Annotated in this window: 55 protein-coding genes and 1 other annotated feature (2 of these 56 only partly in view); of the genes, 7 read left to right on the top strand and 48 right to left on the bottom strand. The window is 34.7% G+C overall.

Annotated features, from left to right (window positions below; all coding sequences use genetic code 11):
- The 7 genes from infB to A9CBEGH2_RS02880 all read right to left on the bottom strand — a co-directional run.
- Positions 1-1,669 carry the 5' portion of a translation initiation factor IF-2 gene (infB, locus tag A9CBEGH2_RS02910; protein WP_118277846.1) on the bottom strand. 176 nt of this gene lie to the left of the window's left edge, so 1,669 of the gene's 1,845 nt are visible here — the first part of the coding sequence; it begins with the start codon at positions 1,667-1,669; its stop codon lies beyond the left edge, outside the window.
- Positions 1,670-1,677: 8 nt separating this feature from the next.
- Positions 1,678-1,971 carry a L7Ae/L30e/S12e/Gadd45 family ribosomal protein gene (locus A9CBEGH2_RS02905; RefSeq protein ID WP_118277847.1) on the bottom strand — a complete coding sequence of 98 codons (294 nt, stop codon included), beginning with the start codon at positions 1,969-1,971 and terminating at the stop codon, positions 1,678-1,680.
- Entirely contained in the window at positions 1,964-2,224 is a 261-nt protein-coding gene (rnpM, locus tag A9CBEGH2_RS02900; RefSeq protein ID WP_118277848.1) for an RNase P modulator RnpM, read from the bottom strand. Before rnpM ends, A9CBEGH2_RS02905 begins: the two co-directional genes overlap by 8 nt.
- 18 nt (positions 2,225-2,242) lie before the next feature.
- The gene (nusA, locus tag A9CBEGH2_RS02895) at positions 2,243-3,874 is read right to left on the bottom strand and encodes a transcription termination factor NusA (protein ID WP_163104238.1); all 1,632 of its coding nucleotides are present in this window, start codon (positions 3,872-3,874) and stop codon (positions 2,243-2,245) included.
- Between the two features lie 17 nt (positions 3,875-3,891).
- Entirely contained in the window at positions 3,892-4,359 is a 468-nt protein-coding gene (locus tag A9CBEGH2_RS02890; RefSeq protein ID WP_118277850.1) for a ribosome maturation factor RimP, read from the bottom strand.
- Positions 4,360-4,500: 141 nt separating this feature from the next.
- Positions 4,501-4,671, bottom strand: coding sequence for a 50S ribosomal protein L32 (rpmF, locus tag A9CBEGH2_RS02885; RefSeq protein WP_115714721.1), 171 nt, complete (start codon positions 4,669-4,671; stop codon positions 4,501-4,503).
- A 15-nt stretch (positions 4,672-4,686) separates the two neighbouring features.
- The gene (locus A9CBEGH2_RS02880; RefSeq protein WP_434780970.1) at positions 4,687-5,205 is read right to left on the bottom strand and encodes a YceD family protein; all 519 of its coding nucleotides are present in this window, start codon (positions 5,203-5,205) and stop codon (positions 4,687-4,689) included.
- A gap of 229 nt (positions 5,206-5,434) precedes the next feature.
- Between A9CBEGH2_RS02880 and A9CBEGH2_RS02875 the strand changes: the two genes are divergently transcribed.
- Together A9CBEGH2_RS02875 and A9CBEGH2_RS02870 are read left to right on the top strand one after the other, a co-directional pair.
- Positions 5,435-6,526, top strand: coding sequence for a tRNA(Met) cytidine acetate ligase (locus A9CBEGH2_RS02875; protein ID WP_118360911.1), 1,092 nt, complete (start codon positions 5,435-5,437; stop codon positions 6,524-6,526).
- Positions 6,523-7,095 carry a YdcF family protein gene (locus tag A9CBEGH2_RS02870; protein WP_118360909.1) on the top strand — a complete coding sequence of 191 codons (573 nt, stop codon included), beginning with the start codon at positions 6,523-6,525 and terminating at the stop codon, positions 7,093-7,095. The genes A9CBEGH2_RS02875 and A9CBEGH2_RS02870 overlap by 4 nt, the downstream gene beginning before the upstream one ends.
- 33 nt (positions 7,096-7,128) lie before the next feature.
- On the opposite strand, the gene A9CBEGH2_RS02865 is transcribed toward A9CBEGH2_RS02870, so the two are convergent.
- The 5 genes from A9CBEGH2_RS02865 to A9CBEGH2_RS02845 all read right to left on the bottom strand — a co-directional run bounded on the left by A9CBEGH2_RS02865 (position 7,129) and on the right by A9CBEGH2_RS02845 (position 14,278).
- Positions 7,129-9,330 (bottom strand): RelA/SpoT family protein, encoded by a 2,202-nt coding sequence (locus A9CBEGH2_RS02865; protein ID WP_115714716.1) that lies wholly within the window; start codon positions 9,328-9,330, stop codon positions 7,129-7,131.
- A gap of 47 nt (positions 9,331-9,377) precedes the next feature.
- The gene (locus A9CBEGH2_RS02860; RefSeq protein ID WP_115714715.1) at positions 9,378-9,893 is read right to left on the bottom strand and encodes an adenine phosphoribosyltransferase; all 516 of its coding nucleotides are present in this window, start codon (positions 9,891-9,893) and stop codon (positions 9,378-9,380) included.
- A 58-nt stretch (positions 9,894-9,951) separates the two neighbouring features.
- A complete protein-coding gene (locus tag A9CBEGH2_RS02855; protein ID WP_163104236.1) occupies positions 9,952-11,559 on the bottom strand; it encodes a single-stranded-DNA-specific exonuclease RecJ in 1,608 nt (535 codons plus the stop codon).
- Positions 11,560-11,702: 143 nt separating this feature from the next.
- On the bottom strand, positions 11,703-13,991 hold the full coding sequence (gene secD, locus A9CBEGH2_RS02850; protein WP_163104235.1) for a protein translocase subunit SecD: 2,289 nt from the start codon (positions 13,989-13,991) through the stop codon (positions 11,703-11,705).
- Complete coding sequence (locus tag A9CBEGH2_RS02845) at positions 13,988-14,278, bottom strand: post-transcriptional regulator (protein ID WP_115714712.1); 291 nt, start codon at positions 14,276-14,278, stop codon at positions 13,988-13,990. The genes secD and A9CBEGH2_RS02845 overlap by 4 nt, the downstream gene beginning before the upstream one ends.
- A gap of 120 nt (positions 14,279-14,398) precedes the next feature.
- Here A9CBEGH2_RS02845 and A9CBEGH2_RS02840 point away from each other — a divergent pair, with 120 nt between their 5' ends.
- Positions 14,399-15,700, top strand: a complete 1,302-nt coding sequence (locus tag A9CBEGH2_RS02840; RefSeq protein WP_118277255.1) for an oligosaccharide flippase family protein — start codon at positions 14,399-14,401, stop codon at positions 15,698-15,700.
- Here the strand turns inward: A9CBEGH2_RS02840 and A9CBEGH2_RS02835 are convergent.
- Positions 15,681-16,337, bottom strand: a complete 657-nt coding sequence (locus tag A9CBEGH2_RS02835; protein ID WP_118277254.1) for a DUF421 domain-containing protein — start codon at positions 16,335-16,337, stop codon at positions 15,681-15,683. The two genes, A9CBEGH2_RS02840 and A9CBEGH2_RS02835, sit on opposite strands and share 20 nt — an antisense overlap.
- Before the next feature lie 60 nt (positions 16,338-16,397).
- On the opposite strand from A9CBEGH2_RS02835, the gene A9CBEGH2_RS02830 reads away from it, so the two are divergent.
- Positions 16,398-16,748, top strand: a complete 351-nt coding sequence (locus A9CBEGH2_RS02830) for a DUF3792 domain-containing protein (RefSeq protein WP_118277253.1) — start codon at positions 16,398-16,400, stop codon at positions 16,746-16,748.
- Here the strand turns inward: A9CBEGH2_RS02830 and ruvB are convergent.
- From ruvB to A9CBEGH2_RS02760, 14 genes are all read right to left on the bottom strand, one after another.
- The gene (ruvB, locus tag A9CBEGH2_RS02825; protein WP_118277252.1) at positions 16,745-17,758 is read right to left on the bottom strand and encodes a Holliday junction branch migration DNA helicase RuvB; all 1,014 of its coding nucleotides are present in this window, start codon (positions 17,756-17,758) and stop codon (positions 16,745-16,747) included. The two genes, A9CBEGH2_RS02830 and ruvB, sit on opposite strands and share 4 nt — an antisense overlap.
- 3 nt (positions 17,759-17,761) lie before the next feature.
- A complete protein-coding gene (ruvA, locus tag A9CBEGH2_RS02820) occupies positions 17,762-18,343 on the bottom strand; it encodes a Holliday junction branch migration protein RuvA (protein WP_115714707.1) in 582 nt (193 codons plus the stop codon).
- Between the two features lie 96 nt (positions 18,344-18,439).
- A complete protein-coding gene (locus A9CBEGH2_RS02815; protein WP_118277251.1) occupies positions 18,440-19,270 on the bottom strand; it encodes a Cof-type HAD-IIB family hydrolase in 831 nt (276 codons plus the stop codon).
- Between the two features lie 64 nt (positions 19,271-19,334).
- Positions 19,335-20,087 carry an exodeoxyribonuclease III gene (locus A9CBEGH2_RS02810; RefSeq protein WP_118277250.1) on the bottom strand — a complete coding sequence of 251 codons (753 nt, stop codon included), beginning with the start codon at positions 20,085-20,087 and terminating at the stop codon, positions 19,335-19,337.
- A 97-nt stretch (positions 20,088-20,184) separates the two neighbouring features.
- Positions 20,185-21,474 (bottom strand): GTPase ObgE, encoded by a 1,290-nt coding sequence (gene obgE, locus A9CBEGH2_RS02805; protein ID WP_118277249.1) that lies wholly within the window; start codon positions 21,472-21,474, stop codon positions 20,185-20,187.
- Between the two features lie 58 nt (positions 21,475-21,532).
- Positions 21,533-21,817: a 50S ribosomal protein L27 gene (gene rpmA / locus A9CBEGH2_RS02800; protein WP_115714703.1), complete on the bottom strand. Its 285-nt coding sequence runs from the start codon at positions 21,815-21,817 to the stop codon at positions 21,533-21,535.
- A 2-nt stretch (positions 21,818-21,819) separates the two neighbouring features.
- Positions 21,820-22,134, bottom strand: a complete 315-nt coding sequence (locus tag A9CBEGH2_RS02795) for a ribosomal-processing cysteine protease Prp (protein ID WP_115714702.1) — start codon at positions 22,132-22,134, stop codon at positions 21,820-21,822.
- Between the two features lie 5 nt (positions 22,135-22,139).
- Positions 22,140-22,451, bottom strand: coding sequence for a 50S ribosomal protein L21 (gene rplU, locus A9CBEGH2_RS02790; protein WP_115714701.1), 312 nt, complete (start codon positions 22,449-22,451; stop codon positions 22,140-22,142).
- A gap of 13 nt (positions 22,452-22,464) precedes the next feature.
- Positions 22,465-22,538, bottom strand: a sequence feature (ribosomal protein L21 leader region).
- A 54-nt stretch (positions 22,539-22,592) separates the two neighbouring features.
- Positions 22,593-25,679: a DNA polymerase III subunit alpha gene (gene dnaE, locus A9CBEGH2_RS02785; RefSeq protein ID WP_118277248.1), complete on the bottom strand. Its 3,087-nt coding sequence runs from the start codon at positions 25,677-25,679 to the stop codon at positions 22,593-22,595.
- Positions 25,680-25,754: 75 nt separating this feature from the next.
- Positions 25,755-26,720 carry a DHH family phosphoesterase gene (locus A9CBEGH2_RS02780; protein WP_118277247.1) on the bottom strand — a complete coding sequence of 322 codons (966 nt, stop codon included), beginning with the start codon at positions 26,718-26,720 and terminating at the stop codon, positions 25,755-25,757.
- The gene (locus A9CBEGH2_RS02775) at positions 26,720-27,916 is read right to left on the bottom strand and encodes an acetate/propionate family kinase (RefSeq protein WP_163104234.1); all 1,197 of its coding nucleotides are present in this window, start codon (positions 27,914-27,916) and stop codon (positions 26,720-26,722) included. Before A9CBEGH2_RS02775 ends, A9CBEGH2_RS02780 begins: the two co-directional genes overlap by 1 nt.
- Positions 27,917-27,925: 9 nt before the next feature.
- Positions 27,926-28,243 (bottom strand): YlxM family DNA-binding protein, encoded by a 318-nt coding sequence (ylxM, locus tag A9CBEGH2_RS02770; RefSeq protein ID WP_115714698.1) that lies wholly within the window; start codon positions 28,241-28,243, stop codon positions 27,926-27,928.
- The gene (gene ftsY, locus A9CBEGH2_RS02765; protein WP_118277246.1) at positions 28,236-29,207 is read right to left on the bottom strand and encodes a signal recognition particle-docking protein FtsY; all 972 of its coding nucleotides are present in this window, start codon (positions 29,205-29,207) and stop codon (positions 28,236-28,238) included. Before ftsY ends, ylxM begins: the two co-directional genes overlap by 8 nt.
- A complete protein-coding gene (locus A9CBEGH2_RS02760) occupies positions 29,207-32,137 on the bottom strand; it encodes a chromosome segregation protein SMC (protein WP_115714696.1) in 2,931 nt (976 codons plus the stop codon). The genes ftsY and A9CBEGH2_RS02760 overlap by 1 nt, the downstream gene beginning before the upstream one ends.
- Before the next feature lie 202 nt (positions 32,138-32,339).
- Between A9CBEGH2_RS02760 and trhA the strand changes: the two genes are divergently transcribed.
- A complete protein-coding gene (trhA, locus tag A9CBEGH2_RS02755) occupies positions 32,340-32,993 on the top strand; it encodes a PAQR family membrane homeostasis protein TrhA (RefSeq protein WP_115714695.1) in 654 nt (217 codons plus the stop codon).
- 84 nt (positions 32,994-33,077) lie between these two features.
- Here trhA and A9CBEGH2_RS02750 read toward each other — a convergent pair whose 3' ends face one another.
- The 6 genes from A9CBEGH2_RS02750 to A9CBEGH2_RS02725 form a co-directional block, all read right to left on the bottom strand.
- Positions 33,078-34,283, bottom strand: coding sequence for an L-serine ammonia-lyase, iron-sulfur-dependent, subunit alpha (locus A9CBEGH2_RS02750; protein WP_118277245.1), 1,206 nt, complete (start codon positions 34,281-34,283; stop codon positions 33,078-33,080).
- A gap of 12 nt (positions 34,284-34,295) precedes the next feature.
- A complete protein-coding gene (holA, locus tag A9CBEGH2_RS02745) occupies positions 34,296-35,240 on the bottom strand; it encodes a DNA polymerase III subunit delta (protein ID WP_118277244.1) in 945 nt (314 codons plus the stop codon).
- 432 nt (positions 35,241-35,672) lie between these two features.
- On the bottom strand, positions 35,673-37,595 hold the full coding sequence (tet(44), locus tag A9CBEGH2_RS02740) for a tetracycline resistance ribosomal protection protein Tet(44) (RefSeq protein WP_009300547.1): 1,923 nt from the start codon (positions 37,593-37,595) through the stop codon (positions 35,673-35,675).
- Positions 37,596-37,644: 49 nt separating this feature from the next.
- Positions 37,645-38,172, bottom strand: coding sequence for a PadR family transcriptional regulator (locus A9CBEGH2_RS02735; RefSeq protein WP_009300546.1), 528 nt, complete (start codon positions 38,170-38,172; stop codon positions 37,645-37,647).
- Between the two features lie 12 nt (positions 38,173-38,184).
- Positions 38,185-38,535: a VOC family protein gene (locus A9CBEGH2_RS02730; protein ID WP_009300545.1), complete on the bottom strand. Its 351-nt coding sequence runs from the start codon at positions 38,533-38,535 to the stop codon at positions 38,185-38,187.
- 241 nt (positions 38,536-38,776) lie between these two features.
- Positions 38,777-39,202, bottom strand: coding sequence for a hypothetical protein (locus A9CBEGH2_RS02725; RefSeq protein WP_009300542.1), 426 nt, complete (start codon positions 39,200-39,202; stop codon positions 38,777-38,779).
- Between the two features lie 240 nt (positions 39,203-39,442).
- On the opposite strand from A9CBEGH2_RS02725, the gene A9CBEGH2_RS02720 reads away from it, so the two are divergent.
- Positions 39,443-40,765, top strand: coding sequence for an ISL3 family transposase (locus tag A9CBEGH2_RS02720; RefSeq protein ID WP_163051423.1), 1,323 nt, complete (start codon positions 39,443-39,445; stop codon positions 40,763-40,765).
- A gap of 128 nt (positions 40,766-40,893) precedes the next feature.
- Here the strand turns inward: A9CBEGH2_RS02720 and A9CBEGH2_RS02715 are convergent, their stop codons facing one another.
- Positions 40,894-41,235 carry an ATP-binding cassette domain-containing protein gene (locus A9CBEGH2_RS02715; protein WP_163104233.1) on the bottom strand — a complete coding sequence of 114 codons (342 nt, stop codon included), beginning with the start codon at positions 41,233-41,235 and terminating at the stop codon, positions 40,894-40,896.
- Positions 41,228-42,346, bottom strand: a complete 1,119-nt coding sequence (locus A9CBEGH2_RS02710) for a 23S rRNA (adenine(2503)-C(2))-methyltransferase RlmN (protein ID WP_163104232.1) — start codon at positions 42,344-42,346, stop codon at positions 41,228-41,230. The genes A9CBEGH2_RS02715 and A9CBEGH2_RS02710 overlap by 8 nt, the downstream gene beginning before the upstream one ends.
- Before the next feature lie 234 nt (positions 42,347-42,580).
- Between A9CBEGH2_RS02710 and A9CBEGH2_RS02705 the strand changes: the two genes are divergently transcribed.
- A complete protein-coding gene (locus tag A9CBEGH2_RS02705; RefSeq protein WP_163104231.1) occupies positions 42,581-43,666 on the top strand; it encodes a tyrosine-type recombinase/integrase in 1,086 nt (361 codons plus the stop codon).
- Between the two features lie 401 nt (positions 43,667-44,067).
- Here A9CBEGH2_RS02705 and A9CBEGH2_RS02700 read toward each other — a convergent pair whose 3' ends face one another.
- The 13 genes from A9CBEGH2_RS02700 to A9CBEGH2_RS02640 form a co-directional block, all read right to left on the bottom strand.
- Positions 44,068-44,532 (bottom strand): GyrI-like domain-containing protein, encoded by a 465-nt coding sequence (locus A9CBEGH2_RS02700; protein WP_021974313.1) that lies wholly within the window; start codon positions 44,530-44,532, stop codon positions 44,068-44,070.
- A gap of 5 nt (positions 44,533-44,537) precedes the next feature.
- Positions 44,538-44,789, bottom strand: a complete 252-nt coding sequence (locus tag A9CBEGH2_RS02695) for a DUF3781 domain-containing protein (protein ID WP_021974314.1) — start codon at positions 44,787-44,789, stop codon at positions 44,538-44,540.
- A gap of 85 nt (positions 44,790-44,874) precedes the next feature.
- A complete protein-coding gene (locus A9CBEGH2_RS02690; protein WP_163104230.1) occupies positions 44,875-46,461 on the bottom strand; it encodes a recombinase family protein in 1,587 nt (528 codons plus the stop codon).
- Entirely contained in the window at positions 46,443-47,642 is a 1,200-nt protein-coding gene (locus tag A9CBEGH2_RS02685; RefSeq protein ID WP_163104229.1) for a recombinase family protein, read from the bottom strand. The genes A9CBEGH2_RS02690 and A9CBEGH2_RS02685 overlap by 19 nt, the downstream gene beginning before the upstream one ends.
- A 34-nt stretch (positions 47,643-47,676) precedes the next feature.
- Entirely contained in the window at positions 47,677-47,847 is a 171-nt protein-coding gene (locus tag A9CBEGH2_RS02680; protein WP_163104228.1) for an SHOCT domain-containing protein, read from the bottom strand.
- Positions 47,848-47,950: 103 nt separating this feature from the next.
- A complete protein-coding gene (locus A9CBEGH2_RS02675; protein ID WP_163104227.1) occupies positions 47,951-48,949 on the bottom strand; it encodes an N-acetylmuramoyl-L-alanine amidase in 999 nt (332 codons plus the stop codon).
- 3 nt (positions 48,950-48,952) lie between these two features.
- Positions 48,953-49,363 (bottom strand): phage holin family protein, encoded by a 411-nt coding sequence (locus tag A9CBEGH2_RS02670; protein ID WP_163104226.1) that lies wholly within the window; start codon positions 49,361-49,363, stop codon positions 48,953-48,955.
- Positions 49,364-49,442: 79 nt separating this feature from the next.
- Positions 49,443-51,305: a DUF859 family phage minor structural protein gene (locus A9CBEGH2_RS02665; protein WP_163104225.1), complete on the bottom strand. Its 1,863-nt coding sequence runs from the start codon at positions 51,303-51,305 to the stop codon at positions 49,443-49,445.
- Positions 51,306-51,319: 14 nt separating this feature from the next.
- Positions 51,320-53,011, bottom strand: coding sequence for a phage tail protein (locus A9CBEGH2_RS02660; protein WP_163104224.1), 1,692 nt, complete (start codon positions 53,009-53,011; stop codon positions 51,320-51,322).
- Positions 53,008-53,658, bottom strand: a complete 651-nt coding sequence (locus A9CBEGH2_RS02655; protein ID WP_163104223.1) for a hypothetical protein — start codon at positions 53,656-53,658, stop codon at positions 53,008-53,010. The genes A9CBEGH2_RS02660 and A9CBEGH2_RS02655 overlap by 4 nt, the downstream gene beginning before the upstream one ends.
- A complete protein-coding gene (locus A9CBEGH2_RS02650) occupies positions 53,655-56,840 on the bottom strand; it encodes a phage tail tape measure protein (protein WP_163104222.1) in 3,186 nt (1,061 codons plus the stop codon). Before A9CBEGH2_RS02650 ends, A9CBEGH2_RS02655 begins: the two co-directional genes overlap by 4 nt.
- A gap of 104 nt (positions 56,841-56,944) precedes the next feature.
- Entirely contained in the window at positions 56,945-57,259 is a 315-nt protein-coding gene (locus A9CBEGH2_RS02645; RefSeq protein WP_163104221.1) for a hypothetical protein, read from the bottom strand.
- A gap of 269 nt (positions 57,260-57,528) precedes the next feature.
- Positions 57,529-57,671: the end of a hypothetical protein gene (locus A9CBEGH2_RS02640; RefSeq protein ID WP_163104220.1), read on the bottom strand. 232 nt of this gene lie beyond the right edge of the window; the window shows 143 of its 375 coding nt (coding positions 233-375); the start codon falls outside the window, past its right edge; its stop codon occupies positions 57,529-57,531.

Here is a 57,671-nt window from a genome sequence, read left to right as displayed (position 1 = left end):
TCAAACGAACTCCACAGTCCTTACGAATACATCCATCTGTAACCATACAACCAGCAATCGTACCAACTTTGCTTACTTTATATGTCTGACGAACTTCAGCCTGTCCAATAACTACTTCTTCAAAGACTGGAGCCAGCATACCCTTCATTGCACTTTCCATTTCTTCAAGAGCTTTATAGATAATGTTGTGCAAACGAATATCGATTCCTTCTTCTTCTGCTTTCTTACGAACCATAGCACTTGGTCTTACATTAAATCCATAGATAACTGCATTTGAAGCACTTGCAAGCATGATATCAGATTCTGTAATTGCCCCTGCTGTAGAACGAATTACATTAACACGAACACCATCAACTTCGATTTTTTCCATACTTGCTTTAACTGCTTCTGCAGAACCTTGTACATCGGCTTTAATGATCACATTAACATCCTGTACTTCCCCTTCTTCAATCTGGCGAGCCAAATCGTCCAAAGACATAGCACTAGATGAACTGCGTTCCTGTGCAATTTTCTTATTTAAACGCTCTTCTGCAATATTACGAGCTTTCTTTTCAGAATCAAATGCTTTAAAGATATCTCCAGCAACTGGAACATCATTTAACCCAATGATTTCTACTGGCATAGAAGGTAAAGCTTCTTTTAGTTCACGTCCACGATCATCTGTCATTTTACGAACACGTCCAAATACAGTTCCAACTACTAAAGCATCACCAGTATGCAAAGTACCATTTTGTACAAGCAATGTAGTAACTGGTCCCCGACCTTTATCTAATTTTGCTTCAATTACAGTACCAGTAGCCATTTTATTAGGGTTCGCTCTGAAATTTTCAACTTCTGCAACAATTAGAATCGTTTCTAATAAATCTGGAACGCCATCTCCAAATTTAGCAGATACATCTACATAAATCGTATCTCCGCCCCACTCTTCAGGCATAAGACCTAATTCGCTCATTTCCGATACGACACGATCTCTATTAGCACCTGGTTTATCAATTTTGTTTACCGCAACAATAACTGGCACACCAGCAGCCTTCGCATGATCAACTGCTTCTTTTGTCTGTGGCATAACACCATCATCAGCAGCAACCACAATAATTACAATATCTGTTACCTGAGCTCCACGTGCACGCATTGCTGTAAAAGCTTCATGCCCTGGTGTATCAAGGAATGTTACTTTCTTTCCATTAACGCCGACCTGATAAGCCCCAATATGCTGCGTGATGCCCCCAAACTCACCTTCTGTAACATGTGTTTTACGAATCGTATCTAACAACGTTGTTTTTCCATGGTCAACATGCCCCATGATTGTCACAACTGGAGGACGTTCAACAAGATTTGCTTCATCCTCTTCTTCGTTATTGATTTGTTCCTCAAAATCACTTTCATCAATAATGATTTCTTTATGGCATTCTACATTCCATTCCATACAAATCAATTCAACTGTTTCATCGTCTAAAACTGAGTTAATGGTAACCATAGTTCCCATCATAAATAACAATTTAATAATTTCACTGGCATTACGATTTAACTTTTCAGCCAATTCACCAACAGTAATTGGAGCGCTATATGTTATTTCAGTTACTTCTACACGTTCCTTTTTAGATGAAAAATCTCTTTTTTTACCATTGTTTCCTTTTTTGTTGTTACCCTTTTTCTGTTGTCTTGCCATATAATCACCTAGCCTTTCAAGCAAGTCTGAAGTTTTTGCGCAAAACCTTCATCTAATATAGCTACGGATTTCCTATTACGATCTCCGATGGCTTGATTTATTTCGTCACATTCCATAAATACATATGGAACATGGTAGAAACTGCATTTATCCAGCAGTTTCTTTTTCCCATTATCCCCCATATCTTTTGAAAGAATTACAAGTTTTACCTTTCCACTGCGAAGTTGTTTCATTACTGTCTCACCAGTGGCTATTTTTCTAGCTCTAGCTGCCAGTCCTAAAATTCCCATCGCATTATTCATGGTCAAAACGCTTTCTTAATTCTTCAAAGATTTCATCTGGAATAGGACATTCTAACGAACGAGATAATGCTTTACGTTTTTTCGCAATTTCTACTGCCTCAACACTTCTTTTTAAATAGGCGCCTCGTCCATTGCGTTTTCCTGTTTCATCTATCTCTATCGTTCCCTCTGGAGTACGAACGATACGAATCAATTCTTTCTTTGGAAGACTTTCATTTGTTGCCACACACTTACGCATTGGTATTTTTTTCATAAAATCTTCCCTCCTTACTTAGTTATCATAATACTCGTCATATTCATCAAAATCAATATCATCATGAATCCAATCATTTTCTTCTTCTTCCTGCTGTGCTCTTTCGATTTCTTCTAATTCTTCTTCGGAATAGATTGGTTTCATTTCATATTCTTTTTTACTTAAGTCAAACGTTGCCTTATGTGGTATTTCTTCTTCATGTTTCTTATATTTTGGTTTTGAAGGAGCTGCTTCTGTTTTTGTACTAGCATCCGCTAAAGACTCAAATTTTGATGTATATTCCTGTTTTTCTTTTACATTTAAACCTTGCTGACGCTGTTTCTCTTTCGCAATACGAGCCGCTTCTTCCAAATCATTTTCTACAGAAGTTTTTTCGTCTTCAACAGCAGTTTCTTCAACCACTTGTGTTTCAATTTCAACTGCTTCTTCCTCTTCTTCAGGAATATAGCTTTCCTCAAATACAACACCTGCATCATCAAGAGTTAGCGCTTCTTCTTCCTGCGCATTTTCAAAGATTTCCTGCTGTGCAAGAGCTTTTGCTTCTGCCTGTGCAGCTAGATATTCTTCACGCTGTTTAACCGCAATAGCTTTCCAGTCAATACCAGAAGCTTCCATATCACTTTCTGATTTGATATCTATTTTATTTCCAGTCAGCTTAACAGCCAAACGCGCATTTTTACCACGCTTTCCAATTGCTAAAGACAATTGGTTGTCTGGTACAACAACAAGCAATGCCCCTTTTCTTTCTTCACTAGGAATAACCGCTAATACTTCTGCAGGAGACAAGGAATTTTTAATCAATTCACTAACATCTTCACTCCATTCAAAGATATCAATTTTTTCACCATTTAATTCATCGATGATTGCCTGCACGCGACTACCTCTAGGTCCAATACAAGCACCAATAGGATCAATGTTTTCATTATGAGAATACACTGCCATTTTTGTACGTTCTCCAGCTTCACGTGCAATTGCCTTGATTTCAATGACTCCCTGATAAATTTCAGGAACCTCTTTTTCAAACAAACGTTTTACTAAAGTTGCATCTCCGCGAGAAACTAATACCTGCGCACCTTTTGTTTCTTTATTAACTTCAGTAATAACAACACGAATTCTTTCTCCCTCATGATAATGTTCATTTGGAATCTGCTGATTTTTCGGCATCAACGCCAATGTTTTTCCAATATTTACGATACAGAATTTTTCTTCAACAGATTCAATTGTACCAATTACCATTTCTTCTACTTTATCACAGTATTCTTCATATACAACCAGTTTTTCTGCTTCACGAATTTTCTGTTTCATAACATTCTTTGCCAAAATAACTGCTGCACGTCCAAGCTGTGTAATATCTACTTCTTCTTCAACAACACCATCAAGTTCTAAATCCTGGTTCACTTTCTTGGCATCTTCCAAAGAAATTTCAAGCTCGTCATCTTCCACTTTTTCAACGATACGACGCTGCTGATATACTTTAATATCTCCGTTTGCATCATTTACATCTACACGTACCAATGCATCTGGAATTTCAATATGTTTACGAAAAGCTTTTGCCAACGCTTCCTGCAACGCTTCCACAACAACATCTTTTGATAATTTACGATCACTTTCGATTGCCTGCATAGCGGCCATAAAATCTTTTAACTTCATGTTTCTAATCCTTTCTTCTATATTCTTACTGATAAGCGGATCAAAGAAATATTTTCTTTTTCAATCTCTGCTTTTTTCTTCACAGCTTTTGCCATATAGTTTATATAGACAATACCATTTTCATACGCTGTCAAATCCCCTTTAACCTCATCTAATCCATTTTTGGGATTTTTTAATTTTACATATACATATTCTCCAACAGCATGCTGAATTTCTTCATCACTGCGCAATTCTCTTTCTGCACCTGGAGAACACACTTCCAGGAAATACTCGCTTGCAATCAAATCTTCTTCATCTAGCTTTACGCTGATTTTTTCAGACATTTCTGCACATGTATCAATATCCATGCTGCCATCTTTTCTCATAATGGAAATCTGCAGAATACGATTTTTACCTTCTGTATGCCATTTGACATCATAAAGAAGAATATCTTCTTCTTGCAGAATAGGTGTAACAAGTTCTTTGATTTTTGTTAACTGATCCATAATCTTCTCCTTTTACATAAATGAAGGAGTGGGCATAACCCACTCCGATTGAAGTATCTGTAGATAATATAACATGTAACAAAAGAAAATTCAATGCTTTTCAAAAAAAACAGTGATGAAATATCACTGTTTTGAAAAAATCTATTTTTCTACGATTGTTCTACCGTTGTACTCACCACATTCACACATTTTGTGTGGAACCTTGTATTCACCGCAAGCTGGACATTTTACCAATGTTGGCGCAGCTAATTTATAGTGAGTTCTACGTTTTGCTTTTCTAGTTTTTGAATTACGTCTCTGCTGAACAGCCATGTTAGCACCTCCTACTTAATCTTCTACTTTGAATTCTTTCAACTTTGCTAAACGAGGATCTATATCTTTCTTTTCAGACTTCTTATAGTCTTCCTCTTTGACAACTTCCCAACCGTCACCTTTAGGATACTGTTTCAAGCCCTTTTTGACAACCTTCAAAGGGACTTCCATCAGTATCAATTGAAAGACTACCGGTAATAGTTCTACGACATCACCTTTTACTTCGTGTACATCTTCATCATCCACTTTATCAAAAGAGAACACTTCTAAAGATTTCGTGTGGAAATCATATTCTACATCCTCTAAGGTTATAGAACACGGCACTATCATCACGCCTTCAATATCCAGATCTGCAAATACGCGTTCACTGGCTGTATCGTAATGAACATTTCCTGATACCGTAACATCCTGCAATCCTCTGATTTGATTCATCTTCGCAAATATTTCAGGACCAAAATCAATTGTTTCATCAAAATAGATCGTACAGTTTTCAGCCTGTAATAATTGTGCTCTTGACCATTTCAAAAGAATCACCTCGTTGTCTGACCTATCTTATTATAAGGAAATCAGATGAGAAAGTCAATCTTTTTCTGTTTCCCATAACTAGGCTATATTATTAAAACATAAAATCCATAGGAAAGAAAGTTTTTTTTTACTTTTTTATTTCTTTTTTGTTTCTTTTGCCATTAACCTTTCCATTCCTTAGTATTCATATCCTTTTTTTGATAAAAACATGGTATACTGTTCAAAAAGGAGGTCAACTATGAAAATATGCGGTATTGTTACTGAATACAATCCATTTCATAACGGGCACTTATATCATATAAAAAAAGCAAAGGAAATCAGCAAATGCGATATCCTTATTGCCGTTATGTCCGGAAATTTTGTTCAAAGAGGAGAACCTGCTATTGCTGACAAATGGCTGCGTACAAAATACGCTTTAGAAAATGGCGTTGATATCGTAATAGAACTTCCCTATCCTTTTGCTCTTCAAAGTGCAGATGGCTTTGCTAAAGGCGCTATTCGTTCTTTACAGTTAGCAGGGGTAAATTGTATTGTGTTTGGAAGTGAAACAAACGACATCATAAAACTGCAAACAATCGCAAAAGAAGCTTTCCAGCCTAAAACAAAGGATTTTTCTATGGCGAAAAATTTCTCGATGACTTTCGACACTTTATCAAGCAATGATATTTTAGGCATCAGTTATCTAAAGGCATTGCAGAATACAAATATCATCCCCTATACTATAAAACGTACAAATCAATACCATGATACTGACTTAGCTCAAAGTATCGCAAGTGCTACTGCCATACGAAAAGGGGTATTTAACAATAAAGATATATCGCATGCCACTGTTATGGCTAATGAACTTAATAAGCAGCATGCTTTTTCTCTTTATTACCCTTTGATTCAAACACTGTTAACTACACTTTCACCATCCTATTTATCTACGATATTTTTAATGGATGAAGGTATTGAAAATTTATTTATAAAGAAAGCTGTACAATATGATACTTTAGATGATTTTATAGATAGCTGTACTTCTAAAAAATATACAAAAAGCAGAATCCAGCGTACCTTAATTCATTTAATGACGCAAACAACGAAAATGGAAATTGACAACCTTTCTAACTTAAACCATATACGTGTCCTTGGCTTTAATGAAAAAGGAAAGAAACACTTATCTTCTTTAAGAAAAAAAGATGTGCAAATTGCTTCCTGTTTTAAACAGGTTCCACAAGCTTTTAGACAGATAGAATTGCGTGCATGTCATGCATACGCTTATCCCTTAAATGGCTTAAACAGAAAAAAAGAGCTGTCTAAAGAAATGCAGCCCCCTATCTATATCCCATGATATTGGTTTTACTTTTACTTTTGATTTTGCTAAATATCTATCTGTTCCAGCAATTCCCTGCTCCCTCAAAACCCAAAGACACAAGCTTCTATGATGTTATTATTGTATTAGGCTGTCCCTGTAAGGCAGATGGTTCAATTTCTGTAATGCAAAGAGAAAGAATGGATAAGGCCATTTCACTTTATACCCAAAAGAAAGCACTTTATCTTATTGTAAGTGGAGGAAGTATACATAACAATCACAACGAAGCTTTATGCATGAAAAAATATGCACTTTCTAAAAACATAGAAGAACAGGTTATTATTACTGAAAACAAAGCCGCTAATACTTTTGAAAATTTAAAATTATGCAAGCAAATATGCATACAGCAGAATTTTCATAAAGTCTTGGTTATAACAAGTGATTTTCACATAAGAAGAAGTGCTTTTTTTGTAAGAAAATTTTTTAATGACTTTGATATGGATGCAGCAGACCATAAAAGTCCTTTTTCCTTGTATATGCAAGAATATTTTCGTCTATGGAATACATTGTATTATGAACAAAAATTAAAGAAGAAAAAACAGAGTTAACACTAACACTAAACTCTGTTTTTTTTATATTATTTATTGGATGATACGTTCAACAGTTCTAACGCTATTTATTTTCCTTAAATTCGCCATCAGTGATTGTAAATGTTCTGCATCCTGTACAATTACTGTTAATTTTGTAGTAGCTGATATTTTATCTTCCTCAACACCAGAATCAACATGCTGCAATCCCGCCTTGCATTGAGAAACAACTGTCACAATATCACTTAACAAGAAGTTTCGATCGGTTGACCTAACAACAAGTTTTACTTCATATGTTTTCTGCTCAATGTTTTCATCCCACTCTACATCAATTAAACGCTGTTTTTCATTCGCAATGTTCGGACAATCTTTACGATGCACTTTTACTCCCTGTCCTTGAGAAATATAGCCAACAACTTCATCACCAGGAACAGGAGAACAGCAGGCAGCCAAAGATATTTTCATAGAGTCAATACCAGCAACCTTAATACCACTGGAAGACACTTTCTTCTTACGATCCTGACGATTAAACATTTTTGCGAGTTCCTCATTATCTAGCGGAACCGCCGTCTTATGCTTAGCCAAACGATCAATTACAGCCGGCAGTGAAATTTGTTTAACACCAATCGCATACATTAAATCATCTACATTACTAAAACTTAATGTTTTCGCAATACTTTCTAATTTTTTCGTATCTGTGTAAGAAACAACGTCTAAATTCCTGCGTTTTAATTCTTCTGCTAAGATTTCTTCTCCTTTTTTTATATCCAAAGAGCGTCGCTCACTTTCCTGTTTCTGGAAAAAAGAGCGAATTTTATTTCTGGCATGCGCACTTTTTACAATTTTTATCCAGTCCTCACTTGGACCTGGAGATTGTTTGTTTGTACGAATACTAACAACATCACCCGTTTTTAAGATGGTATTTAAAGGAACTAATACTCCATTGATTGTAGCACCAACTGTGTGATGTCCTACTTCTGTATGTATTCGATAAGCAAAATCAATCGGTGTAGATCCATTTGGAAGAGCAATGACTTTTCCTTTCGGCGTCATAACATAAACATTCGCTTCAAAAATATCTTTTTGTAGAAGATTCATATATTCCATTGCATCATCATTGACTTCATCACTCATCACACTGAAATCTTTAAACCAATGCAGCTGTTCTTCTATTTCTTTTTGATGAACCTCTTTTCCACCATTGCTATTTTCTTTATAACGCCAATGAGCAGCAATCCCCTGCTCTGCAATTTCATCCATTGCCTCCGTTCGAATCTGCACTTCAAATATATTTCCATTATCTGCCACAATTGTCGTATGCAAAGATTGGTACATGTTCACTTTCGGCATTGCGATATAATCTTTAAAACGGCCTGGTATTGGACGATATTTAGCATGGATATATCCTAAAATCTCATAACAGGCAGTATCTGTATCCGTAACAATACGAATTGCAAGCAAGTCCAAGATTTCTTCAAATCTCTTGTTTTTTGTTTTCATTTTTTTATAGATGCTATACAAGTGCTTGCTTCTTCCAAAAATACGATACTTCATATGCTGTTCATCAAGAAGTTCACTAATTTCCTTGATCATATGCTGTACCTGTTCATCTCTTTCTGTTTTTCTTACCTCAACAAGACGAGCAATTTCATAGTATTTTTCCTTGTTTAGATATTGAAAACATAAATCTTCCAATTCATTTTTAATATCACTAATACCTAAGCGATGCGCAATAGGCGCATATACTTCTAATGTCTCATTTGCTATTTTCTTTTGCTTTTCCGGCCTCATATACTGCAATGTTCGCATATTATGCAGACGATCAGATAATTTAATCAAAATGACACGAACATCCTTTGCCATAGCTATGAATATTTTTCTATGGTTACTAGCGAGATATTCCTTCTCATCTTTGAATTTTAGAGCTCCGATTTTTGTCACAGACTCTACAAGCGAAGCTACTTCATCGCCAAATTTTTCTTTTACATCCTCTAAACAGACATCACAGTCTTCTACTACATCATGTAAAAGACCTGCCGCTATAGTTTTAGGTCCTGTACGAAGTGAAGACAGGATATAACCAACTTGAATTGCGTGAATAATATATGGTTCTCCACTTTTACGGTATTGTCCATCATGATTTTTTTCCGCAAAAAGATATGCACGAGTAATCAAGTCTATATTTTCATCTTTTTTAATATATTTTTTTACTTCCTGCATCATTTCATCAAATGTAACAACTTTTTTACTTACCATACTATCACCTACATTCAAGAAAAAGGGGAAATTCCCCCTTTTTTTTATTACTTATAAGACATGAGGGAAAAAACTTCATAATTTTTAAGAAGCTCTCTGCCTTTTAAATCTTCTAGTTCAATCAAAAAAGCACACCCAACTACTTCAGCCCCCATAGATTCAACGATCTGGATAGTGGCATTCACAGTTCCTCCAGTAGCCAGCAAGTCATCAATGATCAAAACTTTCTGCCCTTTTTTAATATCTCCTTTATGAATATGAAGCTCGTTGCTTCCATATTCCAAATCATAGCTCATACTAACCGTTTCTCTAGGAAGCTTTCCGGGTTTTCTTACTGGAATAAAACCAATTCCCATGCTGTAGGCAACCGGACATCCAAAAATAAAACCTCTAGACTCTGGTCCAACAATTACGTTAGCACCTACTTTTTTCGCAAAAGCAAGTATTTCATCGCAGGCAGACTTAAATACTTCTCCTTCTGCCATTAACGGTGTGATATCACGAAACAAAATTCCTTCTTTAGGAAAATCTACGACATCAGCAATATATTTTTTATAATCCATAAATTAGCCTCCTGTAAATATGTATCTATTATATCAAAAAAAACACAAAATTGCACTGTTAAAAAGCCTCCGCAACAAAAATATTAATTTTTTTTCTTCCCATAAAAGAATTTATGCGTAAATTTGCAATAAAAGAAAGAGAAGATGCTGATGAAAGATATTGAGCTTCTTTCTCACAGTTAAAATAGACGATATCTATCGCATCATTCAATACCCATTTTAAATGTTTGCCATTTCCCATTCTTTTAGGAGAAGTTACTTTTAAATTTTCAAGCAAAAATAAAGGCTCTTCAAATCCATTTCCAAAAGGAGCAAGCATAGATAAACTTTCCACTTCTTTTTGCGTTATTTCATTTTCCAATATAGGAATAACTTTGTAACATAGCTCATTTTCAAATGTGATACCTTCCATTTTTTTGTTCACATAATCTTGTACTTCTTGTTTTTTGTCAAAAGAAAAACCAATTCCTGCTGCAGATTTATGGCCTCCATAACTGCTCAATTCTTCTTTGCATCCATCAAAGAATGTTGTTAAATCGAGCAACCCCATACTTCGAATACTGCCTTTAAATCCATTCTCCGATTTTGCCGCAATCATGACAGGCTGATTTCTTTCCTGTGCAAGTTTGCCTGCTACCAAACCAACGATTCCTTCATGAAAAGAATCATGAAACAGCAATTGGAATGGATACTCATCATGAATAAGAGATTTCGCTGTTTCTACCATAGCATCGCTCATTTTTTTACGCTTTTCATTCAAATCCGTAATCTGATGGGATACTTTTTGTATTTCTTCATAATCCGTTAACAAAAGGTAACGCACCGCATTATTGGCATTTGCCATATCTGCTAAACGACCTATCACATTAAGTTTAGGTACGATCTGGTAGGCAATCAACACTTCATCCCATTGAGGATATCGATTTTTTGCCAGCATTTGTATTGGTTTACATACTCCTTGTTTTAAGTACTGTATTCCAAGTTTTACAATAGCACGCGTTTCTTTTCTAAGCTCCATAACATCCGCAATAGCTGCAACACACGCTAAAACTACATGTTCCTTTATTTCTGGAAGCAAAGCTCTTGAAATTTCTAACGCTACACCTGCTCCGCTTAAAGTGGAAAATGCATCTCCCATGTGAAAAGGATGAAGCAAATACAAACAATCTAGCTCCTCTTCCATCGCGTGATGATCAGTTATAATTACCTCAATTCCAAGTCTTTTAGCTTCTTTCAAAGCATCAAAAGCCTTCACTCCATTATCAACAGTAATCAATAGACGATATCCTTTTTCATAAGCCATATGTACAGTGTCCACATGAAGACCATACCCTTCCTTAAAACGATTTGGAATATAGAAGCCACATGTAACACCATACTTACGCAAAGCATCTACCAAAATAGCCGTAGAACAAATACCATCAGCGTCATAATCACCACAAACCAAAACTTTCTCTTTTTGTATTTTTGCCTGATATATTCTATCTGCCACTTCTTTCATGCCTTTCGCAGAAAATGGATCAGATAATTTGGGAATGCTTAAAAGCTCTTGAATCTCCTTATCTTCCATATCAGCTGCACTAAGCACCTTTGCGCAAAGATGACTAATTGGATAATGTTCCTTTATATAATTAGAATGTTCAGCATTCAACTTTTCAATCTTCATACTACCACCTTTACATATCTTATCATACTTTTTATTGAAAAAGTGATTTTATGCTCATATTAAAAGCACAAAAAAAGACCGAGTGACAAAGCATGCTTAAGCAACTTTGTCAACGGCCTAAAGTGAATTAAAGACACTCTTTCTTAAAAATCATTTAAACCAGGAACAATCATTTCCTCTTTTTCTTCTTTTTTGCGAGGTTTATGCTTCTTAGCTTTTTTAGGTTTTTCATGAACTCGAATCTGATACCATAACTGGGCAGCTATAAATAAAGATGATCCAGCACCTGCAAGCAATCCAATACATAGCGCAAGACAGAATGTAAAGATGGCGTTGCTTCCAAATCCTAACAAGCAAATAACTGGAAGAACTGTTGTAAAAGTTGAAAGAATGGAACGTGTTGCTGTATTTTGCAAAGCAACATTCACAATTTCACGATAAGTGACTGCATTTAGTGTTTCATGACGTCTTTCTTTTACCTGATCACGAATTCTATCAAATACAACAATGGAGTTATTAATAGAATAACCAATAATAGCAAGCATTACTGCAATTATTTCTGTATTAACTTCCAGACGGAAAATCGCACAGAATGCTAAAATGATAAATACATCATGCACCAATGCAACGATACCGCTAAGTGCATAATCCCATTTAAATCGAACAGAGATATAAATCATGACCCCGATCCACGCAAGAATAGAGATCAACACTGCATTTTGAACAAGCTCTTTCCCAATTACTGGCGTTACCGTATTTTCATTCACATCATGCTTATATGTCTTCTTCAATTCTGCTTTCACTGTATCCATTTTCTCAGTTTTAATAGCATCTTTTACAAACACTGTTGCATTTTGATTGTTTTCACCATTAATTTTAATACTGTTTGCCTGAATACCTAAGTCCTTTAACTGATTATTTAATGTGCTCTTATCAATTGGCGTATCACTTTGTACTGTTATTTTTGTACCACTGGTAAAATCAATACCAAAGTTGAAGATACCATTTCCTTTTACACCATTAAACGTCATGCAGCCAGCACCAATAACCAAAACAGCTAAAGAAGTAAAGATAAAGTATTTCGCTTTTCCTACAAAATCAAAACCTTTAAATCTTCCAAAATAGAAACGTTCCTGCCCCTTGGAAACATCTGGAATATTGCTCTCTTTTACACCAAACCAGCTGCGTTTATCGTCTAGCCATCCACTTTCTACCAGCTGTTTTAAAAGGAATTTTGCAATAAATACAATTAGCAATAAAGTTGTAATCGTAGAAACCATCAACATTGTCGCAAATCCTTTTACGGAACCTTTACCAAACTCAAACAAGATTAATGCAGAAATAAAGGTTGTAACTTGTGCATCAAAAATCGTAATAAATGATTTAGAACTTCCTTCATAAAAAGCCGTACGAACACTTCTTCCACTGTATAAAGCATCACGAATTCGCTCAAATGTAAGAATATTGGAGTCAACAGCCATACCAACCCCAAGAACTAAAGCTGCAATTCCTGAAAGTGTAAAGACTGCTCCCATAAGATTATATAAAACAAATACAACAAATACATATGCCGCAATCGTAACCGCACTGATCACACCTGGTAAACGATAATATAAAATCATAAACAGCATGATAAGTCCAATACCAACAGCACCCGCAAACATTGTCACAGAAAATGCATCTGTTCCATAATCAGCAGTTACACTGTCGCTGTATATTTCTGTCATTTTTACTGGAAGTGATCCAGAATTAATTAAATCACTTAACTCTTTTGCTTCTTCCTTTGTGAAATTCCCACTAATTTGTGCACTCGTACTATTAATTCCTTCCTGCACTCTTGCAGCAGAAATAAATTTTGGATTCTCTGCATTTGCTTCTTTTGCATAAGAATCTGTTTTTTCATCAAAATCCAGCCATGCGACCATTAAATTTTCACCTTCTGATTTTGACGCCACTTCTTTTGTTACTTCATAAAATTTCTTTTGATCAGCTAATTTCAAATTCACTAACGGATTTCCATATTCATCATAACCGACACTTGCGGAACCTTCTTTTAAAACACTGGCATCCATTAGCAGATTATCATTTACATCTCGAAATGTTAAATTTGCAGTAGATGAGATTACTCTTCTTGCCTGATCTGCATTCTTAACTCCTGCAAGCTGAACACGAATACGATTATTCCCCTCAACTGTTATTTCAGGTTCATTAACTCCTAAAACATCGACACGTTTATTTACTGATTCTGCTACAGCACTCATATCCGGCATATCTTTTCCTTCAAGAGGGCTTACTTCATAGAGGATTTCAAACCCTCCCTGTAAATCAAGACCCAGTTTCATACCATCTTTTACACTGCCGAAAGAAGCTGCAATAATCGCAAAAATAGTAACCACGGTAATTCCAAAAACGATAAAACGTGATTTTTTCATTGCTTGTCTCCTCCAAATAAATCATCAAAGTCATTGAGTTTCATTCTGGAACCCATAATAATTGCCTGGCTAGATAAAAAAGCAACTACTTCTCCAGCTGTTAAATGCATTATATCGTTTACAGCATCCTGCAAACTATCTGGTTTTCTAAGTTTCCATCGATCCATCAATGTACTTTCTACATGCTGATATGTCAAGGAAGATAACTGTGTACGTTGTAACTCATGTACTTTTAATGCTATCGCAAGTTTGATGTTTTTATCTTTTATTTCACTTTGCTGATACATAATTTCCTCCTCAATACCATGCTCATAATTTTACTACAATCATAAAGATTAGGCAACACGAAAAAAGTTACATAAACCTTTAAATATCATCATATCGTAGTAAAGATAGGAGGAAATTCTTTGAAACAATCACTTCTGCAATCTGCCTTTTTACTTATCATTTTCTCTGCAGCAGGAAAATTTTTATCTTTTTTTGTTAGAATTTTACTTGCCAGACAATTAAGCAGTGATGCCATGAACGCTTATACCTTAGCCACACCTACAATGTCTATATTAATAACGATGGCACAGCTGGGAATACCTGCCGCTTTATCAAAACTTACTGCACAAAGCAAAAATACTTATCCGCCTTTGCTTGCCAGTTTAATGATTATATGTATCAACACCCTTTTTCTAAGCATTTCCTTTTCTATTTTAGCTCCTTTTCTTGCAGACCATGTCATACAGCAACAAAACATTCTTTTAGTATTTCAATCCATTCTCCCCTTGCTTCCTTTAGTAAGCTTATCCGGAGCATTAAAAGGATATTTATATGGTATACAAAAACCTATACAGGCAGGGGCAACACAAATATGGGAAGAAACTGCCAGACTGTTATTCTTATATATTGCTTTTGCTTTATGTCCCCATCTCAACGCAATACACATGGCAAGCATTGCCATGCTGTCTATCAGCGTTGGAGAAGCTGCCAGCTGCTTCTACATGATTCTATCTCTGCATATATCTTTTAAAAAAATCACAAAAGCTTCACACCTGATAAAACAATTAAAAAAAAGCGAATTCACTTCTGTTTTAGCAATTTCACTACCTATGACATGCAGTCGCCTGATAGGTTCTTTATGCAGTTTTTTAGAGCCCATGGTTATGTTATTTAATAAAAACAAAGCACAAATTCAGCAGATGATTCAAACCTATGGTCAAATAAATGGATACTTGCTTCCAATTTTAACCATGCCTGCTTTCCTTACGATTACTTTAAGCAATCTTTTACTTCCTTCCTTTACGTATCACTATTCACGTCATAACTATAAACGCGCCAAAACACTTTTTCTAACCATTTCCTTGTGCTGCTTTTTTGTTGGAATTTTATGCAGCAGCATTTGCTTTTTTTATCCAGAGCAGCTTTTACGATTATTTTATCATAACGAGACTGGTGCAGACGCGTTAAAACTCTTATCAATTCCTTTTGCTTTTTATTCTCTTCAACCCTGCTTAAGCAGCCTGCTGCACGCTTTATCCTTAAGTAAAAAAAGCGTATTTGATACCTTTGCAGGATGTCTAATACGTCTTTTCATCATTGGCTTTTGTTCCTGTATATTTCAAGAAAACGCATTATATTTAGGTTTGTGTGCAGGCATGCTTGTCACTACGTGCATGCATGCAATTCGTGTATGTATTGCCTTTAAGAGGATGAATTCTTAAATTCTCTTTTAATCACATACATGCCACTTTTCTGCCAAAGACACAAAAACACCTCTTCTATACCATTTACCCCCTCTTTTTGAAGTTCTTTTTTTAACCATTCTTCATCTTTTTCAATCTCTATTAAAGCTTCTTTATTTATTTTTCCATCACTGATTAGTGGATCAGGATGTCTTACCTTGCATGTTTTTTTAGGAAGAACGCTCAAATTTCCATTATTCTCTAAAATAGCAAATGCCACTTCTTCCGGACTGCACAAATCTTTATCTCGTATCTGCGACATTAAATCATCAATGCTGTATCTTTCTTTTTTCATGGTTTTTTGATTAATTTGTCCATCATGAATGATAATAACTGCTTTCCCATCAAAAATATCACGCAGTTTTTTGCTTTTCAGTAAAATCACAGAAATAATAATTTGCAGAAAAGCAAGCGTAAAAATCGGTACTAATGATTTAAATACGCTTTCCTTAGGATTGCTTATTGACAAAGCCAATAGTTCACTCATAACTAGATAAATAACGATATCAAATACAGACAGTTCACCCACTTCCCTTTTTCCCATGATACGCAAAGCAATTATAATAACCATATAAAATAGAAAACATTTAAAAATTAGTGTAATATATGCAGCCATTTTCATTTCCTCCTTGCATACCCATACAACTATCGTCATAAACTACAACGAGGTGAATGTATGAATATAAAATTACAAACTTATGTAGAAAGCTTTGCCATGCTTGTTGTTTTAACACTCTTATTTTCTCTTATATTTTCTGCTTTATACTATTTTCAATGGATTTCTTATTCAACTTTTCACTTATTGAATATCACTTCTGCTTATCTTATTTATGGATGCTGTGGTTTATGGCTTGGAAAACATATAAAAAAGAAAGTACTCCTTCACATCTTTGGAATACTTCTTCCTATAGGAATATTATCTTTCTTATTATGGGATAAACAAATCACATCTATGTTGCTCATAACAGGTAAATTAATTGTATTTCTTTTATGTGCATGTGCTATTTTCTTAAGAAAAAAGGACTAATCCATTTTGAATAGTCCTTCATTTACATCATAGCCTAAATGACGATATGCTTTTTCTGTAACAATTCTTCCTCTAGGTGTGCGATTGATAAAACCAATTTGAAGAAGATATGGTTCATACACATCTTCTAATGTCATCGCTTCTTCTCCTATACTGCTAGCTAATGCTTCTAAACCAACAGGTCCACCTTTAAAGCGCTCAATAATACCTTTTAGATATTTATGATCAACATTATCTAGACCCAAATGATCTACTTTAAGCTTATCTAGTGCCATAGAGGCAATCTCTTTGGATATAAATCCATCGTTCATAACCTGCGCAAAATCACGTACACGACGAAACAAACGATTTGCTATACGCGGAGTTCCTCTAGAGCGCAAAGCAATTTCAAGTACTGCTTCATCATCAATTCCAGTATCCATGACACGTGCGGTACGTGTGATAATTTGCTGAAGTTCCTGCATAGAATAAAACTCAAGCTGAGAAACGATTCCAAAACGATCGCGTAAAGGTGCCGTTAAATCCCCTGCACGTGTTGTTGCCCCTACAAGTGTAAAAGGAGGAAGATCTAGACGAATGGAACGTGTTGTTCCTGCATCTTTTCCTACCACGATATCAATGCAGTAATCTTCCATTGCCGGATATAAAATCTCCTCCACCTGTTTTGGAAGACGATGAATTTCATCAATAAACAAAACATCTCCTGCTTCCAAAGTAGACAAAATCGCCGCAAGATCTCCGCTTTTTTCAATACTTGGGCCACTAGTAGTACGAATTTTTCCACCCATTTCATTCGCAAGAATATACGAAAGTGTTGTCTTTCCAAGTCCTGGAGGACCATATAAAAGCACATGATCAAGTGCTTCATTACGCTGCTTGGCAGCTTCAATAAAAACTGATAAGTTTTCTTTTAACTGGGATTGTCCAATATATTCTTTTAATGACTGCGGACGAAGAGTATCTTCTTCATCCTGAATTTGAGAAGTATTTGCTAGTAAACGTTCCTCCACACCTTATACCCCCTTTCTTTTTGCCAGTGAAGTTAATGCCAAACGAATATACTGATCACATGTTTTTCCTTCTTCCAGCGCAAGTTCTTTACGAATATCATTGATTTCCGCATTGCGATAACCAAGTGCTTTTAAAGCTTCCATCGCTTCCATCAGTTCTTTATTTTCATGACTTTCGATTTCAACACTTTCCTCTACCAGTTTGCCTTTTAAATCCAATACGATTTGACTTGCTGTTTTAGCCCCTATACCAGGCAAAGCTTTCAATGTTTTCACATCGTTATTTTCAATAGCAGAAATCATATCCTTTGCAGGACATACAGCAAGCATACCTAACGCTGTTTTAGGGCCTACACCTTTTACACTGATAAGCTGTAAAAAAAGGTCATGTTCTTCTACCGTAGGAAAACCAAATAAAGTTATCGCGTCTTCTCGAACATGCTGATATGTATAAAGCGTTACTTCTTTATTTAAAGAAACAGTTTGTGGATTGGATATATAAATACGATATCCAATACCGTTATTTTCAATAATAAGAGAATCTTTATTATAACTATGAATAATTCCTTTAATAAATGCTATCATCAATAATCACCTGCTCTATTTTATCATGCCTCATAAAGAAAAACCACCTCTATACATGTTTCAAGAAAATTCTTATTAAAACTCTTCATAATATTTCTAATACCATCCATATGGTTTTAAGTAATGTTCTTCTATAAAATAAGCCAAACCATCTTCATCATTACTTTTTTCTGTAATAAAATCTGCAATTGCTTTTGTATCATCACTTCCATTGCACATACATACACCAGTTCCACTAATTGCAATCATATCATTATCATTGGTAGTATCTCCAAAAGCAGCAACATCCTCCAAAGCAATATTATTCATTTCACAAAGTTTTTGCAATGCAAAACCTTTGGAGACTCTTCGATCTGCGAATTCCATTAATGTGGTCTGCGTTTTAAATCCTTTATAGTAAGGAGAAGGATGTTTTTCAATGTACTTTTCGATTTCAGGCATAATTTCTTCTTTTACACGAAACATGATCTTGGCATTTTCTTCTGCATACATTTCTTCAACATCTTTCATTACAACAATTTCTTTATCACTGGATGTTGCTGAATGATGCATCATTTCATCGTCTTTACGACACAGCAGATACCCATGATGATAAATAAAATAATTTGATTCAAAAGAAGACATTAAGTCAATGATTTCCTTGATCCACTCTTTTTTCAATTTAAAATAGCTATATTCTTTTTGATGAAGATTATCCCAAACTTCAGAACCATTCATACCAATCAAAAAGTCAAAATCATATTGTAATCCCCATTTTTTTGCGTTTTTAGACAGCTCATCCAACGGTCTTCCTGAAGCAATCCCCAAATACACACCATGTGCATGCAAACAGTCTAAAATTTCTTTGGTTTTCTTTGTAAGATTTCTTTTAGAATCAACTAATGTACTGTCAATATCCGCAATTACAAGACGAATTTTATTATGCATACCCTTTCCTCCTGTTTTCTTTATTAAAAGCATTATATCATGAAAAAAGCTGTCCGAAAACAGCTTATAATTCAATATCCAGCACAACAGGACAATGATCACTTCCAAAAACATCATTTAAGATTTGTGCATCTTTAACTTTCTCTTTCAAACAATCTGATACCAGCCAGTAATCAATACGCCACCCTGCGTTTCGTTCTCTGGCCTTAAAGCGATAACTCCACCAGGAATATTTTACTTCTTCTGGATATAGATAACGAAATGTATCTACAAATCCTTCTTTTAAGGTTTCTTTAAAGCTATTACGTTCTTCATCTGTAAAACCAGCATTTTTACGATTTGCTTTTGGATTTTTAATATCAATTTCTTCATTGGCAACATTCAAATCTCCGCAAATTAAGACTGGTTTTGCTTTTTCTAAACCTTTAACAAATGCACGAAACACTTTATCCCATTCCATACGATAATCCAATCGTTTTAACCCATCACCAGAGTTTGGCGTATATACTGTTACCATATAAAAATGATCAAACTCTAGTGTAATGACACGTCCTTCCTGATCGTGTTCTTCAATCCCAATACCATAAGAAACAGATATGGGTTCTTTTTTTGTAAACACCATCGTTCCGCTATAACCTTTTTTTACAGCACTATTCATGTACTGATAATATCCTTCAGAAATGATTTCTGCCTGTCCCGGCTGCATTTTTGTTTCCTGTAAACAAAAAATATCCGCATCTATTTCTTTAAAAGAATCATAAAATCCTTTTGTAATACAAGCACGAAGTCCATTGACATTCCATGATACAAGTTTCATAAATATCCAACCTTTCTTAGATTTCTTATGCTTATCATAACGGATTTTATTGAAAAAAGAAAGATAAATGCCTAAAAGAAAAGAACTCAAAAGAGTCCTATTCCATAAATTCAAATTCTATGTTGCAGATAACAACGGTATCTCCATCTTGACAACCTGCATCACGAAGTGCCTGATCAATTCCCATTTTACGCATTTTTCTTGCGAAACGCATGAAATCTTCTTCATTATCTAATTTACTCATTTTGAAAGAACGTTCTAATTCTTCACCAACTAAATGCCATTCGCCATTGCCCATATTCTGAATTTCGAAAGCAGGTTTTTCTGGTTCAAATTTATATAGAACACCTTCCGCATTTGCATCAACTTCCTCATCGTTAAACAATGGGAACTGTGGTGTTGTTTCCAATAAATCTGCTGCACGATATAATACAGGATCCAACCCTTCCGCAATAATCGTTGTAGTTTCAAAGACTTCTACATCCGGATAAGCTTCCTTAAAGCGTTTTAAGTTTTCCTGTGCCGGTTCTAAATCCATTTTATTTGCTAAAACGATTTGTGGTCGTTCCATCAAACGATATTCATAGCTGGAAAGTTCCTCGTTGATAATACGATAATCTTCAACAGGATCTCTTCCATCATTACTTCCCATATCTACCACATGAATGATAACACGACAACGTTCAATATGACGAAGGAATTGATGTCCTAAGCCCTTCCCCTCACTTGCTCCTTCAATAAGTCCTGGAAGATCTGCCATAACAAAACTTCTTCCATCTGGTACCTGAACCATACCTAAATTAGGTGCAATCGTCGTAAAGTGATATTCTGCAATCTCTGGTTTTGCTTTTGATACAACGGATAATAATGTTGACTTACCAACAGATGGAAAACCTACAAGACCTACATCTGCTAAAACCTTTAATTCTACTTGAATATCAAATTCTTCACCAGGAGCACCTAATTCACTATATTGCGGTGCTGTATTTTTACTAGAACGGAAATGAAAATTTCCTCTACCCTTTTTACCTCCACGCGCAATGATTTCTTTTTGCCCTTTTCGAGTTAAATCGGCAATAATTCTACCTGTTTTTAAATCTTTCACAAGAGTACCAAGCGGTACTTTTACAACACAGTCAGCACCTCTTGCCCCATGCATTTTCTTTGGCTTTCCTTTTCCCCCTGCTTCTGCACAAATTTTTTGATTATAACGAAGATCAAGCAATGTTGTTTTTCCTTCATCTACCATAAAGACAACATTACCGCCATCTCCACCATCGCCTCCGCTGGGACCACCAAAAGCAACATATTTCTCACGACGAAACGCTACGATACCATCTCCGCCTTTACCAGCTTTAACATGAACTTTAACACGATCTACAAACATCTTGACACCTCCTATCTTTTATAAAACAAAAGAAAATCCCCTATCCGGGGATTTTTTACTAAGCCTGTGGGTAAACAGATACTTTTTTCTTATCTTTACCTAAACGCTCGAATTTAACGATTCCATTTACTTTTGCAAACAATGTATCGTCTCCACCTTTACCTACATTTGTTCCCGGGTGAATTTTAGTTCCGCGCTGACGGTAAATGATAGAACCTGCGTGGCAGTACTGTCCATCAGCTAGTTTTGCACCAAGACGTTTTGATTCGGAGTCACGACCGTTCTTAGTAGAACCTACCCCTTTCTTAGATGCAAACAACTGAATATCTAATACGAATTTCATACTCACACCTCCTGATCATTTATTGTAATATATGAGCTGTAACTTTCCTGCAGAGTCTTTAACTGAACTAACATTCCTTCCAAAAGAAGTAAAGTCTTTTCATTACTCTGCTTTGTTTTAATTTCTACATATGCTTCTTTCAATTGAAAGATACATGTTTCAGGAACTAGCAGATCCAACGCGTTCATCATACCAACAGAAATAGAACTCACTCCTGCACAAACAAGATCTTGTCCTGCATCCGCATATCCAGCATGATCGAATATCTTAATAGTAACGATTTCTTTATGACTGCGTTCAACCTTTACCTTTACCATAAAAATTAAGCCTCGATAGATTCGATAGTTAATTTAGTGTATGGCTGACGGTGTCCCTGTTTACGGTGAGAGCTACCTTTTTTCGCTTTGTATTTGTAAACGATGATTTTTTTAGCTTTCCCCTGTTTTTCAACTTTAGCGTTTACTTTAACACCTTTTACATATGGAGTACCTACGCGAAGTGAACGGTTGCAGTAAGCTACTACTTTATCAAATACTACTGTTTCTCCTTCAGCTACATCCAATTTTTCTACGAAGATTGTAGAACCTTCTTCAACACGGATCTGTTTTCCTCCAGTTTCAATAATTGCGTACATGAATCGCACCTCCTTCATTTTTAAGACTCGCCAAGCAAGGTGATGTTTCCATACTTTAAACCTTTGTTTGTGCGGTTGTAAATCCAAAAGAGGACATACAACACCATTATGTTAACATAAAGATTTTTTTAATGCAACATTTTATGGATTAATATTTTCTTCTTTTTCTATTTTGGTAATTTTTTTAACTAAACAAGAACCTTCCTTTTCAATTTTTCCTTCTACATATAAATAATTCCCTTTCATTAAATCTTTTTGATGAACTGCGTAAATATCAGGCATGCATACCAGATCAAACTTCATTGTTTCATCTGCTGCTACCACAAACAACATTAAATCTCCTCGTTTTGTGCGATGCTGACGTGTTCGTTCAATAACACATATAAATGCTGCATATCCACGATATGTTTGTAAAGATGCAAATGTTCTTAAATTAGGGTTTATGCGCTCACGCAGCATAGAAATCGGGTGTGCAGACAGATAAAAACCTAATACTTCCTTTTCTTTCTCCAGCTTCCATGCATTATTTTCTTTCAAAGAAGTTGTTGCCGGCTTACTTACAATTGTAAAATCAAACAACATTTGATCTTCATCTTCTATTTTTACCAAATCACCATAACGTATAGCATCGTCTAAAGAAGCAGACAAAGATGTACGATTCATATGAAATTCATCAAGAGCACCCGCCCATATCAAAAGTTCTATCGTTTTCTTTCCAATTTTATTACCGCACATTCGAGCTGTAAAATCAAAGAAATCTTTAAATTCTCCTCTTTTTTCTCTTTCTTTTAAAATTTGTGTACTAACAGCGCTGCCTATTCCTTTGATTCCCTGTAATGGAAAACGCAAGCAATTTTGTTCTATTTCATATAAAGAACTACTTTTATTTACAGAAGGAGGCAATACAGTTAGTTTTCTTTTCTTTGCTTCAAAAATATATTCACTTGTTTTTATTTCTGAACCAATCACACTATTTAATAAAGAACGAAAGAAATACTGTGGTGCATTTGCTTTTAAATATGCCATTTGATATGCAATCATACCATAAGCAACAGAGTGAGAACGATTAAATCCATAATTAGCAAATTTCATGATCAATTCGTATACGTGCTCCGCAAGTGTTTTTTCATACCCTTTTTTAATAGATCCTTCCACAAACTCTTTTCGAAAACTCTGCAGCTGATCTCCTTTTTTCTTGCTAATGGCTTTTCTAAGATTATCCGCTTTTCCTAAAGAAAAACCTGCCATGCGTTGTGCAATCTGCATGATTTGTTCCTGATAAATCATGATTCCATATGTATTTTCAAGAATATCTTTAAAATCAGGATGTATATAGTCAATCGTGTCCGGATGTTCTCTTCTTTTTAAGTATTCTGGTATATTTTCCATAGGTCCTGGCCTGAACAAGGCAATCGTTGTAACAATATCCTCAAAGTTTCTAGGCTTTATTTTACGTATAAGACTTTTCATTCCTTCACTTTCTAACTGAAACACCCCCATTGTATCTACCGATTGAATAAGATCAAATGTTTTCTTATCATTTAGAGGTATTTTCATAATATCAATTGCATGTCCATTTTTATGCAGCTGAGAAACTATTTCATCAATAATCGTTAAATTTCTAAGTCCTAAAAAATCCATTTTAATAAGACCTAATTCTTCCATATATTCCATGGTAAACTGTGTAGCACAAATCCCTTCATCCACATCAATCAAAGGACATACTTCTTCTATTTGTTCACGACTTAAAATAATACCTGCAGCATGTAAGGAAGAGTGTCTTGGAAGTCCCTCTAAACGCTGGCTTATAGCAAATAGTTTCTTTAAGGTTTCAGAGGAGTTTATCATTTGTTTAAAGCGAGGCTCATCATCATATGCATCCTGTAAAGTAACTTTTAATTTGTTTGGCACCAAACGACACAAAGAATCAATTTGCCTTATCGGTACCATCATTGCTTTCCCTACATCTCTTAACACCTGCTTTGCCCCTAACGTATTAAAGGTAATGATATGTGCTACATGATGTTTTCCATAAAGTTCATATACATATTGAATGACCTCTTCTCTTCGATCATCTGGAAAATCGGTATCAATATCCGGCATAGATACACGTTCCGGATTCAAAAAGCGTTCAAAAAGCAAGTGATATCGAATAGGATCTGCATGTGTAATTCCCAAACAATAAGATACTAGAGATCCTGCTGCACTTCCTCGTCCAGGTCCAATATAAATGTTTTTTGTTTTCGCAAAGCGTATAAAATCCCACACGATTAAAAAGTAATCCGCAAATCCCATACGTATAATAATATCCAACTCATAAGAAAGTCGCTTTTGATAAACTTGCGGGATTTGTTTAAATCCCATACGCTTTTCTAACCCCTTGTGACAAAGATTTTTCAAAAATTCATCACTGCTCACACCATAGCGGTTTTTAAATTTAGGGAGCTGTGCTTTTGGAAAGGACATTGTAACATTGCACATATTTGAAATCATATTGCTCATCATAAGATCATCAGAATCATACAATTGTTCCATTTCTTCCTGAGATCGAAAATAACGTCTTGGACTATAGTTTAACATTTTATCTTCTAAAGATACCCCTTGTTTAATTGCACATAATGTTTTAAAAATAAGATCATCCTGTGCATCCGCAGTATAAATCCGAGACAATGCTACTGTCTTTATTTCCATACTTTTACAAAGGCGTTTTAATTGTACATTTTTTTGTTTTAAAAGTGGGCTGTCATTTCTAGCTATAGAAACATAAAAATCTGAAAAATAAGAGTTACATTGAGCTAAAAATAATTTCATTTCCTCCCAGTCTTCTTTCAACAGCATGGTTTCCATTTTATTTTGATCACCATTTGTTATAACAACACAATGTTTTGTATATAACATTAATTCTTCCAAAGACAAAGAAACATGCTGTTCTGTATTTAGAAGCGTTGATAATTTCATTAAACTCTTGTAACCATCATCATTTTTTGCCAGCAATACAAAGCCAAAAAGATTTTCTCCTTCTACAACATCTACTTCCATACCCAAAATAGGTTTTATTGCTGCTTCTTTACAGGCATGATAAAACTGCATGGCACCGTGCAGAACTTGCTTATCCGTTAAAGCAACTGCTTTATATCCATGTTTTTTTGCACATTCTACAATTTGAGGAATCGTTAATGTGCTTTGTAATAGTGTATAAGAACTTCGAACATGCAAGGCCACACTCATAAAGCCACCTCCACCTTTTTTTATATTTTACCATATGTTGCTTTATTTTAATCAAAATATGCAAAGAAACAGAAATCATTTGACTTCTGTTTCTTCTTTCACTCTATTTAATAAGGATGTTACCAAAGAATCTATATCCTCTAATGTTAAATCCTTAACTCCACATGCATAGCGATGTCCTCCACCATGATATTTCATAGCGATATCTGTAATTTGCGTATGCTGTGAGCGAAGGCTTCCATTAAAACGAGGTTGTCCAAATTCATCTTTTTCTTTTTCAGTAAATAATGCCCAAGCTAAAAATTCATGAACTCCACCCATAACAAATACTTTTTCTTTAGCCTCTTCAAAAGTTAAGCCAAAGCGCTCATAATCTTCTCTGCGTACAATCATATAAGCAAAAGTATCCTCTATTACCGTACAGTTGGAACGAATAAAGTTTTCAAAGCGATATTGTTTTAAAGATGTCGAAAAATTATCTGCATTTGCTTTTGCAACATCAACTCCGCATCCTACAAGATAAGAGGCAATTGTTAATGTGTGCGGCTTAATTGTAGGAATAGAGAAACGTAAAGTGTCCGCAATCAATCCTCCATATAAATACTGTGCACATGCTGCGGAAAGTTTATATCCGTTTTCCATAAACATTCCACTTAGAATTTCACAAGTTGCTCCCGCAAGATCATCAACAATCTCTGTATCTGCAAAGCTATCTACCAGGATATGATGATCGACTTTCAAGATATGAGTAGCTGATTGAAAACGTGAATCATCCACACGTTTAGCGTTTGCAGTATCAAGAACAATTGCTAAACTTTTCTTGATTGTTTCATCATCTGTCTGGTCGCTGCATGGATATACATTCTCCTTGCTTTTTGAATTTTCATAACCTAAAGCAAATACCTGTTTATTTGGATATGTATCCATGATCCACTGTTTTAAACCAAACTGAGAACCCAGCGCATCACTATCTGGAGAAACATGACGAAAAATTGTAATCACATCATATTTCTCAATCAGTTCAAACATAGTATTTTTCATTATTCTCCAATCAAGCGGTATGTATCACGAGCAATCATTAATTCTTCATTTGTAGGAATTAACCATACCTGAATTTTACTTTCTGGCTTAGAAAGTAAAATTTCTTTCCCTCTGCTGCAAGAATTTATTTCTTCATCAAGAACAATACCAAATGCATCTTTTAAACGATTGCAAATCAACTTACGGATATTTGTATCATTTTCTCCAATACCACCAGTAAACACGATAGCATCAGCACCACCTAACTGTGCATAATATCCTCCAACAGTATTAATTACACGATTAACATATACTTCAGTTGTTAAAATTGCAGCTGGATTTCCTTCTTTAAATCCATCTTCAATATCACGAGCATCAGAACTAATTCCAGATACCCCTAACATACCTGATTGTTTATTCATAACATCATTTACTTCTTCAATGCTTAATCCTTCTTTTTTCATGATGTAAGTGACAATAGCAGGGTCAATATCACCGCAACGTGTACCCATCATAACACCTGCAAGTGGTGTAAATCCCATAGATGTATTGATAGATTTACCACCATCTACTGCTGTAATACTTGCCCCATTACCTAAATGACATGTAATGATTTTTGTATCTTCTAATGGTTTTTCCATTAATTCAGCACATCTTTGAGAAACATATTTGTGAGATGTTCCATGGAAACCATAACGACGGATTTTATAATCGTTATAATAACGAATTGGCAATGCATAAATATAGCTTTCCTGTGGCATTGTCTGATGGAATGCTGTATCAAACACAAAGGCATGTTTGCAATGTGGAAGATTTTCTTTAAATGCATTATATCCAATTAATCCAGCTGGATTATGCAATGGAGCTAATTCATTTAAAGATGAGAACTGTTCTACAACTTCATCTGTTACTGGAACACTTTCTTTAAAGATTTCTCCACCATGCACTGCACGATGTCCTGCACCTTTGATTTCATCTAAACTTTCTACAATTTTATATTCTACTAAAGATTCTAACAATAAAGAAACTGCTTTTGTATGATCAGGAATTGGCAATACTTTTTTAACTTTCTCTCCATTTACTTTAATTGTAAAGATAGCATCTTCAAAACCAATTTTTTCAACAATACCACTTGTTAAAACTGTTTCTTCCGGCATTTCAAAAAGCTGAAATTTTAAAGATGAACTACCTGCGTTTACTGAAATAATTTTTGTCATAATATCCTCCTAATTTTCTAAACTTTCTAGCTGTTCTATCAGTAATAAAATCTCTTCATTACTAACCTTTTTTATTTTATCATAAATTTCCATTCTTGTTTCATAATTCTTAACAAGGTGCAGTTTTTTTTCATAATCCTGTAAAACATGCGTACTTCTTTTTATATGATCATTCACTGCTGCACGAGAAACTGAAAGCTCCTCTGCAATTTCTGATAAAGAAAAATCTTCTTTGTAATACAGCGACATAATTTCTCTTTGTTTATCAGTCAATAACATCTCATAAGCATCAAGCAATGCATTCATTTCCTCTGTTTTCTCAATCATTGCCTAAAAGATCCTCGCACATCCCATATAAATAAGAATCAATATCAAATTCTCTTAAATCATCTTCTTTTTCTCCAAGACCAATGTATTTTACAGGAAGACCTAGTAAATCACGAATAGCAATAACAATTCCACCCTTTGCTGTACCATCCAGCTTTGTTAGAATAATTCCTGTTACATTTGTAGTTTCCAAAAAAATCTGTGCCTGTGAAATTCCATTTTGCCCTGTAGTTGCATCCAGCACTAGCCATACTTCATGTGGCGCACCAGGAATTTCACGAGATACAACACGATGCATTTTCTCTAATTCTTTCATCAGGTTTGCTTTATTTTGCAAACGCCCTGCTGTATCTCCAATTAAATAATCTATGTTATTTTCTTTTGCATAGCGACAAGCATCTACTAATGCAGCACTTGGATCTCCACCTTCTCTTCCTTTGATACAGGTAACACCTAAGCGCTGTGCCCATACAGCAAGCTGATCAATCGCACCTGCACGGAATGTGTCTGCTGCAGCTAAAGCAACACTATTACCTTTTTCTAAAAATCTTTTTGTAAGTTTGGCAGTCGTTGTTGTTTTTCCACTACCATTGACCCCAACCATTAATATAACTGTTGGACCTTCCGTATTTTTATGAAATGGCTTATCCTCATGATCACAATACATATCGCGCATAACTTCAATCAGGCATTCTGTAATTTGATCAAAGGTTTTTAATTTTTGATCCATTGCTCTAGTCTCAACTTCATCAACAATTTTCTGTGCTGTCTTAATTCCAATATCAGCTTCCAGCAAAACAATCATCAATTCTTCTAAAAAATCTTCATCTATCCCGCTAAACCCAAGCGCTAGACGACGTATTCTTTCAGAAAATGATTTCTTAGATTTGTCTAATCCTTTCAGATAACGATCCTGATCATTTTTTGAAGAAAATGCATTTTTTAATTTTGAAAAAATACCCATTATGCTTTCACCTCTTCTTTATCAATCATATGAATGGCATCCTGTAATTTAACCTTCAGTAATTGTGACACTCCATTTTGCTGCATCGTAACACCATATAACGCATCACATTGTGCCATTGTACCTGGGCGATGTGTAACAACAATAAATTGACTTTCCCCACGAAATTTTGAAATATATTTCGCAAAACGTTCAACATTTGCCTGGTCTAATGCTGCCTCTACTTCATCGAATATACATAGTGGCATCGTTCTTGCTTTTAGAATAGAGAACAAGACACAAATCGCAATTAAACTTTTTTCTCCACCAGAAAATAAGCGAATATTTTGTACTGTTTTTCCTGGAGGCTGTACATCAATATCAATACCAGTATTTAAAACATCTTCTGGATCAACCATAAACAGACGTGCTTTTCCCCCTCCAAATAAAGAACGGAAAACATCATTTAATTCTGAATTGATTTTCTCAAACATTTCCGTAAACTGTTTGATCATGATTTCATCCATTTCATCAATCGCACTTAGAATTTTATCTTTTGCTTTTAAAAGATCCTCTTTTTGTTTGCTCAAAAATTCAAAACGTTCGGAAATTTCCGCATATTCCTGCGGTGCATCTAAGTTTACATTTCCTAAAGAACTTATTTCTTGTCGTAAAATAGCAACTTTTTTACGAGCTTCTTCCATATCCATTTCTACTTTTTGCTCTTGTGCATATGTAAACGTCATTTCATAAGTAGAACTCAATCGCTCTAATGCTGTTTCCAAACGAGTTTCTGCTTTCGCCTGCTGTACTTCTACTTCTCTTTCATCATTTTGCAGAATATTCAAATCTCTTCTTAACTGGCGAATTTGTGTATCTTTACGTTCAACTTCACTTCCTGCTTTCATTCTGCGTTCTCGCTTGCTTTTCATTTGGGAACTGATTTCATCTATTTCAGAATGCAAACGACTCAAACGAACAACAATATCATCATCCATCAGCTCTTGCTGCATTTCTTCATCTTTTGGCGCAATTTGTTCATAATCTGTTTTCAAACGTTCATATTTTGCCCATTTCGCTTTTACGATAGGATCAAGCTGTGCCAAAGAAATCTGCAGCTGTACTATATCAGAAGATACCCTGTCTTTTCGTGCCTGCAAGCTGGAAAGCTGTGACTGTAATCCTTCAACCTTTAACAGCTGTCCATCAAGGCTTTGTAATAACGAAGTGAGTTCTTTTTGAATAGTAAGTGGCGTTGTATTATTTTTCCCTTGACCACCTGTCATACTTCCGCCTCGATTAACAATGTCACCGTCTAAAGTAACAATTTTATATTGATAGCGCAGTACTTTAGCAATCTCATTCGCATTGATAAGCTGATCTACAATTACTACATTTCCTAACAAAGAATCTCTTAAATCACAAAAACGTTCTTCATTTTCTACAAAATCAGAAGCCACCCCTAGAAATCCTTTGCTATTTTCTGCCAGTATCCTATGTTCATTGTTCATAGCTCTTGGCTTTATTACCGTTAAAGGAAGAAATGTTGCACGACCACTTTTATTTTTCTTTAAGAAACCAATCGCATGACGTGCACTGGCTTCATCTTTTGAAACAATGTGATACATGGCTCCGCCCAATGCATTAGAAATTGCTGTTTCATAATTTGCTCTTGGCTTAAATATCTGCGATACAACACCTAAAATACCATTTAAATTTGCATCTAAAATAGATTTGACAGCCTGTTGATGATTAAAAGGTTGTCTAGCAAGATTTTCTAAGACATCTTTTCGATTTTGCAGACGATTTAAAATTGCATTTGCCTGCGCTGTCTCTTGCGTACAATAAGATATGTCATGTTCCAAATTCGCACTTTGTTCCTTATATAATGCCAAATCCGTTTCCAAGCTCTGTGCACGTTTCTTGCGATCTTCATACTCATAATGAGCTTCTTCCATCATAGCCTTTAATTCTTTCGCTTTTTCAGCACTGTTGGCAAATTCAATAGCATACTTTCTTTTTTCATCCATTTCAATTTTTCGTGCTTCCAATACACGAGAATCTTCTGTCAATTTAGCAAAACGTTCCTGCAACTTGTTAATCTCTCTATCCAGCTGATACATTTCAGAGCGAAGTTCGCTATTTTTTGTATCTTCTACTGCAATCGTCGTTTCACACATAGCTTTCTTTGTTTCCAAATCAAATGCTTTTTGTTTTAAAGCTTCAATTTCTTTGTTTAATTTTTCAATTTCATCAACAAGTACACTAATTTCTACTTTTTCCAGTTCTGCTTTTTTCTCTTTATAAACTTCAGCTTTTTTTGCCTGACGTTTTAATGGATTTACTTGACGTTCCAGCTCCACGATAATATCCTCTAAACGAGAAAGATTATCTTGCGTACGATTTAATTTTCCCAAGGATTCATTTTTCCGCTTCTTATATTTGGCAACACCCGCAGCTTCTTCAAACAAAGCCCTTCGCTCTTCTGGTTTTGCATCAGCAAATGCAGATATATTTCCTTGCGAAATGATGGAAAGCGAATCTCTTCCAAGCCCCGTATCCATAACTAAATTTAATATATCTTTCAAGCGGCATGGTGTACGGTTAATAAAGTATTCCCCTTCTCCACTTTGTCTATGCAGTCTTCTAGTAACTTCTACTTCTTCATATTCTACATTCAAAACATGTTTTGAATTATCAAAAACTAAAGTAACTTCTGCCATATTAACTGGTTTTCTTTGTGTAGAACCATTAAATATAACATCACTCATACTGTTTCCACGCAGTGATTTAACACTTTGTTCACCAAGCACCCAGCGAATAGCATCGTTAATATTGCTTTTCCCACATCCATTTGGCCCAACAATTCCTATCACATCGGAATCAAAGCTAATGACTGATTTATCCGCAAAAGATTTAAATCCCTGCAGTTCTATCCGTTTTAAAAACATATATGCCTCCAATCAGACAAAACAGATATACATCTGTATTTTTTAAGTATCAGTTACTATTATAACATGTTTTTTCAATATCCTTTCTAGGAATTTCAATTTTTCAATAACTTTTACATTCGTTGTGCATATAATAAAAAACATTGGTTGTTTTCAATATAGTGTTGTGCTAAAATGAACAATAATTGGAGGGTGATGCTTCATGGAACAACAAACAATGCGAGACATGTATAAATTAGGGCTTGGTGAGGAAATCGCCAACTGTGTAACTCATGGAGTAATGGCTTTTTTATGTTTATGTTCTTTGCCTGTAGCAGCCGTATTTTCATATGAGACCAGCGGCCTTGTTAAAAGTGTTGCAATCTCCATCTTCATTCTTTGTCTTTTTTTGATGTTTCTTGTTTCAACATTGTATCATTGTATGCCCTTTGGAACAAATCATAAATATGTTTTTCGAAAACTTGATCATATCTGTATTTATTTTGCAATTGCAGGAAGCTATACACCTGTTGCCTTGTGTTTGATCAAGGGGTGGCAAGGAATTCTTGTGTTAATCATCGAATGGGGTGCAGTTCTTGGAGGAATTCTATTAAAATCAATTGCTACTCGCTCATTTCCAAAATTAAGCATGACAATTTATATGATTATGGGGTGGACTGCTATTTTCTTTATTCCTACCTTAATCCGTAACTCTACCCCTTTATTTCTTGGTTTAGTTGTAGGTGGAGGGATTATGTACACCATTGGTGCTTTCTTCTACTCACATCCTGATAAACGATATTTTCATTCCATTTGGCATATCTTTATAAATCTAGCAAGCATCCTTCATTTTATTGCTTTTGTTTTTGTGATGTAAAAGATATCTAAAATCCCAGTATATGTTGTAAAAGGCAGATTTATCCCTTATTGATAAGCCTGCCTTTTTTTATAAAATTTCACTCTATTTTTGAATAGGAACAACGGTTGCCAAACCACCTAATGAAGTTTCTCTTAATTCTAACGGTATCTTCTTTCCCGTATAATTCATCGTATTTACCACCATATCAAAACTTACTTTATGATCTCTAACTTCACTTACCCCTTGTGCAATAATCGCAGCATCGATAGCACGCAGCACTCCAACAGCATTACGTTCTATACAAGGAATCATAACATATCCACCAACAGGATCACATGTCAATCCTAAATGATGTTCGATACCGATTTCAGCAGCATATTCAATCTGTGCCGCATTTAATCCTCTTAAATAAGCAACCATCGCCGCTCCCATAGATACTGCTGCACCTATTTCTGCCTGACATCCGCCCTGTGCACCGCTAATAGTCGCATTCTCTTTAATCAAATTTCCAAATAGTCCTGCAACTTTTAAACCTTTACAGATAATTTCTTTTTCATACCCCAAATCTTTATGATAATACGTTACAAGAGATGGCAGTATACCACTGCTTCCTAATGTTGGAGCTGTAACCGTCATACTGCCACCAGCATTTTCCTCACTGGCAGCATATGCGTATGCAGATAATAGAAGTTTTTCTTTTTCAACCGCACTTTTACATGAATCTGCCTTATCTTTTAATTCTTTCGCTATTCTTTCCAAATGAAGATCCCCCGGAAGAACTCCTTCTTTAGATAAACCACTTTCAACAGTAGCCATCATCTGTTCCATAATTTTCTCAATATAATCATCCATCGGATCAAAGGCATCTACGTATTCCCATAACTCCATCTCTTTTGCAAAACAATATTCCTGAATTTCTTTTAAGCTATGATGTGGATAGACATCTTGCCCTTCTCCGCATTCTTCTCCTTCAATAAGGATAGCTCCTCCTCCAACGGAATATACTGTCATTTCTCCTAACAGCTCATCTTCTTTATTAAATGCAAGAAGCTTCATTGTATTTGGATGTTTTAAATCCGCTTTTGCCTTAAAAAACACACGACATTCTTTCGGTTTCATCGTTTCAATAATAATGTAATCTGTAAGATGCCCCTTTCCTGTCAAAGACAAGGAACCATAAAGTTCTACTTCATAGCGATAAGCATCGAAATAACGATTTTTAAAAATTAAACTTGCCCTTTGCGGACCTAATGTATGGGAAGATGAAGGTCCCGGTCCAATTCGATATAACTCTTTTAATGATTTCATACTTAATCCTCTCTATAACTCCAATAAAAACATTTCAAACCCAAGTTTTTTATCCAGTAATCCGCTTTTTAATTTCTGATCTAAACTAGCAAGCTTATCAAGCATAGCCATCAATGACTTGATAGATAAGCTTCTAGCTTTCTCCATGGAAAGTTTCACACGATATGGATGGGCATTCAAAGCATGAGCTATTTCATCTTTTTCATACCCTTTTACCATAAGATTCTTGACTTCAAACAAAAACCGAAACTGTCCCGCCAAAAGAGCAATCAAATAAATTGCATCTGTATTTGAGACACATAAATCCTGCCATATATGAAAAGCTTTTCCTTTGTTTTTTTCTACAACAGCATCAACAAGTTGAAATACATCTTCTTCTAACGGTCTATTAATAAGAGATGAAACTACATTTTCATCGAGAACCCCCTGATAAAGTTCCAGTTTATCCATTTCCTTTTGTATCGTTTCCATATCCAATGGTAACCGTTTTAATAGAATTTGTTTCGCGTTTCCTGTAATATTCAGTTTTCTTTTCTGTATTTCTTCATTTACAACACTATTTTTACCAAGCTCATCTAACTTTTTAAATTCTAAAACCTTCCACGTTTTTTTTATTGTTTTTACAACTTTTTTGCGAGTGTCTAGCTTTGCAAAGTCACCTGTAAAAATAAGAACTGTACTATCGCATGGATTTTGAAGATATGACTCTAAACTTTTTATGTCACATGCTGTATTATTTAAGGTCGACAAAAAATTAGCATGATCAACGATGATAACTTTGTACGAAGAAAAAAAAGGCACTGTCATAGCATCTTCTATAATCGCTGCTATATCTGTATGCATTGCATCATAACGAATTAAATTCAAATCATTTTCATCCGGAAGGTATTCTTTTACTATCGTTTCCAAAGTCCTTTTTAAACGATATTGTTCCTCTCCATACAACACATAATTCATTAACATCACCTATGCGTTATTATACCAAATTCCTGCTCTACCGTCTTGTAAAAATAAAAATATTTACATATTTTTATAGATACGGCACCTTTTTCTTTTGTTGTCAGCTCATGAATATTTTCTTTATGTAAATTTTCTATCACGTTTTGATGAGGATGTTGATAACGATTGTTCCTTCCTGCAGATATCAATGCTAATTTAGGATGCAGTGTATGAAGGAAAACAGAAGATGAACTTGTAGAACTTCCATGATGTCCAACTTTTATTATATCGTTATAGTGATACAAATTTGTATTATTCTAATCTATAATAATCTTAGACTCATCATAAAAATAAAACACCCTTGTATCATTGAGTAACAAAGGTGTCATATAATTTTTGTATGCACGCATTTTAAGACGCTTAACAAATTGTAATTTAGCGAATAGTAACTTAATTTTCTTTTTTATTAAACATATGGCGTACTTTATCTATTCGATTATTTGGTCTACGTGATTGAATAACTGGTTCACAAGTAGCAATTTGATAATCTTTTAATTCTGTCAAAAAAACTGCTTGCCCATTTGTATATAGAGTTAAAGTATTACGATATTCATTAATACAACGTACAGGAATATGTCCTGTAAAAATAATTTCATCATTTTTTGATTGACTAGTTTCAATTATTGCACAATGTTTTTGTGCATCATTATATGCACGAGAAAGGTATCCCTGTGGTGTAAAAAGTATAAACGAAAGATATGGCTCTAATAATTGCGTTCCCGCTTTTTTCAATGTTTGTTCAAGTACAATTGGGGCAAGAAAACGAAAATCCGAGGGAGTACTAACAGGGCTATAATAAACACCATATTCAAAACATATTTTACAATCTGTTACTTCCCAGCCATACAAACCTTGCTCCAGTCCATAATTAATACCTTCTCTTACTGCATTTTGGAAACTTTGATTTAAATAACCGAGTGAAACTTTGCTTTCGTACTGTATTCCACTGCCAATTGGAAGTGGAGTTATTGATAATCCAATTGATGCCCAAAATGGATTTGGTGGTACTTCAATATGAATAGTATAATCTGCCTTTTGTAATGGCTTTTCCAAATAAATTACGGTTGGATCTTCGATTCTTATGTTTATGTGATATTTTTCAATCAACAGAGAACAGATAACTTCTAACTGCACTGTTCCTAAAAAAGAAATGACGATTTCATGTGTTATCGTATCAACACAATAACGTAAAAGAGGATCAGTATCTGCAATTTCTGTAAGAGCATCCAATAATTTTTCTCTCTCTTCTATTTTTATCGGTTCAATTCTTGTTCGTAGCATTGGTACAGGCTTGTCATTCCATACATTGCATGGCAAAATCTTTTCATTTCCTATAATATCGTTCAATCTTAATGTATTGTTAGGTATTATAAAAATATCTCCAGAACAAACTATTTCTGTCTGTATCATTTCTCCATTTGAAGGAATATATATTTCTGTAAGTTTCACTTTCTTTTTTTCTGACAATACAATTGTATCTCGTAAGTGTAATGTTCCACTGTAAAGACGCAAATAAACTAATCTTTGCTTATGGTCTGTATATTCAATTTTAAAAACTCTTCCACATAGTTCTGAATAATTCTTATTCATTTCAGGACAAAAAAGATTTGAAATAGCTTCAATGAGTTGTTGAGTTCCTATATTATTTTTAGCACTTCCATGGTATATAGGAAACAACGAACCTTTTTTAACACACCTATATTCTTCCTGCGTTAATTCCTGTATAGTCAATTTTTCTCCTGCAATATATTTTTTTAAAAGTTTATCATTTTTGGAAATTACAGGATCCCATTCATCTAAATCAATGATATTTTTAATTGATATTTCTGGAGTTAATGTTACATTTTGCATAACAATAATATCATTTGAAAGTTTTTCTTTGATATTTTGATAAATATTATTTAAGTTAATTCCATACTGATCTATTTTATTTATAAAAATAATTGTTGGTATATTCATTTTTTGAAGTGCATGGAATAGTATTCTTGTTTGTGCTTGTACACCATCTTTAGCAGAAATTACTAAAATAGCTCCATCAAGAACAGATAAGGAACGATACACTTCTGTTATAAAATCTGTATGTCCAGGAGTATCTACAATATTGATTTTGTAGTCATTCCAATTAAAAGAAGTAACTGCTGCCTGAATTGTGATTCCACGCTGACGTTCTAAAAACATAGTATCTGTCCTTGTTGTTCCCTTATCTACACTGCCTAATTCTAAAATCGCTCCACTTGTATAAAGCAGACTTTCCGTTAAAGTCGTCTTTCCTGCATCTACATGAGCAAGAATACCAATGTTGATTATTTTCATGGAATTTCCCTCCCTACAAATTTATCTTTTAACTTAAAATCAATATTTGCTAATTTTGTCCTTTTAAACTATTCTCAAAATCAATTATCCACTTTTCTAATGTTTCTACTAATGCTAATTGTTGTTTGAACATTTGTTTTCCAACATTAGGAATATGTTGTCTATGAGATTGTCTTTCATTTAGCAATTCTTTTAATTCTAATATCTTTGATTTTATATTAGAAACAAGAATCTTTTTTTGTTCATCATCTACTAAATCTAAATTCGTAATAATAATATTAAAATCCAAATATAGACTAACATCATAATTTGAAATATCATTCATAAGTCTATTAAAATAATCATTACCTTTGTCAGTAATAGTATATACTGCTTTATCTGGCATATTTCCCTCTTTCTCTTTATGGCTAACAATATATTCTTTTGATTCTAATTGTAATACTTTCTTATAAATAGACTGTTCACTAATTCTTACCCATCTTGGTATATTACGATATTCTATATTTTTTTTAATATCATAAGCACTTTGTGATTTTTGTTTAATAAGTCCTAATAATACCAAATCTATATTTGACATAATCTCTACTCCTTACTTAATATAATCTGTAACGCCAAGTCTATTTCCAAATGGATCTTCAAACTCGACTGCATTACCAGTTCCAATTTTAAAAGGCTCACTCAAAAATTTTATACCATTATTCAACATTTCTTTATAGAAGATTGCAACATCTTCTACTTCAAACCATATTGTAGGCTTTAAATTCTCAAATTTATTTTTGTCTTTTAAAATTATTGCAGGTTCTTCATTTCCAATATTATAAGCAACCATTCCCTTATCAGAAAAATCAAATTTCTTTTTTAACCCCAATATTTCCTCATAATATCTTTTTGCTTCTTCCATATTATCTACAGGAAGAAAATAGTTGTCATAATTTTTCATATATTTAAGCCCTTCTTTCTACTACAAACTATACTACTATATTTTATAGTAGTTATAATTAAATGTCAATAAATAATAAAAAAATAATTGCATTTAATTCGTTTATAATTCTTATAAAAAATAGATTAGTTGCACTGAACTAATCTATTTGTATAACTGCTTGTCGTACAAAAAAGACTGTCATTACTGACAATCTTTTCGGTAAATTACTATAAATCAATAACTATAAAATTGTAATTTCTTATTCTAATTCTTTTTTATGATTTAAGTGTATTCCTATATGTCCTATTCCTAATACTATTGTTGATATAATAAGAAATATATTTCTACCATATATACCTAGTAACAGAAATGCAACTACTGGCAAAGTAGCTCCTGCAACTGGTATTCCTAACAAGCTACTATACATATCTTTCATTGTTTTATTACTTTTAAAATATCTTATCCAATATATTTCGTATAAAATCATTATAATAAAGGCAATTAACAATATACTAGACCAGTTTGATATTTTATTTATATTAAAATCACTAAATATCAATGACAGACAGGTTACTAGCATTTCTCCAAGCCACTCCAATAGTAGTAATACTTTATTTTCATTTTTTACATATTTATCATAGCCTTTAGGCTTATTTTTACTCCATATAATATTTGGTAAGGTCATCGATCCCTAATTCAACGGCGATGCTCTTGACAGACGAGTCGATATCCTTTTTTTGGCGCTTTAAATTCGTGTGTGGGTGTGCCATACCTTTAAACTTTGGTGTTGCTATTTTAAAACCTATTTAACATTATGTGTGGGTATCTTTAACATTTGTGTGGATACCCCACTTTTTATATATGAAAAACCTTCGTGTTATCATTTCTTTGCCGAGAAAATACACACGAAGGAGGTAATAAACCTATGTACGATTTTATCACAGATTTATTCAATATTGACAAAAAGATGATCAAAAAGATTGAAGTAATTTCTTCAAAAGATTTAACCGAATTTCACATCTCTTTAGTGTCTGAAAAACTTAGATGTCCATATTGTCATGGCATCACTCATTTACACGGCTTTTCAAAACCTAAAGTAATCAATCATCCAAAGCTTACCGATCGTAAATGTATCATCGTTTTCAAAAACAATAGATATCAATGCAATGAATGTTTGCGCACATTCTCTGGAAAGAATCCTTTTACTTTTTCCAATTTTAAAAATTCATTTCTTTCTATGAACAACATCATGAAATCTTTATCAAACCTAAACTATACTTATTCCATGGTAGCCGAATTAAACCATATATCTGTTACTCAGGTACAGCGCTATTTTGACAGTTTTGTCAACATCCCAAAAATTCGTCTTCCTGAATCTATCGGTATTGATGAGATACATTCTAAAATGGCCAAAAGAGCTGATTCTGCTTATTTATGCGTCATGGTAGATAATAAAAACAGATCTCTATTTGAAATCCTTCCCTCACGTTCCAAATCTGAATTAAGACGATACTTCGACAGGATTCCAGCAGAAGAAAGAAACTGCGTTCATTACGTCACTATCGATATGTGGGAGCCTTACAAAGATATAGCCAATACTTATTTAAAGAACGCTATTATAGCTGTAGATCCTTTCCATGTTGTGAAACATCTCATGGACTGTTTTAAACGTATCCGTCTTAATATCATGTATCAGGCAGAATACAATTCTAACAGCTATTATCTTCTTAAGACATGGAAAGATCTTATCGAAAGGGATGTTTATTTGGATAATGAGCCTGTATACAATAAACGTTTCAAAAAGAAATTAAACAAACGTAATCTTTTAGATATGATACTAGACGTTAGTGAAAACCTGACTCTTGGATACAGATTAAAAGAGATGTATCTATACTTTAATGAAAATGCAACAGAAAAGGATTGCGAATCCTGGTTCGATTCCATATACGAAGCATTTAGAGAAGCCCAATTGCCTGAATACAATGAATTTGTATCTATTCTTCAAACCTGGAGAACAGAAATATTAAACTCATTCAAAAGACCTCTTGATGACAGAAAATTAAGCAATGCACTTTCCGAAAATATCAATGGACAAATCCGTACATACCTGGCAGTTTCCAACGGAGTAAGAAACTTCACAAGATTCAGAAAGCGCTGTTTATTATCACTGAATAGAAAAGTATTCTATTCCATAAATGATCAATTAAAATCAGATAAATATACAACAGATAAAAAACAAAATAATTAAACTTAAAAACTTTTCTCGGCACACAAAAAACAGATGATACTTAGGAATCAATTTCATCCATAAAATCATCTGTTTTTCACTTCATAAACCACACATTAGTTTAAAGCGGATTTTTCAAAAACCACACACTAGTTTAAATTACCCTTTTTTTTATAATGAGCATTTTGTAATGGAAAAGCAATATTTTCATATGCCGTCATTGTAGGGTATAATGCATAGTTTTGAAACACCATGGCTATGTTTCGCTTTCGAGGTGGAGTATCATTTGATTTAACCCCATCTATGTATAATTCTCCAGCTGATATTGGAATCATCCCAGCGATGAGATTCAATATAGTGGTCTTTCCACACCCTGATGTTCCTAGAAGGACTATGAACTCACCCTTCTCTACAAAAAAAGAAATATCTTTAAGAACAGGCTTGCTCTCTTCATAACCAGCATATATATTATAAAGTTCTAGCTTACTCATGCTTTCTCTTTTTCCCAACATTTTTGTGTTTTGCAAAAGGATGTCTCTTCGAACTTGCTCTTCCTGTAAATGAAGATTTTCGCACGTTTCCGTTTGAATTCTCAGTTCCATTTACAGTCCGATTTGCTGTTTTCTTTCCCTGCCTGTTGTATTCGCTAACTAGTTGTCCACAAGCTGCTTTGATTCTATTTCCACGGGACTCTCTAAGCTTAACCTCTAAGCCAGCATCCTCCAATCTTGTTTTAAACGCAACTAACTGCTGCTTGTTTGGACGTTTAATGCGACTATTCGATGTTTCGTTATACTGAAGAAGATTAATCAACACATTCTTTCCTCTAAACCACTTTCCTAACTGTCTTACATCGCTTGAACGATCATTTAACCCCGGAATAAGCAAATACGCTATAGTGACTTTTCTGTTGTGCCTTTCGGAATAAGAAAGTACGGTTTCCACAACTTTTCTAATATCATGTCCTTTCATATGGGGCATGACAATGTCACGAGTTCTCTGATCTGTTGCGTGAAGCGAGAGAGTCAACTGTATTTTCAAATGTTCTTCTCTTATTTTTTTAAGTTGCTGTAGCGGCCCGACTGTTGAAATTGTGATTCCATCTGTAGGAAAATTCAATCCATCCCTATCACGTAGAATATGTATCGCCTTAACCAGATTATCATAATTGAACAGTGGTTCACCCATCCCCATAAAAACAATTCGATTGACTTTTTCTCTAAGTAGTACAATCTGCTGAACAATTTCGGATGGAGTTAAGTTACGGATAAAACCGTTTTTCCCAGATTCGCAGAAAACACATCCAACGGGACATCCTACCATTGTACTTACACACACTGTAGTACCGGTTCTTCTTTGAATACAAACAGTTTCAATGCAATAATGGTCACATAATTCGAACGCATATTTTCTTGTGTCGCCACCATTAAAAACATCTTTCACCTTTATAGTTTGATAACTTAATTTCGATGTGCCTTTATAAATAGATTTAAACAGCTTTTTTGCTTCGGTTTCCCCAATTACATCCACCATCTCGGATAGTGTATAATTATAGGGGTCTATTTTAATCATTTCCGCTGTCAAATTCTGGTTTGCATCCATTATATTACTCCTCCTTAACAGTCATTAACATACTGCAAAATACAGCTTCGTATTTCGCAAAATTATTGAATTGACGATACGCTAAACTTGATTCGTATGTTTCTCACACAGTTTCTAATATACCTTATCATTATTATAGCAAATTATGTATGTCTTGTCAAGATAGGTGGATTGTTTTTTTATTGTTTCCATAATTACTTATACTGAACGATGATTAATTGGAGGTTTTAATGAATGAGCAAGAAAACAGCTTATAAACGCAGGGACGGACGCTGGGAGTGCCGTATATCTATGGGCAAAGATGAGAACGGCAGACGTGTATTCCGTTCGTTCTACGGAAAAAGCCGTGATGAAGCCGAATACAAGGCTATGATAGCACTGGATCACAGCGAGGACGAGTACACTGTAACGGAAATGACGGTCAGAGAGCTTGTGACCGAGTGGCTTCATGTGACAGCATCACGAATAAAGGAGTCAACGGCTGCCAACTACGTCATGAAAGCCGAAAAGCACCTTATACCTGCATTTGGAGAGATAAAGTGCTGTCTGCTGAAAGCGAAAGATATATATGCTTTTATCGAACGCAAGATAAAAGAGGGCTTGTCGGTGCGGTATCTGTCTGATATTATCGTGCTGTTCAAGTCGGTTTTTCGCTATGCAAGCCGTGAATATAGAATCCGTAACGTACTTGACGGTATCGTTCTCCCCAAAAAGAATAAGCCTGAAATTGCTGTTATGAACAAGAAACAGCAGCTCAGGCTTGAAAAATATCTGGACGAGCGTCCGTCTGTTACGAGCGTGGGTATTGCAATCTCGATGTATATGGGCTTGCGTATCGGTGAGGTCTGCGCTCTGCAATGGAAAGAGATTGACCTTGAAAAACGTGTTTTGACCGTCAGCAAGACCATTCAGCGTGTGCAGTGCAGAACAGGATCCAAACAAACCAAGCTCATCATCACTGAGCCGAAAAGCGAAAGTTCTAAACGAACAATTCCTATCCCTGATTGCCTGCTTCCTCTGCTCAGACGGTTTAAGGATAACGGTGAGGTCTATGTGGTGTCCGGCAGGAAAAAGCCTGTTGAGCCAAGAACAATGCAGTACCGCTTCGCTAAAATACTGCATAACGCAGATTTGCCGTCATTCCACTATCACAGCCTGCGCCATTTATTTGCAACAAGGTGTGTCGAACTGGGCTTTGATGTGAAAACGCTGTCCGAGATTTTAGGGCATAGCTCCGTAGAAGTCACGCTTAACCGCTACATTCATTCCGATATGGAGCGTAAGCGTACCTGTATGAGCCTTCTTTCTAAGTGCGCATGACCGTCAGTGTAACGTAAAAGTGCCGTCATTCCGAATATTGAAAACTGAATAAAATCGGAGTCAACTGCTCTTTTCTCGTTAAATCAATAATTTTGCGAAAAGTCGAGGTCGGGTTGTCACACTAACTTCGGCTTTTCTTGTTTTTTGAGCTATCTTGTTGATTGATTGAAGGTTTCTTCAGAATAGAATAATCTGAAAAAAGAAAAGAGTATCAGTCTCCGTTGTATTAGGAGATTGATACTCTTTTGTGCTATATTGGATTTTTATCGGAATAAGGTCACTTTTGGAAACTGCCCATTGTTAATTCTTATGAACATCAACATTAGTAAAAATATTAAACCTATATATGAAAATCCAAAGTGAATATTCATTAACTCATCTCACTTCCATATTGTAATTTGTTATTTAATCGGAATATAGATCTCAATAACAGAATCTTCTCTATTCCAATGAAATTTATAATCATATTTTTCAAAATAAACAAATTGCCTATTTTCTACTAAAATATTATTTTTAGGTATTATTTCTTTATAAACATAATTGATAGTATCTTTTAGTTTATTCATATTACCAATATGTTCTACCCTTAAATATTTACTTTTCAAAATTATCTTTTCTGTAAAATCATTTGGTACAAAATCTTTTTTAGGAATAGATATATAATAAAATATCTTATTTTCTATTTTTTCAATAAAAGCATATTTACACCAATTACTTCCTAAATATAACTTATTATTTCTTAATTTACTATTAAATATTTTCCAATGGTTTTGTGCTAATTTTACATTATTACTTAATGATTTTGATAATTCATACCTTATTCCTATTACATTAAATTCTTCTAATTCTATTATTTGATAATCCATCTATTTTACCTCTTTAATTTGTGTGCTGTTATAATTGTATAACTATATGAATTGATTGTTATTTTTATATTATCAATTTCACAATACCAATTTTTACCCTGTTTATAGATGTTACAATTTTTATCTAAAACTTTATTCTTACAATACTCAACAACATCATCAGTATCTAATTTAAGATTTTTCTTAATTCTATCAATACCCATTTCGGTAGTGTGAACTTTATCTATATTATTAAATAATACTTGTTTATCTTCCATAAATATCTCCTCTACAAATTACTATTTATCTTTCTGTTATTATAGCATGCCACCATAAATAGCAACAGAGTTTTATTCCCTGTTGCTATATTTTAAGTGTTATATTTTGTTCTCCAATAAAATTTATTGTTATTGTCCCATCTGTATTAACAACTATGCTTTCAGTTGTTCGTTTCATTAAGTCGTAATCATATTCAAGAACAATTTTATCACAATGCTCAAATTGATGAATAAATTCTTCTAACTTGCAGACTTCTCTTTCATGTAAATTGTTATCTTCAATTAATGCATTGTAACTTTCTCTAGCATTATCATACTCATGACCATACTTCTTAATTAACATTTCATATTCTTCAAATGGTAATGGATTAGACTTTTGATCATTAATAATTTTTCTATATACTTGCTCTATATTTTCAACTTTTACTGCAGCCTGTCTAATTTCGTCGGCATAAGTTTTGCATTGTTTCTTTATATCTAGCAAGCAATTGATATTATCAATAATCTCATCTTTGTCAATCAATAATATATTAATAGCTTCTACAAATATTTCTTTTAATCTTTCTTCATCAATAGCGGGAGTATTACATTTCTTCTCCCCATTATATTTAGCATTACATCTATAAATGATTTTCTTATATTTACTATTTGAATGCCATACTTTTGAACCATAGCACTCACCACAATCCCCACAAATTATCATCGAAGAAAAGTCTCTAGCAGCAGATACTCTTTTCTTTCGCCTTTTACTTTTCATCATCATTTGTACTCGATCAAAAACCTCTGCTGATACAATAGGAACATGATGATTTTCAACATAATATTGCTGTAATTCACCTTTATTCTTTATTAACTTCTTTTCTAGATAATCGTTGATATAATACTTCTGCATTAAACAATCGCCTTTATACTTTTCGTTTTTAAGAATGGATATAATGGTTGAAGTATCCCATCTATCCTTTCCTGTAACAGTCTTAATACCATCAGCAGTCAATCTTCTAGCAATTTCTGCAGATGACTTACCATCTAAATACTCGTAATATATTCGCTTCACTATTTTTGCTTGCTCTTCATTGATGACAAACTCTCCATTAGGACCTCTATCATATCCTAAGAATCTTGAAAATCCTAAACATCCATGACCATCCGCCATTCTTTTTCTTTGACCCCAAGTCGTATTTTCTGAAATAGATCTACTTTCTTCCTGTGCCAGTGAAGATAGAATAGTAAGAAGTAGCTCTCCTTTTGAATCAAGCGTATAAATGTTTTCTTTTTCAAAAAAAACTTCAATCCCTGCATTTTTTAACTTTCTCACTGTTGAAAGCGTATCTACTGTATTTCTTGCAAATCTTGAAATAGATTTAGTCACTATCATATCGATTTTACCATCAAGTGCATCTTGAATCATAGAAGTAAAACCTTCTCGCTTTTTGATGCTTGTTCCGGTGATGCCTTCGTCTGAATACATTCCAGCAAACTCCCAGTCACTTCTTGAATTTATATAGTTTGTATAATAGTCAAGCTGTGAATTATATGAATTCTGTTGTTCATCCAGTTCAGTTGAAACACGAGCGTATCCTGCTACTTTTTTCTTTTTTAGTTCAGCCGAGTCCTCTTGAATGATATCTTGCTTCTTTTCAGGAATAACCGTTACTACTTTCCTTGTCTGCATCTTCGTTTTGGCTCCTTTCGTTCTATCGTTTTCATTGTGTCATCTTTAAAAATGTATTCTAAGTAATCATCGTACACTTTTATATGGTCTACTCTCATTTTGAATTCGTTCTCATCTTCAAAAATCGAAAATGTATATTCCTTTAATTTTTCTTCCGTAATGTATCTAGCCTGACAAGTTTTACTAATTTCATTGCCTTGACATTTCCATATCTTTTTACCATGCAATGTTCTTCTACAAAGTGCTCTTTCACAATGACCACACTTCAACCTTCCAGAAAAGCAAGTAAAGGTTTTCTTAGGCGTATCTTTTGCTTTTTGCTGCATTACATTTTGAACTTCATCAAACATTTCTCTGGCGATGATGGGTTCATGCACCTCTGGCAAAATATACTTTGGTACTTCTCCATAATTTCTATTACATTTTCTTACTCTTGGAGAGTAAAATTGTTGAAGCACTCTATCTCCAATATAAATACGATTCTTCAAAATATCTTTTACTGTTCCTCTTGTGAAATTTTTACCTGTTACTGTTTTTGCAGTTATCAATTCAGATATTTTCTTTGGTGACATTCCATCAAGATATGCTTTATAGATGAACCTTACAACTTCGGCTTCTTCCTCTACAATCTCATAAATATCTCCATCCCAATCGTAACCATAACATCTTGTGAAATGATGATATACCCCATCTTGCATTTGTTTGGTTTTGCCCCACTTAACATTCTGAGATATTGATTCAGATTCTGCTTGAGCATAGGATGCTAATAATGAAAGAACTAGTTCCCCGTCAGAATTGAAAGTCGAAATACGATCTTTTTCAAATCGAACTTCCACATTCAGTGATTTTAATTCTCTGCACGATTCTAATAAGTCCACTGTATTTCTTGCAAATCTTGAGACCGATTTTGTTAAAAGCAAGTCAAATCGACCAGCTCTAGCATCATCCATCATCTTCAAGAATTGTTCTCTACTTTCCGTACTTGTCCCTGTTACTCCTTCATCAACATACACTTGAACAAACTCCCATTCTGGATTTTTCTGAATCATCTCTGTATAATGTGACACTTGATTAGCTAAAGAATGTAGTAAACTATCCGAACTAACAGAAACCCTTGTATAAGCAGCTACTTTTCGTTTTTTAAACTCTTCTTTTAGTAATGGTAATTTAATAATTTTCAAATATAATCTCTCCCTTCGCACTTGTATTAACCCTCTAATTCAAGAACATATCAAGCTTTATTTGATACAATATTTTAAGATTATTTTGTCCATATTTTGTCGTCATTGCCTGTAAGAAAGCCATGTACTCTTCAGGCGTAATGATACCTTTACATAGAAGTTTTACAGCTAAATCCATTGTTATTATGTAATTAATTTGTTCCATAAGAGCCACCTCCTATGTAACAGGCAAAGAAAATAGCTCAATTTTTACCCCTAAAATAAAAAAAGCGCCTGCAAGAGAAATTAATCTCCCACAGGCATTACTTTTAACCTAAAATTTGATTGACTCGTTTTTGAACTGCATCATAGTTATATCCAGCGGCCGTCAGTCTTTTCTTTCTGTCAGCGCCATTGCCCCAATCTCCTCGAATCACCTCTTTAGCGAGAGTATCAATCGATTTTGATGGTGTAGCTTTTCCACCATCAAGGATTTCATTGACTCTGTTTTGAACAGCATCGTAATCGTAACTCGCAGAAATTAATTTGTTCTTTCTGTCAGATCCATTACCCCATAAGCCATTGATGACTTCTCGTGCAAGTTCATCTATAGACTTATTATTTGTTTTAGGATAAATTAATACACCTTGCTCATCATAAACAGAATATCCTTTATGTGAATCAGCACATTTCTCGGCGTTTTCAAAAACGCTAAAAGCTCCTACTTGTGATTTTGAATCAGTCCAAGATTTTCTAACTCGATATAGACCACTTGTTGATGATGATACTGGACCTCCAAGTTCTGCAGTTACTCGTTTTGCCAAATCTCCAAGTCTGGAATAAAGCCAATCACCAGGACAGGATTTGTTGGCAAACCATTTGTGTACAGTAAGTACCATTTCATCTGACTTTGGTGAATAATTCAGCGACTTATTCTTATCACCAAACCAAAGAAGCTTCTTCTTTCCATTTCTCCTACAGATATCGACACAAAGTTTGATTAGCGTATCATAGACTTTACTGTTCATCGCATATGGATGATATGTATCTGATGCACATTCAATCGTAACTGCTCTTTGATCATTGGCATTTGATGAAGAACACCAAGAACGATTCTTTTCTTCTACATACATTCCAATTCTTCCATCAACACCAATACCATAATTACAGCTTGCTTCTCTTGAAGTTGGTGCAAAGATATTACCTAAAGTTTCAACGCTACATTGACCTACTACGCAGTGCGGTGTAATGCGATCAATGGAATGTGTTCTTCGTCCTGAATGATTAGGACTTAATTTTGTATAAGATACCATGTTGCTATTTGACATAATTTATTCCTCACTTTCTGCTCTATCGTGGAGCTGTTCTAATACATCTTTGATTTTTTCAGGGATTGGTAGTCCTAAATACCCTGCATTTTCAAGAAGACTCACACCTTCATTTGAAATATAGAAAAAGATAACTGCAGTTCTTAAAACACTGCCTGTACCAATTACTTGCACATCTAAGACATTAGCGATTCCTACAAGCAAGAAAATAAGTACCTTTCTGCAGATACCCTTGAACCCGACAGCACTGGATAACTTCTGATCTGCAATAGCACACATCACTCCTGTGATATAATCCGTCACAACGAAAATCACTAAAGCGATAATGAGTCCGTCACAGCCACCAAGAAAATATCCAAGCCATCCTCCAACACCAGCAAATACAAACTGTATTCCGTTCCAAAATCCTTTCATTACTTTGTTCCTCCATTTCTTAAAAATTGATATAGAAAAAGCGACCATTCTTACTTGAACAATCGCTTATCTAACTTTATTAACCTGTTCTTTTCCACATATATACAGCCAAATATGGTGGCATATTGTTATGTGCTACAGAACCTCCCTTCGAAGCAGTTAAGTAACTGTATTCGTTACCTTCAGCATTATTTGTTTGCTCTTTCCACCACATTTCAATAACTGATTTACCTGTTAAGGATTTTGCGGCACTTGCCGTCATACCTTTACCAAACACACCTTCAAAATCAGACACCATCTCTCCATTGTTAGTCATGTTATTAAAGAATGGAGTATCATGGGCGTGACTTGGCATTTCATTTACCGACAATTTGTGGCTTGCCTCTCCACCAGTAGTACCATTTCCATAAGTACTTCCAGCACCAAGCAAGAATCTATCTTTTAACTGTGTCCATGTTCCGCCAAATAAAGTGGCAGGACTGGTTGCATTAACACTCATATAGATACTTCCAACTGGATAAATACTATCGACTATATAAGCTTTTAATAACTTGCCATAAACTCTAAAGTTCCATTTATCTGATACTTCTAAGGTATTGTCGAATTCTGATACCTTACCAATAGCAATCCCTTTACCACCAGCTTTAAAATCCATCAATACCGATACTGTAGAAATCGTGTCATTAACAGTAACCGTAGTAAATGCATCACTTATGGTGTACTTGATATCATAGGAAGATTCTGCTGATATTGAACCACCAAAGGTAAAAGCTGTCCCTGAGCTAAATGTTTTATTTGCATTCGTCCATGCCGTTGCAGTTGATTTCTTATAAGAAGTCGATGTCGTAATCGTATTTTTACTGCTACACGACGCATAACTAAACGAAATTAAACCTTTAACATAAGTTCCTGAATCCAAGGGTGTACCAGCACTATTACACCTTTGTGAACTATAGCTTGATACACTTGGAGGACTGTATGCTACAACAGAAATCGATACTGTTTTTGTATCTGATGTTCTTCCTCGTGAATCAGTCACCTTGGCTGTAAAAGTAATCGTCCCAACCGTTGTTAAAAATCCTGTTGTAAAAGAAGAAGAGGTAGAACTAAATCCACCTCCACTAATGCTATATGAACTGATTGTTGAACCTTGTGTTCCAGCAGCACCGTTGATTTTTAGTGTTGCTTTTGACTTTCCTTGTACATAGATACCCCATGCTGAAGGAACATTCCCATCCACACGAGTTGCTGTTAGACTCGTCATTGTCGGTTTTACTGAATCTGGCACTTTCAATGTAACTGTAATACTCTTTGAACCAACACTCGTATTTCCACTATAAGTTGTACAAGTGATTGTGATTTTACCCGAAGTGGAACTCGGTATTTGCTGAGCAAGAGTTAATGGTGGAGTCCAAGAAACTGAAGTAGAAGTTGTCTTAGAAACTATTGTTCCCGTAGCATTTCCAAAAGCATAAGTCAAAGTGTGAGTAAAAGAACTTGATGCACGAGAAATACTAATAGTAGATGCACTTCCCATCGTGCCGCTTGCCATTGATATTGACGAGGCTCTTGGTATTGTATTTAAAGTATGTGTTCCACTAGCTCTTACACTTACCGCATATGTATAAACACCGGCTTCACAACTCAAACTGAATGATTTAGTTCCGTCAGCGTTGTGTGTGATTGTTGTACTTCCAGATGCAATAACCTGATCTTTATAAAGCTGAATACGAGTATCACTTGAATAAACTGTTTTACCATTAATGACCGCTTTAAAAGCTCCAGACATTACCCATGAACCACCACCAGATGAACCAGAACCCTTCAATGTCCAAGCAATAGTTGTCGTATTATTCGCAACACTCTGGCTACTTTGTGACCACAAAAGGGTAATGGATCGTCCTTGAGATTCATTTGTTGTTATACTTCCACTAGATGCCATAAAACATCACCTCCTTATCTTGTTTCAGGGTTTCTCCAAACGATAGAGAGGTTACCCGAAGTTCTAGGAATAAAATCAAACCATCCTCTTGATTCATTACCAAGGGATAGTTTGTTTCGAATTTCTGCATTGGTAATAACTAAGCTGTTATTTGAGATATAGGCTATTTTTTGCCCGTTTTCCTTAAAGGCAAGTTCCTCATTAGATAGTTCAGCAGTGAACGCATTACCAATTCTTCCAAGTTCAATCAGTGCTCCTTTGAAACGAATATATTCTTCTAATAGCTGCTGATTGGTTGCTACATTATTTTTAATTTCATCTGTAACAGCAGTAAAATCCATTCTGATTTCCGAACTGTTTTGAGTGATACTTGTTTGGAAATCTTTTTGAATACTCTCAAGCTCTGTTTTATCGATATAAGTATCATGAACGATACTTAAAATCTGATTTGATGTTTTAGTAATTTCAGAGTAACAATCATGAACTTGCTCTTTTAAAACATCAACATCTTTAATTGCACCATCAACCTCTGATAACTTATCATTGATGGAGTCGAGTTTTTCTGTTTTGTTAAAGAACTCTTCTTCCAGTGCTGATAGGTTTTTATCATTCTTAACGGTGATTTCTGATAAAGATACACCATTAGCACCAATAATGATTGTATTGCCGGATGGTTTTAGATAATCTCTTGTTCTTGAAAGGCAAAGATAAGTTCCATCAATACCGTGCGGTTTTGAAATGCACTCAACATACATACCTGCATGGATACTTCCGATATTTGCCCCAGTTTGTGACTCATCCACAATAGTTAGCTTAATGCTTGTAATACCTTTAATTAAGGTAGATAATCTCGTCTTCGCTTTACTTAGAAGATTACCTGAAATAGTTACATTCTCCCAAACCTCTGATGTCCAAATCCACCCGATTTCATTCACTGTATCTTCATCATAAATATAATTCTTACCTTCATTGACTCCTGAAATATCAACTCGTTCATTTGATTCGATTTCATTTCCATCTTCATCTGTAATCCTTTTTCTAGCACCTAAAGGAATCAACGCACTAACTCGCTGCATATAATCTCTAGTAATTTCCACATCAAGCAGATTTTTACCATATTCTACCTTTTGTAAAGACTTCGTTTTGAAATCATCAAGATAATCTAAATAATTGCCATCTTCTGTATATCGCACTTTAAGATAGCCTCCATGCGTATCAATCAGTTTCTTTTTAATAGCATCTAGCGTTACTGAAAGCTCTGAATTGGAATAAGAAACATAATCATTGTCATCCTTAACTGTAACATTTCCAATTTTGAATTTTTTCTTTTCTTCGACCTTTTCATTATGAACTGAGATAAAATATTCCATTAAACCTTTTAATGTTCCCTTATATTCAAAAGGTGGCTGTATCGAGTCTTTTAAATATGAAAGAACACTTTCACATACCCAAGTATGTGAGTTATGAAAGTCGCTTCCATCATCAAGTGCTCTTCCTTCAAAAATAGTTTCATTCTTGTATTTACAAGTAATAACCGATGACATTGGTTTGATTATATTTAGATAAGGATGATTAAATGGTGCCGATAAAGTAAATGAATCTATACTTTCTGCATCTTCTTTTATCTGTGCTTCCAAAATTGCAAGTTTGGATAAATTAGGATGATAAAAGATATTTCCGTCGACATATACTTTAAAATCACTCATAGACAGCCCTCCCTGTATGAAAAACTAACTGTTCCTGTGGTTTCAATAGAAACGGAGTTGCTTCCATAATGCAGTTCAAATTCCGGAATCACCCAAGTGCCAGAACTTAATATTTTATGAAAGCTGTCTTCTCCAACCTTCCATTTCAATACTGTTTCTGATGTAGTGATGATAGTTGGAACTACCGGCATAAAATCATTTTTAAGATTTATCGTTCCATTCCCTGTTTGTATTACTTCAGTAGGTTCTGCATGATATCGGTAGCTATCACCATCCATACATTCAATTACAAGCTGTCCTTTAGAAATTAATGGTTCATACGATGAATTAAGGTTCAACGTCCCAATGCAGTAAAGATTCGGCTCTTCACTGGTTTTAATGCGACAGAGTTTACCATTATATTTATTAGCCATTAATAACACTTCGCTATCAAAGTTTTTTCTAGTTCCTAGCATAGATAAAGTAATAGTAAAAGCTCTCGGTTCAAACAATACAGAACCAAGAGCTTCATTAAATCTAATTGGAGAATTTCTACCAGGTACGATGACAGTTTCTATTTGTGCTTTAGGAATGGGAAATTCTATTTTTTCTCTTATCCAACCCATACTAAGTACAGATATATCATTAATATAAATATCCGGTATCATAATGAAAGCCTCCTTGTAAGTTTTTGTTTATTACCAAGTCCCTCATCAAGAGCAGGAAGTAAATGACCAACCAAAGTTCCATCTTCAAGATAGATTCCTTTACTGCTGTTATCTGCAATAATTGATAGATACTTTTCCATCACGCCTGTATTAAGGTGACTTGAAATCATAGCCTCTAACTGTTTATAAAAACCAGAAAGAGGAAGAATTGCTTCTGCGCCTGCTTCTCCACCTGCCATAAGCGAAGAACCATTCATTCCAAAGACTGTAGGTTTTGTCATGATACCACCTTCCTTGTACCAATCAATCGATAGCTTTGGAACTGATGGTGGCATAATAGATAGCTTTCCTGAAACCTTGAAATGTGGCAATTTAATATGCGGAAGAGATATTTTCATACTGCTGAAGAACCCTTTGATTTTATCTACGATTCCTTTAATAGTATCTCTTGCTTTTTCAATCGGAGTGACAATTGCCGTTTTTATCCCATTCCATACTGATGTTGCAGTACTTTTGATACTATTAAATACACTCGACATCGTTGACTTCACAGAATTAAATACAGTTGTTACTGTTGTTTTTACAGCATTAATTGGAGTAATAATTGCTGTCTTGATTCCATTCCAAACGGTAGTAGCAAAAGTCTGTATTGCAGTAAAAGCGGTAGTAATTACGGATTTAATCGAATCAAGAACGGTAGTAACAACAATTTTTATCAATTCCCAAATAGTCGTGAACACCATTTTTATTCTATTTAAAACAGTGCTTATTGTACTGGATACTTCATTAATAGCTGTGGTTACTTCAGATTTAATTGCATCCCATACAGAGATGATAATTTCCTTACAATTCTCCCAAATGAAACGAAATGGCAATGTGATGATGTCAAATGCTCCTTGAATGATTGAACCAATAAACATAATGGCAGTTTGTACAGTATTTTTTATTCCTTCCCAAAGATTTACAAAGAAAGTAGAGATGCCTGTCCAAATGCCAACAATGAAATCCTTAATCCCAATCCATATTTCATTCCAAGACGTACCAAACCAACCTAGAACGACATCAGCAATACCTCGAATTGTATTCATACAAATTGTAAAAGTATTCTTGATAAATTCCCAAACGGAACTAAATATTCCTTTTACTCCTTCCCAAAGCTGTGACCAATTGCCTGTGAAAATACCAATAAATACATCTAAGATGCTTGTAATAATTCCAAGAGTTTCTTCTAGCACATTGGCAATCTGAGAGAAAACACCCTCAAACACAGGCGCAAGAAACTCACATAAACCATTCCAAATTACAGATACAACTTCTTTGAAGTTTTCAAAATCAAACCCTAAAGCATTTAATCTATCAGTAATACCTTGAGCAAAACCAGTAAAGATTTCTTTTATTCGATTCCAGATAGCGATAATGTTATCTCTAAATTCTTCATTCGTTTTCCAAAGATGAATAAATGCAGCGACCAATGTTCCTATCACCGCCACCACAGCAATCACAGGAGCAGATATTCCACCAATAGCTGTTCCTACTTTTGCCATTACACCAGATACACCTCCGGCATTTGCTACAAGTTCACTGATTTTAAGTCCAAGCTTACTAAACGCCTGTATACTTACGCCGATTTTTGAAATCACACTTCCAAGTATCAAAAGAAGTGGACCAAGAGCAGCAACGAATAGTCCTATCTTTACTATCACTTGTCTTGTTCCATCATCAAGGTTATTTAGCCAATCTACAAAGCCTTGAATTTTAGAAACGATGCTTTTTATCATTGGCATAAGTGCTTCACCGATTGAGATTGCAAATCCCTCAACTGCCGACTTTAAAATAGTAAGTTGACCATGAAGGTTATCAAGCTGGGTGTCTGCCATCTTCTGTGCAACACCACCACTTTCTTCTATCTTCTTTTGAAGGCTGCTCCAAGTATCTCCGGTATTTCCAAGCAGTGCATTTACAGATGCAAGGTCTGTTTTATTGAAAATCTGACTGATGATATTTGATTTTTCAGCAGCCGTCATTCCATCCATGCTTTTGTTGAGATTACCTAAAATATCATTTAGGCTACGCATATTACCTTGACTATCATAAACCTCTACACCAAGAGATTTCATTAATGATGTTGCTTTATCTGTTGGATTTTGAAGTGAAAGAATTACGTTTCTAAGATGAGTACCACCCTCTGCACCTTTAATACCGTTGTTAGCAAGGATACCAAGTGCGGTGTTCAATTCTGCAGTGCCACCTTTGACTGTTTTTGCAGTTGCACCGATAGTAAGGATCCCTTCTCCTAACTGTCCGACAGAAGTATTGGTGCTTGATGCAGTTTTAGCCATCTGATCAACCATCTTATCTGCATCAGATACTTCCATACCAAGAGCTGACATTGCATCTGTTACCATATCAGAAGCACTAGCTAAATCGATATTACCGGCCGCCGCTAAGTTTAATACAGTAGGAAGAGTATCAACCATCTGCTGAGTATCGTAACCGGCAAGTGCTAGGTAATTAAGTGCCTCTGCACATTCACTTGCAGAATATGCTGTTTTAGAACCCATTGTTTTAGCAAGGTCATTTAATGTATCCATCGTATTGACGGATTGACCATTAACTTCAGACATGGAATCTTTGGTAATACCCATTGTAGCCTGTACTTGGCTCATTGAAGATTCAAAGTCCGCTGCTGTTTTTACAGATGCCACACCCATAGTTGTTACTGCAGCAGAAGCAACAGATGCCTTTTTACCAACATTGGTTATGCTCTTTCCTGCGTTTTCAAGCTTAGTACCTACATCACCGATTTTAGTCAATGTTTGATTGGTCTTTGAAGCTTGTGATTCTAGCTTTTTAAGTTCTGCCTCTGTTTCAGCAATCTCTCTTTGAAGTGCATCATATTGAGATTGACTGATTTCTCCTTTTTGAAGTTGCTCGTTTGCTTGTTGGGCTGCAACTTTTAAAGTAGCTAGTTTTTCTTTAGTATCACCAATTGCCTGTGTTAATAACTTTTGCTTTTGAGTAAGTAAATTTATGTTTGTAGGATCTAGCTTTAGAAGTTTTTCTACGTCCTTAAGGACAGACTGCGTGTTTTTAATCTGACTATTTACTCCTTTTAAAGCTGTTTGAAGCTTGGTAGTATCACCGCCAATTTCGACAGTAATACCTTTGATTCTGTTTGCCATTGGCTGATACCTCCTTAAAAATTGCATAAAAATAGCCCGGTATAAACCGAGCATAGAAAAAGCACCAACCTTTTCAGATTGATGCCCTCTTTGAAACATTGAATTTATAACTTTCTAAAAGTATTAGTTCTTAAGCTATCTTTTTTTGAGTTAACTTCTATTCCTAAAACTTTTTGATTATTGTAAAGTTTTACACCTAAATTTGATGGTGGTAACGGAACTAAATCACGTAAAGCAAAAACTTGTCCTGATTCCATTTTACTTATTTTTTCTGTGATGGTTTTCCAAAAATCAGCATAAGTTCTTTCTTGCAAAGAAATATCTCTACAATAAGAAGGAACATCTGGGTAACCATTATCTTCTGCAAGTTTCTTTAATTTAGTCCATTCATCATCATTTACAGTAAATTGAACACGCATATAAATTCTCCTTTCAATGCCATAATCAAGGTGTTTGTTCACTCACCTTAATTATATTTTAATAAAAAGCTAAAAGTAAGTCAAGGTGTTTGTTCAAATACCTGTTTTCTAGAACTTATCAAAATCCTCTTGAGTTGCTACATTCTCATACTTAACAGAGTCATTAGCTTTCTCCGTCCAAATATCCATAACCATACCGATAGTTAAATGGTCTAAATCTTTGATAGAAATTCCTATTTCCAAACTTCGCAAGAGGAATAGTGGGGTTGTCATTTCCCTGCTACTTTTTTTAAGTTTTTTTTAGAGTCAATATCAGTAATAAGGTTTGTTCCCCAAAGAGCGAGAATCTCCGGTAATACCTCATAGATTGAGAACATATCAAACTGGTCTAACCATTCATCAATATCTGCTG

This window comes from Amedibacterium intestinale, assembly GCF_010537335.1.
Lineage (GTDB): Bacteria > Bacillota_I > Bacilli_A > Erysipelotrichales > Erysipelotrichaceae > Amedibacterium > Amedibacterium intestinale.
The sequence above is the reverse complement of the archived record's forward strand: the minus strand, read 5'-3'. Positions and strand labels throughout refer to the sequence as shown.

Excerpts from the sequence above, each read along its gene's own strand:
- A9CBEGH2_RS02905 (WP_118277847.1), bottom strand. The coding sequence starts at position 1,971 with ATGAATAATGCGATGGGAATTTTAGGACTGGCAGCTAGAGCTAGAAAA.
- A9CBEGH2_RS02810 (WP_118277250.1), bottom strand. The coding sequence starts at position 20,087 with ATGAAACTTGTATCATGGAATGTCAATGGACTTCGTGCTTGTATTACA.
- ftsY (WP_118277246.1), bottom strand. The coding sequence starts at position 29,207 with ATGGGTATTTTTTCAAAATTAAAAAATGCATTTTCTTCAAAAAATGAT.
- A9CBEGH2_RS02815 (WP_118277251.1), bottom strand. The coding sequence starts at position 19,270 with ATGCATAATAAAATTCGTCTTGTAATTGCGGATATTGACAGTACATTA.
- A9CBEGH2_RS02650 (WP_163104222.1), bottom strand. The coding sequence starts at position 56,840 with ATGGCAAACAGAATCAAAGGTATTACTGTCGAAATTGGCGGTGATACT.
- A9CBEGH2_RS02870 (WP_118360909.1), top strand. The coding sequence starts at position 6,523 with ATGATATTGGTTTTACTTTTACTTTTGATTTTGCTAAATATCTATCTG.
- A9CBEGH2_RS02735 (WP_009300546.1), bottom strand. The coding sequence starts at position 38,172 with ATGTCAAATATAGATTTGGTATTATTAGGACTTATTAAACAAAAATCA.
- A9CBEGH2_RS02890 (WP_118277850.1), bottom strand. The coding sequence starts at position 4,359 with ATGGATCAGTTAACAAAAATCAAAGAACTTGTTACACCTATTCTGCAA.
- A9CBEGH2_RS02660 (WP_163104224.1), bottom strand. The coding sequence starts at position 53,011 with ATGAGTGATTTTAAAGTATATGTCGACGGAAATATCTTTTATCATCCT.
- rpmA (WP_115714703.1), bottom strand. The coding sequence starts at position 21,817 with ATGAAATTCGTATTAGATATTCAGTTGTTTGCATCTAAGAAAGGGGTA.
- trhA (WP_115714695.1), top strand. The coding sequence starts at position 32,340 with ATGGAACAACAAACAATGCGAGACATGTATAAATTAGGGCTTGGTGAG.
- A9CBEGH2_RS02775 (WP_163104234.1), bottom strand. The coding sequence starts at position 27,916 with ATGACAAAAATTATTTCAGTAAACGCAGGTAGTTCATCTTTAAAATTT.
- secD (WP_163104235.1), bottom strand. The coding sequence starts at position 13,991 with ATGAAAAAATCACGTTTTATCGTTTTTGGAATTACCGTGGTTACTATT.
- A9CBEGH2_RS02865 (WP_115714716.1), bottom strand. The coding sequence starts at position 9,330 with ATGGTAAGTAAAAAAGTTGTTACATTTGATGAAATGATGCAGGAAGTA.
- A9CBEGH2_RS02795 (WP_115714702.1), bottom strand. The coding sequence starts at position 22,134 with ATGGTAAAGGTAAAGGTTGAACGCAGTCATAAAGAAATCGTTACTATT.
- A9CBEGH2_RS02645 (WP_163104221.1), bottom strand. The coding sequence starts at position 57,259 with ATGCGTGTTCAATTTACTGTAAATGATGATGAATGGACTAAATTAAAG.
- A9CBEGH2_RS02655 (WP_163104223.1), bottom strand. The coding sequence starts at position 53,658 with ATGATACCGGATATTTATATTAATGATATATCTGTACTTAGTATGGGT.
- ruvA (WP_115714707.1), bottom strand. The coding sequence starts at position 18,343 with ATGATAGCATTTATTAAAGGAATTATTCATAGTTATAATAAAGATTCT.
- A9CBEGH2_RS02830 (WP_118277253.1), top strand. The coding sequence starts at position 16,398 with ATGAATATAAAATTACAAACTTATGTAGAAAGCTTTGCCATGCTTGTT.
- nusA (WP_163104238.1), bottom strand. The coding sequence starts at position 3,874 with ATGAAGTTAAAAGATTTTATGGCCGCTATGCAGGCAATCGAAAGTGAT.
- dnaE (WP_118277248.1), bottom strand. The coding sequence starts at position 25,679 with ATGAGTGTGGCCTTGCATGTTCGAAGTTCTTATACACTATTACAAAGC.
- A9CBEGH2_RS02690 (WP_163104230.1), bottom strand. The coding sequence starts at position 46,461 with ATGCAGACAAGGAAAGTAGTAACGGTTATTCCTGAAAAGAAGCAAGAT.
- A9CBEGH2_RS02855 (WP_163104236.1), bottom strand. The coding sequence starts at position 11,559 with ATGAAGATTGAAAAGTTGAATGCTGAACATTCTAATTATATAAAGGAA.
- A9CBEGH2_RS02670 (WP_163104226.1), bottom strand. The coding sequence starts at position 49,363 with ATGAAAGGATTTTGGAACGGAATACAGTTTGTATTTGCTGGTGTTGGA.
- obgE (WP_118277249.1), bottom strand. The coding sequence starts at position 21,474 with ATGTTTGTAGATCGTGTTAAAGTTCATGTTAAAGCTGGTAAAGGCGGA.
- rpmF (WP_115714721.1), bottom strand. The coding sequence starts at position 4,671 with ATGGCTGTTCAGCAGAGACGTAATTCAAAAACTAGAAAAGCAAAACGT.
- A9CBEGH2_RS02760 (WP_115714696.1), bottom strand. The coding sequence starts at position 32,137 with ATGTTTTTAAAACGGATAGAACTGCAGGGATTTAAATCTTTTGCGGAT.
- A9CBEGH2_RS02875 (WP_118360911.1), top strand. The coding sequence starts at position 5,435 with ATGAAAATATGCGGTATTGTTACTGAATACAATCCATTTCATAACGGG.
- A9CBEGH2_RS02835 (WP_118277254.1), bottom strand. The coding sequence starts at position 16,337 with ATGGCTGCATATATTACACTAATTTTTAAATGTTTTCTATTTTATATG.
- A9CBEGH2_RS02845 (WP_115714712.1), bottom strand. The coding sequence starts at position 14,278 with ATGTATCAGCAAAGTGAAATAAAAGATAAAAACATCAAACTTGCGATA.
- rplU (WP_115714701.1), bottom strand. The coding sequence starts at position 22,451 with ATGTACGCAATTATTGAAACTGGAGGAAAACAGATCCGTGTTGAAGAA.
- A9CBEGH2_RS02675 (WP_163104227.1), bottom strand. The coding sequence starts at position 48,949 with ATGTCAAATAGCAACATGGTATCTTATACAAAATTAAGTCCTAATCAT.
- A9CBEGH2_RS02705 (WP_163104231.1), top strand. The coding sequence starts at position 42,581 with ATGAGCAAGAAAACAGCTTATAAACGCAGGGACGGACGCTGGGAGTGC.
- A9CBEGH2_RS02695 (WP_021974314.1), bottom strand. The coding sequence starts at position 44,789 with ATGGAAGATAAACAAGTATTATTTAATAATATAGATAAAGTTCACACT.
- A9CBEGH2_RS02715 (WP_163104233.1), bottom strand. The coding sequence starts at position 41,235 with ATGAGTAAGCTAGAACTTTATAATATATATGCTGGTTATGAAGAGAGC.
- A9CBEGH2_RS02710 (WP_163104232.1), bottom strand. The coding sequence starts at position 42,346 with ATGGATGCAAACCAGAATTTGACAGCGGAAATGATTAAAATAGACCCC.
- A9CBEGH2_RS02720 (WP_163051423.1), top strand. The coding sequence starts at position 39,443 with ATGTACGATTTTATCACAGATTTATTCAATATTGACAAAAAGATGATC.
- A9CBEGH2_RS02750 (WP_118277245.1), bottom strand. The coding sequence starts at position 34,283 with ATGAAATCATTAAAAGAGTTATATCGAATTGGACCGGGACCTTCATCT.
- A9CBEGH2_RS02780 (WP_118277247.1), bottom strand. The coding sequence starts at position 26,720 with ATGAAAAATACTATGTTTGAACTGATTGAGAAATATGATGTGATTACA.
- A9CBEGH2_RS02680 (WP_163104228.1), bottom strand. The coding sequence starts at position 47,847 with ATGGAACAAATTAATTACATAATAACAATGGATTTAGCTGTAAAACTT.
- A9CBEGH2_RS02700 (WP_021974313.1), bottom strand. The coding sequence starts at position 44,532 with ATGGATTATCAAATAATAGAATTAGAAGAATTTAATGTAATAGGAATA.
- holA (WP_118277244.1), bottom strand. The coding sequence starts at position 35,240 with ATGAATTATGTGTTGTATGGAGAGGAACAATATCGTTTAAAAAGGACT.
- A9CBEGH2_RS02725 (WP_009300542.1), bottom strand. The coding sequence starts at position 39,202 with ATGACCTTACCAAATATTATATGGAGTAAAAATAAGCCTAAAGGCTAT.
- A9CBEGH2_RS02860 (WP_115714715.1), bottom strand. The coding sequence starts at position 9,893 with ATGGATTATAAAAAATATATTGCTGATGTCGTAGATTTTCCTAAAGAA.
- rnpM (WP_118277848.1), bottom strand. The coding sequence starts at position 2,224 with ATGAAAAAAATACCAATGCGTAAGTGTGTGGCAACAAATGAAAGTCTT.
- ylxM (WP_115714698.1), bottom strand. The coding sequence starts at position 28,243 with ATGATTGAGAAAACAGAGGAAATGAATGCATTGCTTGATGCTTATGAG.
- A9CBEGH2_RS02730 (WP_009300545.1), bottom strand. The coding sequence starts at position 38,535 with ATGAAAAATTATGACAACTATTTTCTTCCTGTAGATAATATGGAAGAA.
- A9CBEGH2_RS02665 (WP_163104225.1), bottom strand. The coding sequence starts at position 51,305 with ATGGCATCTAGTGGAAGTATAACAACAAATGAATCTCAAGGACGATCC.